54 protein-coding genes (2 of these 54 running past the window's edge) are annotated in these 56020 nt (G+C 66.4%); 20 read left to right on the top strand and 34 right to left on the bottom strand.

Features of this window, described 5'->3' with window-relative positions:
- A protein-coding gene (locus tag I5803_RS11135; RefSeq protein ID WP_196986428.1) for an L-glutamate gamma-semialdehyde dehydrogenase crosses the window boundary here: on the bottom strand, positions 1-784 show its beginning. It extends 2195 nt beyond the left edge of the window; only the first 784 of its 2979 coding nucleotides appear in the window; the start codon lies at positions 782-784; its stop codon lies beyond the left edge, outside the window.
- 73 nt (positions 785-857) lie between these two features.
- On the opposite strand from I5803_RS11135, the gene I5803_RS11130 reads away from it, so the two are divergent.
- From I5803_RS11130 to I5803_RS11120, 3 genes are read left to right on the top strand one after another with little or no spacing between them, the layout of a single operon-like run.
- Positions 858-1337, top strand: coding sequence for an Lrp/AsnC ligand binding domain-containing protein (locus I5803_RS11130; RefSeq protein ID WP_196986427.1), 480 nt, complete (start codon positions 858-860; stop codon positions 1335-1337).
- 20 nt (positions 1338-1357) lie between these two features.
- Positions 1358-2851: a glycerol kinase GlpK gene (glpK, locus tag I5803_RS11125; RefSeq protein ID WP_196986426.1), complete on the top strand. Its 1494-nt coding sequence runs from the start codon at positions 1358-1360 to the stop codon at positions 2849-2851.
- A 60-nt stretch (positions 2852-2911) separates the two neighbouring features.
- Positions 2912-3466: a DUF3617 domain-containing protein gene (locus I5803_RS11120; RefSeq protein ID WP_196986425.1), complete on the top strand. Its 555-nt coding sequence runs from the start codon at positions 2912-2914 to the stop codon at positions 3464-3466.
- On the opposite strand, the gene I5803_RS11115 is transcribed toward I5803_RS11120, so the two are convergent.
- Entirely contained in the window at positions 3438-4145 is a 708-nt protein-coding gene (locus I5803_RS11115) for a YggS family pyridoxal phosphate-dependent enzyme (RefSeq protein ID WP_196986424.1), read from the bottom strand. The genes I5803_RS11120 and I5803_RS11115 overlap by 29 nt on opposite strands.
- Positions 4146-4187: 42 nt before the next feature.
- Here I5803_RS11115 and I5803_RS11110 point away from each other — a divergent pair, with 42 nt between their 5' ends.
- From I5803_RS11110 to I5803_RS11100, 3 genes are read left to right on the top strand one after another with little or no spacing between them, the layout of a single operon-like run.
- Positions 4188-5231 (top strand): type IV pilus twitching motility protein PilT, encoded by a 1044-nt coding sequence (locus I5803_RS11110; protein WP_196986423.1) that lies wholly within the window; start codon positions 4188-4190, stop codon positions 5229-5231.
- 42 nt (positions 5232-5273) lie between these two features.
- A complete protein-coding gene (locus I5803_RS11105) occupies positions 5274-6410 on the top strand; it encodes a PilT/PilU family type 4a pilus ATPase (RefSeq protein WP_196986422.1) in 1137 nt (378 codons plus the stop codon).
- 5 nt (positions 6411-6415) lie between these two features.
- Positions 6416-7318 (top strand): NAD(P)-dependent oxidoreductase, encoded by a 903-nt coding sequence (locus I5803_RS11100; RefSeq protein WP_196986421.1) that lies wholly within the window; start codon positions 6416-6418, stop codon positions 7316-7318.
- A 15-nt stretch (positions 7319-7333) separates the two neighbouring features.
- Here the strand turns inward: I5803_RS11100 and I5803_RS11095 are convergent, their stop codons facing one another.
- Positions 7334-7966, bottom strand: a complete 633-nt coding sequence (locus tag I5803_RS11095; RefSeq protein ID WP_196986420.1) for a BON domain-containing protein — start codon at positions 7964-7966, stop codon at positions 7334-7336.
- Entirely contained in the window at positions 7963-8562 is a 600-nt protein-coding gene (locus I5803_RS11090) for a phosphoheptose isomerase (RefSeq protein WP_196986419.1), read from the bottom strand. The genes I5803_RS11095 and I5803_RS11090 overlap by 4 nt, the downstream gene beginning before the upstream one ends.
- Before the next feature lie 105 nt (positions 8563-8667).
- Between I5803_RS11090 and I5803_RS11085 the strand changes: the two genes are divergently transcribed.
- Positions 8668-9270 (top strand): RNA polymerase sigma factor, encoded by a 603-nt coding sequence (locus I5803_RS11085; protein ID WP_196986418.1) that lies wholly within the window; start codon positions 8668-8670, stop codon positions 9268-9270.
- A gap of 10 nt (positions 9271-9280) precedes the next feature.
- The gene (locus I5803_RS11080) at positions 9281-9985 is read left to right on the top strand and encodes an anti-sigma factor (RefSeq protein WP_196986417.1); all 705 of its coding nucleotides are present in this window, start codon (positions 9281-9283) and stop codon (positions 9983-9985) included.
- A 40-nt stretch (positions 9986-10025) separates the two neighbouring features.
- Here the strand turns inward: I5803_RS11080 and I5803_RS11075 are convergent, their stop codons facing one another.
- Complete coding sequence (locus I5803_RS11075; RefSeq protein WP_196986416.1) at positions 10026-10427, bottom strand: YraN family protein; 402 nt, start codon at positions 10425-10427, stop codon at positions 10026-10028.
- On the opposite strand from I5803_RS11075, the gene rsmI reads away from it, so the two are divergent.
- Positions 10428-11330 carry a 16S rRNA (cytidine(1402)-2'-O)-methyltransferase gene (gene rsmI / locus I5803_RS11070; RefSeq protein WP_231402389.1) on the top strand — a complete coding sequence of 301 codons (903 nt, stop codon included), beginning with the start codon at positions 10428-10430 and terminating at the stop codon, positions 11328-11330.
- A gap of 3 nt (positions 11331-11333) precedes the next feature.
- Here rsmI and priA read toward each other — a convergent pair whose 3' ends face one another.
- Positions 11334-13397 carry a replication restart helicase PriA gene (priA, locus tag I5803_RS11065; RefSeq protein ID WP_196986414.1) on the bottom strand — a complete coding sequence of 688 codons (2064 nt, stop codon included), beginning with the start codon at positions 13395-13397 and terminating at the stop codon, positions 11334-11336.
- A gap of 358 nt (positions 13398-13755) precedes the next feature.
- Entirely contained in the window at positions 13756-14847 is a 1092-nt protein-coding gene (hemE, locus tag I5803_RS11060) for a uroporphyrinogen decarboxylase (protein WP_196986413.1), read from the bottom strand.
- Between the two features lie 41 nt (positions 14848-14888).
- Here hemE and I5803_RS11055 point away from each other — a divergent pair, with 41 nt between their 5' ends.
- Positions 14889-15977, top strand: a complete 1089-nt coding sequence (locus I5803_RS11055; protein WP_196986412.1) for a tetratricopeptide repeat protein — start codon at positions 14889-14891, stop codon at positions 15975-15977.
- Positions 15978-15983: 6 nt separating this feature from the next.
- On the opposite strand, the gene I5803_RS11050 is transcribed toward I5803_RS11055, so the two are convergent.
- From I5803_RS11050 to I5803_RS11035, 4 genes are read right to left on the bottom strand one after another with little or no spacing between them, the layout of a single operon-like run.
- A complete protein-coding gene (locus tag I5803_RS11050) occupies positions 15984-17306 on the bottom strand; it encodes an O-acetylhomoserine aminocarboxypropyltransferase/cysteine synthase family protein (RefSeq protein ID WP_196986411.1) in 1323 nt (440 codons plus the stop codon).
- A 10-nt stretch (positions 17307-17316) separates the two neighbouring features.
- A complete protein-coding gene (locus tag I5803_RS11045) occupies positions 17317-17808 on the bottom strand; it encodes a CoA-binding protein (RefSeq protein WP_196986410.1) in 492 nt (163 codons plus the stop codon).
- Positions 17809-17829: 21 nt separating this feature from the next.
- On the bottom strand, positions 17830-19989 hold the full coding sequence (locus I5803_RS11040; protein WP_231402388.1) for a protein-disulfide reductase DsbD family protein: 2160 nt from the start codon (positions 19987-19989) through the stop codon (positions 17830-17832).
- Positions 19990-20028: 39 nt separating this feature from the next.
- Complete coding sequence (locus I5803_RS11035; RefSeq protein WP_196986408.1) at positions 20029-20766, bottom strand: alanyl-tRNA editing protein; 738 nt, start codon at positions 20764-20766, stop codon at positions 20029-20031.
- A 63-nt stretch (positions 20767-20829) separates the two neighbouring features.
- Here I5803_RS11035 and I5803_RS11030 point away from each other — a divergent pair, with 63 nt between their 5' ends.
- Entirely contained in the window at positions 20830-22152 is a 1323-nt protein-coding gene (locus I5803_RS11030) for a PQQ-dependent sugar dehydrogenase (RefSeq protein ID WP_231402387.1), read from the top strand.
- A 48-nt stretch (positions 22153-22200) separates the two neighbouring features.
- Positions 22201-23187 (top strand): SGNH/GDSL hydrolase family protein, encoded by a 987-nt coding sequence (locus I5803_RS11025; RefSeq protein WP_196986406.1) that lies wholly within the window; start codon positions 22201-22203, stop codon positions 23185-23187.
- A gap of 15 nt (positions 23188-23202) precedes the next feature.
- Here the strand turns inward: I5803_RS11025 and I5803_RS11020 are convergent, their stop codons facing one another.
- From I5803_RS11020 to I5803_RS10980, 9 genes are all read right to left on the bottom strand, one after another.
- Complete coding sequence (locus I5803_RS11020) at positions 23203-27390, bottom strand: SPM autocatalytic domain-containing protein (RefSeq protein WP_196986405.1); 4188 nt, start codon at positions 27388-27390, stop codon at positions 23203-23205.
- Positions 27391-27908: 518 nt separating this feature from the next.
- Positions 27909-28358, bottom strand: a complete 450-nt coding sequence (locus I5803_RS11015) for a hypothetical protein (protein WP_196986404.1) — start codon at positions 28356-28358, stop codon at positions 27909-27911.
- A 527-nt stretch (positions 28359-28885) separates the two neighbouring features.
- A complete protein-coding gene (locus I5803_RS11010) occupies positions 28886-29362 on the bottom strand; it encodes a hypothetical protein (RefSeq protein ID WP_196986403.1) in 477 nt (158 codons plus the stop codon).
- 20 nt (positions 29363-29382) lie between these two features.
- Positions 29383-29898 carry a hypothetical protein gene (locus tag I5803_RS11005; protein ID WP_196986402.1) on the bottom strand — a complete coding sequence of 172 codons (516 nt, stop codon included), beginning with the start codon at positions 29896-29898 and terminating at the stop codon, positions 29383-29385.
- Between the two features lie 131 nt (positions 29899-30029).
- Positions 30030-30503 carry a hypothetical protein gene (locus I5803_RS11000; protein WP_196986401.1) on the bottom strand — a complete coding sequence of 158 codons (474 nt, stop codon included), beginning with the start codon at positions 30501-30503 and terminating at the stop codon, positions 30030-30032.
- Positions 30503-31024, bottom strand: a complete 522-nt coding sequence (locus I5803_RS10995; RefSeq protein ID WP_196986400.1) for a hypothetical protein — start codon at positions 31022-31024, stop codon at positions 30503-30505. The genes I5803_RS11000 and I5803_RS10995 overlap by 1 nt, the downstream gene beginning before the upstream one ends.
- A gap of 138 nt (positions 31025-31162) precedes the next feature.
- Positions 31163-31558: a hypothetical protein gene (locus tag I5803_RS10990; RefSeq protein WP_196986399.1), complete on the bottom strand. Its 396-nt coding sequence runs from the start codon at positions 31556-31558 to the stop codon at positions 31163-31165.
- A gap of 58 nt (positions 31559-31616) precedes the next feature.
- Positions 31617-32327, bottom strand: a complete 711-nt coding sequence (locus tag I5803_RS10985) for a helix-turn-helix transcriptional regulator (RefSeq protein ID WP_196986398.1) — start codon at positions 32325-32327, stop codon at positions 31617-31619.
- Positions 32328-32620: 293 nt separating this feature from the next.
- Entirely contained in the window at positions 32621-33115 is a 495-nt protein-coding gene (locus I5803_RS10980) for an ATP-binding cassette domain-containing protein (protein ID WP_196986397.1), read from the bottom strand.
- Between the two features lie 139 nt (positions 33116-33254).
- Between I5803_RS10980 and I5803_RS10975 the strand changes: the two genes are divergently transcribed.
- Together I5803_RS10975 and I5803_RS10970 are read left to right on the top strand one after the other, a co-directional pair.
- A complete protein-coding gene (locus I5803_RS10975; protein WP_196986396.1) occupies positions 33255-33683 on the top strand; it encodes a gamma-glutamylcyclotransferase family protein in 429 nt (142 codons plus the stop codon).
- A complete protein-coding gene (locus I5803_RS10970; RefSeq protein ID WP_196986395.1) occupies positions 33680-34450 on the top strand; it encodes a glutathione S-transferase family protein in 771 nt (256 codons plus the stop codon). The genes I5803_RS10975 and I5803_RS10970 overlap by 4 nt, the downstream gene beginning before the upstream one ends.
- 117 nt (positions 34451-34567) lie before the next feature.
- Here I5803_RS10970 and I5803_RS10965 read toward each other — a convergent pair whose 3' ends face one another.
- From I5803_RS10965 to I5803_RS10955, 3 genes are all read right to left on the bottom strand, one after another.
- Positions 34568-35284 (bottom strand): hypothetical protein, encoded by a 717-nt coding sequence (locus tag I5803_RS10965; protein WP_196986394.1) that lies wholly within the window; start codon positions 35282-35284, stop codon positions 34568-34570.
- A 53-nt stretch (positions 35285-35337) separates the two neighbouring features.
- Positions 35338-36636 carry a hypothetical protein gene (locus I5803_RS10960; RefSeq protein ID WP_196986393.1) on the bottom strand — a complete coding sequence of 433 codons (1299 nt, stop codon included), beginning with the start codon at positions 36634-36636 and terminating at the stop codon, positions 35338-35340.
- 158 nt (positions 36637-36794) lie between these two features.
- Complete coding sequence (locus I5803_RS10955) at positions 36795-37259, bottom strand: Lrp/AsnC family transcriptional regulator (protein ID WP_196986392.1); 465 nt, start codon at positions 37257-37259, stop codon at positions 36795-36797.
- Positions 37260-37380: 121 nt separating this feature from the next.
- On the opposite strand from I5803_RS10955, the gene mdeB reads away from it, so the two are divergent.
- The 3 genes from mdeB (at position 37381) to I5803_RS10940 (ending at position 41143) form a co-directional block, all read left to right on the top strand.
- Positions 37381-39996 carry an alpha-ketoglutarate dehydrogenase gene (mdeB, locus tag I5803_RS10950; protein ID WP_196986391.1) on the top strand — a complete coding sequence of 872 codons (2616 nt, stop codon included), beginning with the start codon at positions 37381-37383 and terminating at the stop codon, positions 39994-39996.
- Positions 39997-40017: 21 nt separating this feature from the next.
- Positions 40018-40842: a creatininase family protein gene (locus tag I5803_RS10945; RefSeq protein ID WP_196986390.1), complete on the top strand. Its 825-nt coding sequence runs from the start codon at positions 40018-40020 to the stop codon at positions 40840-40842.
- 118 nt (positions 40843-40960) lie between these two features.
- Positions 40961-41143: a hypothetical protein gene (locus tag I5803_RS10940; protein WP_196986389.1), complete on the top strand. Its 183-nt coding sequence runs from the start codon at positions 40961-40963 to the stop codon at positions 41141-41143.
- 81 nt (positions 41144-41224) lie between these two features.
- Here I5803_RS10940 and I5803_RS10935 read toward each other — a convergent pair whose 3' ends face one another.
- The 9 genes from I5803_RS10935 to I5803_RS10895 all read right to left on the bottom strand — a co-directional run bounded on the left by I5803_RS10935 (position 41225) and on the right by I5803_RS10895 (position 48034).
- Complete coding sequence (locus I5803_RS10935; RefSeq protein WP_196986388.1) at positions 41225-41482, bottom strand: KGG domain-containing protein; 258 nt, start codon at positions 41480-41482, stop codon at positions 41225-41227.
- A gap of 145 nt (positions 41483-41627) precedes the next feature.
- Positions 41628-41993: a thioredoxin family protein gene (locus I5803_RS10930; protein WP_196986387.1), complete on the bottom strand. Its 366-nt coding sequence runs from the start codon at positions 41991-41993 to the stop codon at positions 41628-41630.
- 44 nt (positions 41994-42037) lie between these two features.
- Positions 42038-42709, bottom strand: coding sequence for a histidine phosphatase family protein (locus I5803_RS10925; protein WP_196986386.1), 672 nt, complete (start codon positions 42707-42709; stop codon positions 42038-42040).
- A 55-nt stretch (positions 42710-42764) separates the two neighbouring features.
- Entirely contained in the window at positions 42765-43733 is a 969-nt protein-coding gene (locus I5803_RS10920) for a threonine dehydratase (RefSeq protein WP_196986385.1), read from the bottom strand.
- Between the two features lie 27 nt (positions 43734-43760).
- On the bottom strand, positions 43761-44441 hold the full coding sequence (locus tag I5803_RS10915; RefSeq protein ID WP_196986384.1) for a VOC family protein: 681 nt from the start codon (positions 44439-44441) through the stop codon (positions 43761-43763).
- The gene (locus I5803_RS10910; RefSeq protein ID WP_196986383.1) at positions 44438-45286 is read right to left on the bottom strand and encodes a PhzF family phenazine biosynthesis protein; all 849 of its coding nucleotides are present in this window, start codon (positions 45284-45286) and stop codon (positions 44438-44440) included. The genes I5803_RS10915 and I5803_RS10910 overlap by 4 nt, the downstream gene beginning before the upstream one ends.
- A gap of 11 nt (positions 45287-45297) precedes the next feature.
- Positions 45298-45918 carry a glutathione S-transferase family protein gene (locus I5803_RS10905; protein WP_196986382.1) on the bottom strand — a complete coding sequence of 207 codons (621 nt, stop codon included), beginning with the start codon at positions 45916-45918 and terminating at the stop codon, positions 45298-45300.
- 4 nt (positions 45919-45922) lie between these two features.
- A complete protein-coding gene (locus tag I5803_RS10900) occupies positions 45923-47125 on the bottom strand; it encodes an aminotransferase-like domain-containing protein (RefSeq protein WP_196986381.1) in 1203 nt (400 codons plus the stop codon).
- A gap of 15 nt (positions 47126-47140) precedes the next feature.
- A complete protein-coding gene (locus I5803_RS10895; protein WP_196986380.1) occupies positions 47141-48034 on the bottom strand; it encodes a DMT family transporter in 894 nt (297 codons plus the stop codon).
- Positions 48035-48156: 122 nt separating this feature from the next.
- On the opposite strand from I5803_RS10895, the gene I5803_RS10890 reads away from it, so the two are divergent.
- Positions 48157-49605, top strand: a complete 1449-nt coding sequence (locus I5803_RS10890; protein WP_196986379.1) for an aminotransferase-like domain-containing protein — start codon at positions 48157-48159, stop codon at positions 49603-49605.
- Between the two features lie 3 nt (positions 49606-49608).
- Here I5803_RS10890 and I5803_RS10885 read toward each other — a convergent pair whose 3' ends face one another.
- Positions 49609-51369, bottom strand: coding sequence for a phospholipase D-like domain-containing protein (locus tag I5803_RS10885; RefSeq protein ID WP_196986378.1), 1761 nt, complete (start codon positions 51367-51369; stop codon positions 49609-49611).
- 75 nt (positions 51370-51444) lie between these two features.
- On the bottom strand, positions 51445-53322 hold the full coding sequence (locus I5803_RS10880) for an ATP-binding cassette domain-containing protein (RefSeq protein ID WP_196986377.1): 1878 nt from the start codon (positions 53320-53322) through the stop codon (positions 51445-51447).
- Positions 53323-53407: 85 nt separating this feature from the next.
- Between I5803_RS10880 and I5803_RS10875 the strand changes: the two genes are divergently transcribed.
- On the top strand, positions 53408-53860 hold the full coding sequence (locus I5803_RS10875; RefSeq protein ID WP_196988530.1) for a (2Fe-2S)-binding protein: 453 nt from the start codon (positions 53408-53410) through the stop codon (positions 53858-53860).
- A protein-coding gene (locus I5803_RS10870; protein ID WP_196986376.1) for a xanthine dehydrogenase family protein molybdopterin-binding subunit crosses the window boundary here: on the top strand, positions 53857-56020 show its 5' portion. 101 nt of this gene lie beyond the right edge of the window; only the first 2164 of its 2265 coding nucleotides appear in the window; its start codon is at positions 53857-53859; the stop codon falls past the right edge of the window. Before I5803_RS10875 ends, I5803_RS10870 begins: the two co-directional genes overlap by 4 nt.

The raw sequence follows: 56020 nt of genomic DNA, 5'->3' as shown, positions 1-56020 counted from the left end.
CGCGCGGCACCAGCTCGCGCAGCACGCGCTCGCGCTGCGCGTCCTCGTAGCGAGGATGCAGCGCGCTCAGCTTGATCGAAATGCCGTCGTTGCGCTCGACCGGGCCGTCGGCCTTCGCGCGTGTCGCGATCGATTCGATCGCGTGGCGGTAACTCTCGAGATAGCGCAGCGCATCGTCTCCGGTGCGCGCGCCTTCGCCGAGCATGTCGTAGGAGAAGCGCACGTTCTCCTGCTGGCGTCGCGCGGCATCCGCTTCCTTCATCGCCTCGCCGATGTCCTGGCCGAGCACGAACTGCCGGCCCAGCAGCTGCACCGCGCGAAGCGTCGCGGCGACGACGGTCTTCGCGCCGAGCTTTCCGAAGAGGCCTCGCTCGCGCTCCTCGCCCGGCAGGAATTTCTTGGACATCGCGATCGCCGTTTGCGACAACCGTGCGAGCGCGCCGTCGGTGGCGCCGTCGAAGTCCGCGCGGCCCAGCTGGTCGGCGGTGAGCGCGATGGCCGTCTCCGCATCGGGCACGCGCAGCAGCGCTTCCGCCAGGCGCATGAGGGCGAGGCCCTCCGCGCTGGAGATCGGGTATTCCTTCAGCAGGCTTTCCATCGCCCAGAACGGGGGCGGGTGCCGGCGCACGGCTTCCACCCAGGGACGGGCGACCTGCGCAGCGGCGGCCCAGTCGAGCGCGCCACCGAGGGAGCGCAGACGGTCGCCGACGACGCCGGCTTCGGGGCGGTAGGGGAAGGGCAGGCGCTGGGTGGGCGGCGGGAGCGGGTCGGGCGATGGGGTCATGCCCCCGATGGTGTCTGGCTTTGCAGTGAATTTCACGCTAAATTTCGGCGATTCGCCGAACCAATCACTAGCCATGCCGGAAGCAAGCTCCGAAATCGACAAGATCGACTTGAAAATCCTGAACGTCCTGCAGCAGGACGGGCGGGTGTCCAACCTCAAGCTGGCCGAGGCGGTGACGCTCTCGCCCACCGCCGTCCTGGCGCGCGTCCAGCGCCTCACCCGGGACGGCTACATCCTGGGTTACGAAGCGCGCCTCAACCCGCTGAAGCTGGGCGCGGGGATGATGGTCTTCGTCGAGGTGCTGCTGGACCGCACCACGCCCAATGTGTTCGAGGCGTTCAAGGCGGCAGTCCAGGTGCACGGCGAGATCATGGAATGCCATATGGTCGCGGGCGGCTTCGACTACCTGCTCAAGACGCGCATGGCGGACATGCGGGCCTACCGAGACTTCGCGGGCACGGTGCTGTGGCAGCTGCCCGGCGTGCGCGAGACGCGCACCTACGCGGTGATGGAAGAGGTGAAGAGCACGACGCGTCTGGCGTTGGGTTTCTGATTGCCCTACATTCGCACACGATGACGTATCTACTCGCACTCGACCAAGGCACTTCCAGTTCGCGCAGCATCGTTTTCGATGAGGGGGGACAGGTGGTCGCGCAGGCGCAGCAGGAGCTGCCGCAGATCTATCCGCAGCCCGGCTGGGTCGAGCATGACCCGATGGAGATCTGGCGCGGCCAGCTTGCCACCGCGCAGGAGGCGATCGCGAAGGCGGGCCTCGCGGTCGGCGACATCCAGGCGCTGGGCATCACGAACCAGCGCGAGACGACGGTGATCTGGAACCGCAAGACCGGCCGCCCGATCCATCACGCGATCGTGTGGCAGGACCGTCGCGGCGAACCCACCTGTGCGCGGCTGCGCGAGCAGGGGCATGCGCAGCTGATCCAGTCGCGCACCGGCCTTCTGATCGACTCCTACTTCTCGGCGACGAAAATCCAGTGGCTGCTGGAACACGTGCCCGGCGCGCGCGAGCAGGCGAAGCGGGGCGAGCTCGCCTTCGGCACCATCGACAGCTGGCTGCTCTGGCAGCTCACCGGCGGTGCGCTGCATGCGACCGACGTGACGAACGCCTCGCGCACGATGCTCTTCAACGTGCACCGCAACGAGTGGGATGCGGAGCTGCTCGCGCTGCTGGACGTGCCGGTGGAACTGATGCCCAAGGTGCTGCCGTCCAGCGCGGTGTATGGCGAGACGGTGCCCGCGCTGCTGGGCGGCTCGATCATGATCGGCGGCGTCGCGGGCGACCAGCAGAGCGCGCTCTTCGGGCAGGCCTGCTTCGACGCGGGCATGGCCAAGAACACCTACGGCACGGGCTGCTTCATGCTGATGCACACCGGCTCGAAGTTCCAGACCTCGTCGAACGGGCTGCTCACGACCAGCGCGGCGCAGACCGGGCCCCGCACGGAATTCGCGACCGAGGGCAGCGTGTTCGTCGGGGGTGCGGTGGTGCAGTGGCTGCGCGACGGGCTGCGCGCGATCAAGGGCAGCGGTGAGGTGCAGGGCCTCGCCGAGAGCGTGCCCGACTCGGGCGGCGTGATGGTCGTGCCGGCGTTCACGGGGCTGGGAGCTCCCTATTGGAAGCCGGACGCCCGCGGCACGATCACGGGCCTCACGCGCGGCACGACGCTCGCGCACATTGCGCGCGCATCGCTGGAAAGCATCGCCTACCAGAGCGCCGCATTGCTGCAGGCCATGAGCCGCGACGCCGTGGCCGCGGGCGCCGCGCCGGTGAGCGAATTGCGCGTCGACGGGGGCGCTTGCGTCAACGACCTGCTGATGCAATTCCAGGCGGACCTGCTGGGCATCCCGGTCGTGCGCCCGGCCGTCACGGAAACCACCGCGCTGGGCGCCGCCTACCTTGCGGGCCTCGCGCGCGGGGTCTACAAGGACACGGACGAACTGTCCAAGCTGTGGAAGTCCGAGCGCCGCTTCATCCCGACCCTGGACCGCGCCCGGGCGGGGGAACTCATGGCGGGCTGGGAGCACGCCGTGCGGCAGGCCACTGCGGCTTGAGACTTGCCACGGTCGGGACCTTTGGCAAGAATGCGCCATCCACCAGCCAGGGGAATCCAGATGAAGCGCTTCAGCCTCCTAGCGACCCTTCTTTTCGCTGCAGCGGCACTGCCGGCCGCGGCCCAGTCCCTCAAGCCCGGCCTCTGGGAAATCACGAGCAGGATGCAGAGCGGCAGCGGCGAGATGGAGCAGAAGATGGCTCAGATGCAGCAGCAGCTGGCCAGCATGCCGCCCGACCAGCGCAAGATGATGGAAGAGGCGATGGCGCAGCGCGGCATGAAGATGGGCGGTGGCGGCCCCGGCGGCATGACGCTGCAGATGTGCATGACCAGGGAGATGGTCGAGCGCAACGAGATTCCGTCGCAAAAAGGCGACTGCAAGACCACCCAGCAGTCGCGCAGCGGCAACACCATGAAGATGGCCTTCGCCTGCACCAACCCGCCTTCCAGCGGAGAGGGCACCATGACCTTCACCAGCCCCGAGGCCTATTCCACGAAGATGACGGTGAACACCACGGTCCAGGGCAAGCCCGAGAAGATGAACATGGAAAGCTCCGGCAAGTGGCTCGCGGCCGACTGCGGCTCGGTCAAGCCGCCGGCGATGCCGAAGAAGTAGCCCGCCCGCCGAAGATCGCGGTGCCCACGCGCACCAGGGTGCTGCCCGCGGCGATCGCGGCTTCCAGGTCGGCCGTCATGCCCATCGACAGGGTGTCGATCGCCAGGCCTGCCGCCTTCAGTTCGTCGAACAAGGCGCGTGCGCGCGCATGCACCGCCTTTTGCGCCGCGAAGTCCGCGGCGGGCTCGGGGAGGGTCATCAGGCCCCGAAGCGCGAGCCGGGGCAGCTGCGCGACCTCGCGGGCGAGCGCCAGGGCTTCCTTCGGATCGACCCCCGATTTGGTGCCGCCGCCGTCGATGTTCACCTGGATGCAGACCTGTAACGGGGGCAGCCCTTCCGGCCGCTGTTCGGAGAGCCGCTGCGCGATCTTCAGGCGATCCACCGTGTGCGCCCAGTCGAAGTGCGCGGCGACGAGGCGCGTCTTGTTGCTCTGGATGGGGCCGATGCAGTGCCACTGCAAGGGAAGGTCCCGCAGGAGGCCGATCTTCTCGACGCCTTCCTGGATGTAGTTCTCGCCGAAGGCCGTCTGCCCCGCCGCGAAGGCTTCCCGCACCGCGTCGGGGACGAACGTCTTGGAGACGGCCAGCAACGTGACTTCGTTCACGGGGCGGTTGGCCCCCGCGCAGGCCGCTTCGATCCGCTCGCGAACTCTCTGGAGGTTGTTGGAAATCGTGGTCATAATCAACCGGCAACCGTTCGGATTCGAGAAATAGAGGGACCCGTGGATATTACCCAGCTGCTGGCTTTCAGCGTGAAGAACAAGGCGTCCGACCTGCACCTGTCGGCCGGCTTGCCCCCCATGATCCGCGTCCATGGCGACGTGCGCCGCATCAACGTCGATGCCCTGGACCACAAGGCGGTCCATGCCATGGTGTACGACATCATGAACGACACCCAGCGCAAGAACTACGAAGAGTTCCTGGAGGTCGACTTCTCCTTCGAGATCGACGGGCTCGCGCGCTTCCGCGTCAACGCCTTCAACCAGAACCGCGGCGCCGGCGCCGTGTTCCGGACCATCCCCTCCAAGATCCTGACGCTCGAGCAGCTGAACGCGCCCAAGATCTTCGGCGACCTCGCGCTCAAGCCGCGCGGCATGGTGCTGGTGACGGGGCCCACCGGTTCGGGCAAGTCGACCACGCTCGCCGCGATGGTGAACTTCCTGAACGAAACCGAGTTCGGCCACATCCTCACCGTGGAAGACCCGATCGAGTTCGTGCACGAATCCAAGAAGTGCCTGATCAACCAGCGCGAGGTCGGGCCGATGACGCTCTCCTTCGCCGCGGCGCTGAAGTCCGCGCTGCGCGAAGACCCCGACGCGATCCTCGTGGGCGAAATGCGGGACCTGGAAACCATCCGCCTCGCGATGACCGCCGCGGAAACGGGCCACCTGGTGTTCGGCACGCTGCACACGTCCAGCGCCGCCAAGACCATCGACCGGATCATCGACGTGTTCCCGGCCGAGGAAAAGGAAATGATCCGCGCGATGCTGTCCGAGTCGCTGCAGGCCGTGATCTCGCAGACGCTGTGCAAGACCAAGGACGGCAACGGCCGCGTCGCCGCGCACGAGATCATGCTGGGCACCTCGGCGATCCGCAACCTGATCCGCGAGGCGAAGGTGGCGCAGATGTATTCGGCCATCCAGACCGGCAACAGCTTCGGCATGCAGACGCTGGACCAGAACCTCGCGGACCTGGTGAAGCGCAACATCATCAGCCCCGCCGAAGCGCGCGGCAAGGCCAAGATCCCGGAAAACTTCCCGGGCTGATCACGCGACCATCGCAGGCAATCGAATTAGGGGTTCATCACCATGGAACGCGACCAGGCAACAAAATTCATCAACGACCTGCTGAAGCTGATGGTCAGCCGCAACGGCAGCGACCTGTTCATCACGGGCGACTTCCCGCCGGCGATCAAGGTCGACGGCAAGGTGACCAAGGTGTCGCCGCAGCCGCTCAATTCCGGGCACACGCTGGCGCTGGCGCGCTCGATCATGAACGACAAGCAGGCCGCGGAATTCGAGCGCACCAAGGAGTGCAACTTCGCGATCTCGCCGCCGGGCATCGGGCGCTTCCGCGTGAACGCGTTCGTGCAACAGGGCAAGGTCGGCATGGTGCTGCGGGTGATCCCGCAGGTGCTGCCGACGATCGACGGGCTGGGCGTGCCGCAGGTGCTGAAGGACGTCGTGATGTCCAAGCGCGGGCTGTGCATCCTGGTCGGCTCCACGGGCTCGGGCAAGTCGACGACGCTCGCCGCGATGATCGACTGGCGCAACGAGAATTCGCAGGGCCACATCATCACGATCGAGGACCCGGTCGAATTCGTACATCCGCACAAGAACTGCGTGATCACCCAGCGGGAAGTGGGCCTGGACACCGACAACTGGGAAGCCGCGCTGAAGAACACGCTGCGCCAGGCGCCCGACGTGATCCTCATGGGCGAAATCCGCGACCGCGAGACCATGGAGCACGCCATCGCCTTCGCCGAAACCGGCCACCTGTGCATGGCGACCCTGCACGCCAACAGCGCCAACCAAGCGCTGGACCGCGTGATCAACTTTTTCCCCGAAGAGCGGCGTGCGCAGCTCCTGATGGACCTGTCGCTCAACCTCAAGGCCTTCATCTCGCAACGCCTGGTGCCCAAGCAGGACGGCAAGGGCCGGCAGGCCGCGGTGGAAATCATGCTGAACTCCCCGCTCGTGTCCGACCTGATCTTCAAGGGCGAAGTCTCCGAGATCAAGGAGATCATGAAAAAGAGCCGCCAGATGGGCATGCAGACCTTCGACCAGGCGTTGTTCGACCTCTTCGAGAACAACGTGGTCAGCTACGAAGACGCGCTGCGCAATGCGGACTCCGTGAACGACCTGCGCCTGCAGATCAAGCTCAACAGCCAGCGCGCCAAGACGCAGGACCTGTCCGCGGGCACCGAACACATGGCCATCGTCTGAGCGCCATGAGCAGTACCAACCCGAAGACTTACGAGCCCACGGCCCCGCGCAAAGTCGCCTTCCTCGGCCTGGGCGTCATGGGCTTTCCCATGGCGGGGCACCTGGCCCTGGCCGGCCACGACGTGGTGGTCTACAACCGCAGCGCCGCGAAAGCCAAGGCGTGGACGGATGAATTCAAGGGCAAGGCGGCAGCCACGCCGCGCGAAGCGGCGGCGGGGCGCGACATCGTGTTCTGTTGCGTCGGCAACGACGACGACCTGCGCGCGGTCGCGCTGGGCGACGACGGCGCCTTCGCCGGAATGTCCAGGGGCGCTGTCTTTGTCGACCACACGACGGCCTCGGCCAATGTCGCGCGCGAGTTGTATGCCGCCGCGACGGCCAAGGGTCTCGCCTTCGTCGACGCGCCCGTGTCGGGCGGCCAGGCCGGCGCCCAGAACGGCTTGCTCACGGTGATGTGCGGCGGCGACGCGGCGGCTTTCGAGACGGCCAGGCCCGTGGCGATGGCCTTCGCGCGCGCGTTCACGCTGCTGGGCGAGGCGGGCAGCGGCCAGCTCGCGAAGATGGTCAACCAGATCGCGATCGCGGGTCTCGTGCAGGGGCTGTCCGAGGCGATCGCCTTCGGGCAGCGGGCCGGCCTGGACATGAAGCAGGTGCTGGACGTGATCGGCAAGGGCGCCGCGCAAAGCTGGCAGATGGACAACCGCGGCAAGACGATGGTCGACGACAAGTTCGACTTCGGCTTCGCGGTGGACTGGATGCGCAAGGATCTCGGCCTCGTGCTCGACGAGGCCAAGCGCAACGGCGCGCGGCTGCCGGTGACGGCGCTGGTGGACCAGTTCTATGCGGACGTGCAGCAGCTCGGCGGCAAGCGCTGGGACACGTCCAGCCTGATCAAGCGCCTGAAATAGCGCCCGGCGCCGGCGTCAGAGCTTGACGCTGCCGCTTTGCTGCGGCGACAGGCGGCGCAGTTCCTCGTCGCTGATGATCTCGAAGATCCGCACGACACGCAGCACGCCGCCGATCGTGCGCGTGATCTGCGTCGCGCGCTCCGCCTCGCGCTGCGACACGCGGCCCATCAGGAACACCGTGCCCCGCTCGGTCACGACCTTGAACGCGCCCACGGAGAGATCCTTCGCGTCGACCAGGGACGCCTTGACCTTGCCGGTGACGAGCGTGTCGGACGAGCGCTGCGCCAGGGTGCTGTTGCCCATCACGGCGATCTCGTTGACGAGGCCCTTGACGTTCTCCACCCTGGAGACGGCCTGCTCCGCCGCCTGCTTGTCCTGCTCGCTCGGCACTTCGCCCGTGAGCAGCACCTGGCGGTTGTAGCTCGTGATGTTCACGTGCGCGCGGTCCGCGAGCACTTGCCGCAGCGCGCTGGCGCCGCGCAGTTCGATGCTTTCGTCCTCAATCTGGATGCCGGGGGTGCGGCGGTCGATGGTGACCATCGTGCCCAGCGCCGCGCCGCCGATGATGAGCGGCGCGCAGCCGGACAGGGCGGCTGCGAGCGTCGCGGCCGCGAGGAAGGTCAGCGCAGGTTGGCGAAGGGAGGTCATGTCGGGGGTTCCTGTTCTCCGAGGAGCTGGGCGTCCACGCCGTCGCAGATGCAGTGCAGGGCCAGGATGTGCACTTCCTGGATGCGCGCGGTGCGCTCGTGCGGGACGCAGATGTGGACGTCGGTCTCGCGCAGCGCGCCGGTCATCTTGCCGCCGCCGCGCCCGGTGAGGGCGACTACCGTCATCTCGCGCTCGTGCGCGGCTTCGATTGCAGCGAGCACGTTCGCGGAGTTGCCGCTCGTGGTGAGGGCGAGCAGCACGTCGCCGGCCTGGCCGAGCGCGCGCACCTGCTTGGAGAAGATGCGCTCGTAGTCGTAGTCGTTGGCGATCGCGGTGAGGATCGAGCTGTCGGTGGTCAGCGCGATCGCGCCGAGCTCGGGCCGTTCGCGCTCGAAGCGCCCGACGAACTCCGCCGAGAAGTGCTGCGCGTCGGCGGCCGAACCGCCGTTGCCGCAGGCGAGCACCTTGCCGCCGCTCGTGACACAGGCGAGGATCGCCTGCACCGCGGCCGCGATCGGCTTGCTGAGGACCTGCGCGGCCTGGTATTTGAGGTCGGCGCTGTCGATGAAGTGCTGTTGGATACGTTGCTCGAGCATGGCCGGGAATGATAACCGGGGCGATATGCACGTACAGGGGGGCGAGGAATCCATGAAACCAGCGCGGCCGTTCGCGCGTACAGTCAGCAAGACCGCAGTACCACCATGCCGACCACCGATTCCGACCTTCACCTCATCGCCCTGCTCGACAGGGTCGCGGCCCGCACCCTCACGCCCGGCCAGCAGGCGCCCGCGGAGGCCGCCCTGCGCGAGATCTACGACCTGACGTCGTCGCGCCTGTACGGGGTCGCCCTGCGCGTCGTGGGCAACCGCGAATGGGCCGAGGATGTGCTGCAGGAGGCCTACCTCAACATCTGGCGCATTGCCGGCGATTACCGCGCGTCCCTCAGCCCCCCGCTGGGCTGGATGGGCGTGATCGTGCGCAGCCGCGCGCTGGACTTCCTGCGGCGCCGCACCAGCGAGCGGGCCGACACCGCGCTGGAGTTCGACGAGGTCATGAACGACACGCTGGCGGGCGATGCGCAAGACCCGATGGATGCCAGCGACGCGAGCGAGCAGGCGCGGGCGCTGCACGACTGCCTGCGCCGGCTGGAAGCGCGCCAGCGCGAGGTGCTGAGCCTCGCCTACCTGCGCGACCTGAGCCACAGCGAACTCGCGGAGCAGTTGAAGGTGCCGCTGGGCACCGTGAAGACCTGGATTCGCCGGGGGATCGAACAGCTGCGCGGCTGCATGGCGCGGTTCGCATGAGGGAGCGCGCATGAACCTGAACCGACATCCCGAACTCGTCGACCGCCTCGCCGCTTCCTATGCGCTGGGCACGCTGCGCGGCGGCGCGCGCAGGCGCTTCGAGCAGCTCGCCCGGCAGGACGCGAGCATCCGCGCCCCGGCATTGCTGTGGCAGGAACGCTTCGCCGCGATGACGGAGCTGCAGCGCGCCGACATGCCTAGCGCCAACGTCTGGAAGCGCATCCAGAACGAGATCGAAGCCACGCGGCCCACGCGCGGCGTGGCGGCGAGCGAGCCCGCGCGCCAAGGCATCGCTTCGTGGTGGCGCGGCGCGGCGCTCGCGGGCGCCTTCGCGACGGTGGCCGCGGTGGGCGTCAGCGTGTCGGTGCTGCGCGCCCAGCCGGAAGTCAGTTACGTGGCCGTGCTCTCGGACGACAAGGCCACGGCGTCGCTGCTGGTCACGGTGGATCCGAAGCACAACACCATGACCATCAAGCGCGTCGGCGGCTACCAGGTAGCCGCGGACAAGTCGCTGCAGCTCTGGGCCCTGCCCGAAGCCGGCGGCCCGAGATCGCTCGCGGTGCTGGGCACCGATGGCGTCGCGCGCATCTCCACCGCACAGAGCTCCATCCGCCAGATGCCCGTTCTGGCGGTGAGCCTGGAGCCCAAGGGCGGCGTGCAGGGCGCGCCGACGGGGCCGGTGCTGTTCAAGGGGGCGTTGCTGCAGGCGCCTTAGGGTTCACAGCTGTCCTGGGAGGCGAGGGCAGTTCCGGCGATCAAGACGCGTCGAACGCCCCGCGCAGCCACTGGATCCCGCCCGGCTCCACGCTGACGACATCGAAGCGGCAGGGTGGCTGCTGGGGCAGGCGCATGAGGTAGTGGCGCGCGGCGAAGATGATGCGGCGCTGCTTGAAGTGGCTCACGCTCGCCGCCGCGCCGCCGAAGTCGCGGCTGGCGCGCTGGCGCACCTCGACGAAGACCAGCGTGCCGCCGGGCTCGCGCATCACGAGGTCGATTTCCCCGCCGCCGCGCCCCGGCGTTCGATAATTGCGCGTGAGCAGCCGCAGGCCCTGGCCCTGCAGATGGGCCAGCGCGGCGCCCTCGGCGGCGTCGCCGGCCTGCTTCGTGGTGGTGGTGCGGGTGGTACTGCCGTCTGCCTTCTTGCGTGGAGTTTCCATTTGAGCGCTTCTTTTTCTTCGGCCTTGACCGCGGCCCGCGAGGCGGCCGGGTCGCAGCATTATCCGCAAGGGGCGCTCTACATCGTCGCCACGCCCATCGGCAATCTCGCCGACGTGAGCCTGCGCGCGCTGCACGTGCTGGCGATCGCCGAGACGGTGGCGTGCGAGGACACGCGGCACACGCAGACGCTGCTGCGCGCCTACGGCATCGACAAGAGTCCGTCGCAGTGGCTGGCCGTGCACCAGCACAACGAAGCGGAGGCCGCCCAGAAGGTGGTCGAGCGCCTGGCCGCGGGGCAGCGCGTCGCGTACGCGAGCGATGCGGGCACGCCCGCCGTGAGCGACCCGGGCGCGCGCCTGGCCGCCGCGGTGCGCGATGCGGGTTTTCGCGTCGTGCCCCTGCCCGGCGCGAGCAGCGTGACGGCGGCGCTGAGCGTGGCCGGTGCGTCGGGCGACGATGGGGCTTTCGTGTTCGCGGGCTTCCTGCCCTCGAAGGCGACCGAGCGCGACCGCGCGGTGCAGGTGCTCGGCGCCGAGCCGCGCGCGCAGGTGCTGCTGGAAGCGCCGCATCGCATCGAAGCGCTCGCCGCCTCGCTCGCCGCGCTGGGCGAGCGGCGCATCACGGTCGGGCGCGAGCTCACCAAGCAGTTCGAGGAAGTCGCGACGCTGCCCTGCGCGCAGTTCGCCGCCTGGCTCGCGGCCGATGCGCAGCGCACACGCGGCGAATTCGCGCTCGTGCTGCACGCCGCGCCGCAAGCCGCGCAAGGCGATGGCGGGTTGCGTGTATTGACGCTGCTGCTGCAGGAGTTGCCCTTGAAGACCGCCGTGAAGCTCGCCGCGGAAATCACCGGCGAGCCGCGCAACGATCTCTACGACGCAGCCCTGCGCATCAAGCAGTCCTGAGCGTCAGATCACCAGCGGGTCGACGTCGACGGCCCAGCGGATGAGGCCCTTCTCGCGCAGCGAGTGCAGCACCGGCTGCCACGCCGCGAGGAAGCGCTGCAGCGGCGCGCGCGTCGCGCATTCCACGAGCATCTGGGCGCGCTCCACGTTCGCCACGCGCTGGACGCCCATCGGCACCGCCGAATAGATCGCGACGGCCGCGGCGTCGGGCAGGGTTTCGGCCTGCGCTTTCGCGGCGTGCAGGAACGCCTGCGCGATTTCCTGCGTGCGTGCCTCGGCGCGCAGCAGCGCCTGGAACGCGAAGGGCGGCATGCCCGCCTGCTCGCGCTCCTTCAACTGCTGCGCCGCGAAGCCCGGGTAGTCGTGGCGGCGCAGCGAGGTGAAGAGCGGATGCCCGGGGTGCCAGGTCTGCACCCACATCTCGCTGGCGGCCGCATGCACCGCATCGCGTCCTGCGCGCCCCGCAGCCTGCAGCAACAGCGCGAAGAGCCGCTCCGGCGCGCGGAAGTCGCTGGAGAAGAGCGCACTGTCCGGGTTGACTGCGGCCACCAGCGTGATGCGGCGGAAGTCGTGTCCCTTCGTCACCATCTGCGTGCCCACGAGCACGTCCACGTCGCCGGCGTGCACGCGCGCGAGCTGCTCTTCCAGCGCGCCCTTCAGCCGCGTCGTGTCCGCATCCATGCGCGCGATGCGCGCGGGCTCGCCGCCGGGCTGGCGCACGCCCCGCAACAGCTCGCCCAGGTGTTCCTCGATCTGCTCGGTGCCGCGGCCGATGGGCGCGATGTCCACGTTGCCGCACGACGGGCACGCGCGCGGCACGCGCTCGGCGAAGCCGCAGTGGTGGCAGCGCAGCGTGCGGTCGATCTTGTGGAAGACGCGGTAGGCGCTGCAGTTGGGGCAGTCGCTCTTCCAGTCGCAGGCGCTGCAGGCGAGCACGGGCGCATAGCCGCGGCGATTGAGGAAGACCAGCGACTGCTCGCCGCGCGACACGCGCTGCGCGATCGCGTCGAGCAATTGCGGCGAAAAGACGGTGCGCTTCGGCTGCAGGTTCATGTCGACCATGCGCACGGCGGGAAAGCCCGGCGGCGCGGCGTCCTGCGCATCGGAGGCGCGCGCGGCCATGGAAAGCCGCGTGTAGCGGCCCTTGTCGGCGGCGTGCCAGCTCTCCAGCGAAGGCGTGGCCGAGCCGAGTACCACGGCAGCGCCGTCGATCATGCCGCGGTACACGGCGAGGTCACGGGCCGAATAGCGCGCGCCTTCCTGCTGCTTGTAGCTCGGGTCGTGCTCCTCGTCGACGACGATCAGCCCGAGCCTGGGCATCGATGCGAACACCGCCATCCGGGTGCCGAGCACGATGCGCGCCTGGCCGCTGTGCGCGGCGAGCCAGCTCTTCAGGCGCTGCGCGGGCGTCATGCCGCTGTTCATCGCCACGACGGCGCCCGCGCCGAAGCGCGTGACGAATCGCTCCTGCAGCTGCGGCGTGAGGTTGATCTCGGGCACCATCACCAGCGCCTGCGCACGCGGGTCCTTCTGCAGCATCCGCTGCACGCCCTGCAGGTACACCTCGGTCTTGCCGCTGCCCGTCGCGCCGAACAGGAGGAAGGGCGCGGCCGAAGCGCTGATCGCATCGAGCGCCGCGGCTTGTTCGGCATTGGGAGGCAGCGGCGCGGACAGGGTGCCGGGCGAATCGGCCGCCGTGACGCGCTTCAGGCGCCTGGCCAGCTGCGTCCCGTCGAGGTCGCGCAGCTGCGGCGGCAGCGCCGCGAGCGCCACCTCGCCCAAGCCCCGCTGGTAGTAGCGCGCGGCGAACGTGACGAGCTGTCGCCATCCGGCAACGAGGGGCGCAATTCCGTCCAGCGCACCCGCGATCGGTTTCGTGACGACTTCCGGCCCGGTCTGGACGGCGCCCGCTTCCTCGTCCCAGACGATGCCCAGCACCTCGCGGCGGCCAAGGGGCACGCGCACGAGCGTTCCCGCAGCAAGTGGCAGCTCACTTTGGTAGCTCAGCGGTCCGCTGATATTGCTGTGTGCGGGCGTTGGGACGACGACGGCGAGCGTGTACGGCATGGAAGGGGAGCTTTACCGTCGAATCTTCAGGTCAACTTGCGAATACCGCGTTAAGTCTTTGATTTAGAAGCCATTTGCCACGCGGCATCCAAAGTTGTGGATAACTTTGTTGATAGCTGCCCGCCGCCGACCGCCGAAGCTTGAAAAATCAAGGGCTTGGCTGGGTTGCCCGTAAAAAGTGCGGGAAATTAAGTCGTTCAAAATCAAGCACTTACGTTCGCTATGGGTTTTGTAGCAAGCCGGCCGGCGCCGTAAGGGGTACCAAGCCGTTTTTGTGCATAAGTCAAGCATCTGGCAAAGAATTTGCTGCCGATGTCTGCTAGGGAACTCCCTGATGACGAAGCTGTTGTGGAGGCGCTTAGGCGCCCCGCATGCGTCTCGAATGCGTGTGGACGGCGCTCACCAGGGTCGTCACATGCTCAGGCGGTGTGTGCTGGCTGATGCCATGGCCGAGGTTGAAGATGTGCGTGGGGCCGGTGCCGGTGCCCGTGTGCGGCGCGCCGAATGCGTCGAGCACCTTGGCCACTTCGGACTCGATACGCGCAGGCGGCGCGAACAACACATTGGGGTCGAGGTTGCCCTGCAATGCCTTCCTGCCGCCGAGCAGCTCGCGCGCGCGCCGCAGGTTCACCGTCCAGTCGACGCCGAGCGCGTCGCAGTCGAGCTCGGCCATTTCCGCGAGCCATTGCCCGCCGCCCTTGGTGAAGACGATGCGTGGGATCGATTCGCCGTTGTGCTCACGCTTGAGCTGGGAAAGCACGCGGGCCGTGTACGCGAGGCTGAACTCCTGGAAGGCGCCGTCCGCCAGCACGCCGCCCCAGCTGTCGAAGATCATCACGGCCTGCGCGCCGGCGTCGATCTGCGCGTTGAGGTAAGCCGCCACCGAATCGGCGTTGACCTGCAGCATGCGGTGCATGAGGTCGGGCCTGCTGTAGAGCATGCTCTTGACCATGCGGTAGTCGTCCGAGCCCGCGCCTTCGACCATGTAGCAAGCGAGCGTCCACGGGCTGCCCGAAAAACCGATCAGCGGCACCCGGCCATCCAGCGCGCGGCGGATGGACGTGACGGCGTTGAAGACGTAGCGCAGCTTCTCCATGTCCGGCACCTCGAGCGCGCCGACGGCGGCTTCGTCGCGCACGGGTTTGGCGAAGCGCGGGCCTTCGCCCAGCGCGAAGCTCAGGCCGAGGCCCATCGCGTCGGGCACCGTGAGGATGTCCGAGAAGAGGATCGCCGCGTCGAGCGGGTAGCGCTCCAGCGGCTGCAGCGTCACTTCGGTCGCGTAGTCGGTGTTGGTGGCGAGGCCCATGAAGCTGCCCGCGCGAGCACGCGTCTCGCGGTACTCGGGCAGGTAGCGGCCGGCCTGGCGCATCAGCCAGACGGGGGTGTAGGGGGTGGACAGGCGCCGGCAGGCGCGCAGGAACGTGTCGTTCTGCAGGGGCGCGAAACTCATCCTCCGATTGTCGCAGGCGCGGGCGTCCTTATCATCGGTCCATGGACACCCTCGCGCAGGCAAAAGAGTTCTTTCTGGCGGGCGTCGCGCATTTCGAGGCGGGCCGCTTCGACGTGGCGGACCGCCAGTTCACCGCCGCGCTCGCGCTGGCGCCCGGCCGCGCGTCGATCCTGGTCAACCTGGGCGCGACGAGGCTGAAGCTGGGTCGCTTCGAAGAGGCCGCGGAACTGCTGGGCGATGCGCTGCGGCAGGAGCCCGGGGATGCGCAGGCCTGGGGACACCGCGCGACGGCGCTCGCGGAGCTCGGGCGGCACCAGCACGCCCTGGAGTCGATCGACCGCGCCATCGACATAAACCCCGCGCAAGGCGCCGCGTGGACGCTGCGCGGGACCTTGCTGCGCGAAATGGGGCGGCCCGCGCCGGCGGCGGCCGCCTACCGGCGCGCGCTGGAATGCGGCGCCGATCCGCAACTCACCGCCTACTACCTCGCCGCGCTGGACGGCAACGACACGCCCGAGGCGCCGCCGCCCGGCTATGTCGAAACGCTGTTCGACACCTACGCCGACGGCTTCGAGGAGCATCTGCTGCAGGTGCTGCACTACCGCGCGCCGGATGTCCTCGCCGCGCGCCTGCGCGGCATGGGACGCGTGTTCGCGCAGGCCGTGGACCTGGGTTGCGGCACCGGGCTGTGCGGCCCGCTGCTGCGGCCGATGGCCATCGCACTGCAAGGCGTCGACCTGTCCGCGAACATGGTGCGGCAGGCGCAGGCGCGCGGCGCATACGACAGCGTCGTGCAGGCCGATGCGCAGCAGTTCCTTCGTGACGCACGCCAGCGGTTCGACCTGGTCGTGGCTGCCGACGTCTTCATCTACGTGGGCGCCCTGGAAGGCGTGTTCGAAGCCGCGGCGGCGGCGCTGGTGCCGCAAGGCGTGTTCTGCTTTTCCGTGGAGAAGCACACGCCGGACGGTTTTGCGCTGCGAACCAGTCTGCGATACGCGCACTCGGCGAGCTACCTCGCGGAACTCGCGGCGCGAAACGGATTCGCCGTGACGGCGCGCGAGGAGCACCCGATCCGCGAAGACCAGGGCCGGCCCATCGCCGGCCTGTACTACTGGCTCACCCGTCGCTGAGGGGCGTCATCGCACGGCCTGGCGCAGCGCCTGGTCGATGTCCCAGACGATGTCGTCGGCTTCCTCGATGCCCACCGACAGGCGGATCATGTCCGGCCGCACACCGGCGCGCGCCAGTTCTTCTTCGTTCAACTGGCGATGCGTGGTGGAGGCGGGATGGATCACGAGCGTCTTCGCGTCGCCGATGTTCGCGAGGTGGCTGAGGAATTCGCAGGCGTCGATGAAGCGCTCGCCCGCCTTCGCTGCATCGGGAGACCGGATGCCGAAGGTGAGGATGCCGGACGAGCCGGGCAAGCCGTCGATGCTCCGGAACTGCTTCTGCGCGAGCGCGTGGTGCGGCGACTCCGGCAGGCCCGGGTAGTTCACCCAGCCCACGAGCGGATGCGACTGCAGGAAGCGCGCGACCTGCATCGCGTTGCGGCAGTGCGCCTGCATGCGCAGGTGCAACGTCTCGATGCCCTGCAGGATCAGCCATGCGTTCAGCGGCGAGAGCGAGCCGCCGAAGGTGCGGTTCACCTCCATGCGCGCCTTCATCGTGTAGCCGAAATCGCCGAAGGTCTCGTAGAACTTCACGCCGTGGTACGCGCGGCTCGGCTCGAGCATCTCGGGGAATTTGTCTTTGGACAGCGGCGAGCCCCAGTCGAACTTGCCGGACTCCACGACGACGCCCGCCATCGTGGTGCCGTGGCCGCCCAGGTACTTGGTGGCGCTGTGCACGACGATGTCCGCGCCGAAGGCGAAGGGGTTGCACAGGTAGGGGCTGGCGACCGTGTTGTCGATGATGAGCGGCAGGCCGTGGTCATGCGCGATGCGCGCGACCGCTTCGATGTCGAGCACGTTCACCAGCGGATTGCCCAGCGTCTCGCCGTACACCGCGCGCGTGTTCGGGCGGATGGCGCGGCGGAAGTTCTCCGGGTCTTCGGGGTCGACGAAGGACGTCTCGATGCCCAGGCGCGAGAAGCCGATGCCCAGTTGTCCGACGGTGCCGCCATACAGCGTGGACGCCGCGACGATGTGGTCGCCCGCCTTCAGGATCGCGAGCAGGGCCGTCATCTGCGCCGCCATGCCGGTGGCGCAGGCCAGTGCCGCGCGGCCGCCTTCGAGCGAGGCCACGCGCTCTTCCAGCACCGCGACGGTCGGGTTGCTGATGCGGCTATACACGTTGCCGAAGGTCTGCAGGTTGAACAGGCTTGCCGCATGCTCGGCCGAATCGAACACGAAGCTCGTGGTCTGGTGGATCGGCGTGGCGCGCGCGCCCGTCACCGGGTCGGGCACGGCGCCCGCGTGGATCGCGCGCGTGCCGAAGCCGTAATCGCGGTCTTTGCTCATGGCGGGCCTTTCAGTACGGCAGGTGTTGCTGGCGGCGCGAGGAGATCACGCGCGTGTTCACGCCGGCCCAGTTCAGGCCGCCGTACAGGCGCGCGTGCTCGATCTTCACGCAGCGGTCCATCACGACGTCCAGGCCCGCGGCGCGCGCCTTCGCGGCCGAGGCTTCGTCGATCACGCCGATCTGCATCCACAGGCACTTCGCGCCGATGGCGATCGCTTCGTCGGCGATGGGCGGGATGTCTTCGCTCCTGCGGAAGCAGTCGACCATGTCGATGGTCCGGCCTTCGAGTGCCAGTGCCTTCGCGGCTTCGGTGACGCTGGGGTAGCAGCGCTCGCCGAGGATTTCCGGCGCGGTGGGGTTCACGGGCACGATGCGGTAGCCGTGCGACTGCATGTACTTGGCCGCGAAGAAACTCGGTCGGTGCCACTGCGGCGACAGGCCGACCACGGCGAGGGTCTTGCAGGTCCCGAGGATGCGGCGCAGGGTGGCGATGTCGCTCATGCGCGCAGTGTACGCAGTCGCCTAGAGCCTGGCGATGGCGGCGCGCACTTCGTCGGCGCTCAGGATCTCGGACAGGATCACGGGCGCCTTGCCCGCGGCATAGAAGACGTAGACGGGCACGCCGTTGCGTCCCAGCTGGCCGAGCGCGGCGGTGATCGCCGGGTCCCGGCGCGTCCAGTCCGCGCGCAGCAGCGCGACGTTCTTCGCGGACAGGTCGCCCATCACGTCGTCGCGCGAGAGCGTGGTCTTCTTGTTGTACTGGCAGGTCACGCACCACGCCGCGGTGAAGTCCACGAACACCGGGCGGCCCGAGGCGAGCAGCTGGTCCACGCGGCCGGGCTCCCACGCCTGCCACGCACCACCCTCGGCCTGCGCGGTTTGCGCGGGAAGGGCCCTCGTGATGTTCGGCCCGGCCGCCCACGCGAGCAGGCCGAAAGCCGCGAGCGAGATGACGGCGATCACCGAGCGCGCGCGGCCGCGCAGCGTCAGCGCCCACACCACCATGCTCATCGCGACGAGCAGCACGAGCAGCGCGGCCGCGCCGTCGATGCCGCTTTGCTGCCCGAGCACCCACACGAGCCACGCGACGGTCGCGAACATCGGGAAGGCCATGAGCTTGCGGAAGGTGTCCATCCACGCGCCGGGCTTGGGCAGCAGGCGCGCGATCGCGGGCACCCAGCTGGCGGCGAGGTAAGGCAGCGCCATGCCCAGGCCAATCATGGCGAAGACGAGCAGTGCTTCGACTGCGGGCAGGCCGATGGCGAAGCCGAGCGATGCGCCCATGAAAGGCGCGGTGCAGGGCGATGCGATGGCGACGGCCAGCACGCCGGAGAGGAAGGCGTTGGCGGCGGGATGGCGCGCTTCCAGGGAGGCGACGCTCGACGGCACGAAGGAGCCGAATTCGAACAGGCCCGCGAGGTTCAGCGCGATGAGCGTGAAGAGCGCCGCCAGCGCGGCCACCACGGCCGGGGACTGCAGCTGGAAGCCCCATCCCAATTGCTCGCCCGCGGCGCGCAGCGCCAGCATCAGCGCACCCAGCGCGGCGAAAGACACGATCACGCCGGCGGTGTATGCAAGGCCCGCCGTGCGATGTGCGCGCCTGTCCTCCGCGTGCCGCGTGAAGCCCACGATCTTGATCGCGAGGATGGGGAACACGCAGGGCATGAGGTTGAGGATCAACCCGCCCAGCAAGGCGCCGACGAGCGCGGCGGCGAGCGTGAGCGAGGGTGTCGAGGGCGGGGCGCTGGAGGTGTTGGCGCGTAGCGCGACCTCGAGCGCGGGCGTCATGCCTGCTGCCGCCGCCACCTGCGGCCATTGGCCGACGACCTTCAATTCGGTGCGCCATCCTTCGGTGCCCGAAGCCAGCACCACCGGCAGCACGTTCGGGCTGGCGCTTCGCTGCGCGGACAGCGGGATGCTCGCCGTCCAGGTGGCACCGTTCCATGCCTGCGTCCACGGTGCCGCCGTCTCGATGACTTCCGGCGTCTCGGGGAAGAACTCCAGCGACTTGCCACGCAATTCGACCGGCAGCCCTTGCACGCTCAGCTTGATCGAATCCCCATCGACGCGCGCATTGCTCTCGGTGATCACCTGCGTGCCCGCCAGCACAGGCCTGGGCTGCGCCTCGAAGGCCGCCTGGAACGCCTTCGTGTTGATCGCCGTGCTGCTCTTCACCGGAATCTTCAGCGCGAATTCGCCTTCCTCCGGAATGCACTCCTTGCGGCAGACCAGCCACTGCGCCTTCAACTTCACGTCCAGGTCGGAGCCGAGCACCGAGGGCTTGAAGGCGGGCGTGATCGTGAGCGGCACGGGGAGCAGCACCGTGCCTTCGTAGCCGTAGTTGGCGAGGTTGCCGACCGGGATCTTCTTGGGCACGGGCCAGGCGATCTCACCGGCCGTCACGCCGGGCGGCAGCGTCCATTCGAGCTGCGTGGGCAGGCCGGAATCGCCGGAGTTGCGCCAGTAGGTGTGCCACTCGGGCTGGTGGGCGAGCTGCAGGCCGACCCAGACCTTCTTGCCGGGGTCCACGCCGTCGGGCGCATGGGCCATCAATTCGGCGCGCACGCGTTCCGTGCTGACGACGCTCTTTGCGCCCTGCGCGGCTGCGCCCAGGGGCAGCGCCAGGACGAGCGTTGCCAGCGCGGACGCAAACAGGCGGGAGAAAAAGCGATGAACCGTCATGTGTGTATCTCGGAGCTCTGCCATAAGCCGGAAGTTCCTTCAGGCAAAGCCGAGGACCACGCGCCGGGTGGTGGCGCTCTTCTTTTCGATCTTGGTGACGACGACGGCCCCGATCTCGCTCGTGTTGGCCACGTGCGTGCCGCCGCAGGGCTGGAAGTCCACCAACCCGTCCTGGCCGACGCGGATCGTGCGGATGCGGCCCGTGCCGCGCGGCGGTTGCACGGACATGCTCTTCACCAGCGCCGGGTTGGCGTCCAGCTCTTCATCGGTGATCGACCCGACGACCACTGGATGTGCGGCCGCGACCAGGCGGGCGATGCCTTCGGTCAACGCGTCCTTGTCCAGCGGGTCGGTCATGTTGAAGTCCAGGCGCGCGTAGTCGGGCGTGATGGAGCAGCCGTTCACGAGCTGCGGCACCAGGTGGCAGAGCAGGTGCGTCGTCGTGTGGAAGCGCATGAGGCGGTGGCGGCGGTCCCAATCCACTTTGGCCGTCACCGGGTCCCCGACCTTCAGCGTGGACAGCGCGGCCTCCTGGCCCGGCGCGGGAACGTGCGCGATGAAGGGCGCGAAGTTGCCGTCGGCGTCCTTGCCCTTGCGCGTGTCGGCAATCGCGAGCGAGATGCCGCCCGCCAGCAGAGCCCCGCTGTCCCCGGCCTGCCCGCCGCCGAGCGGATAGAACACGGTTCGGTCCAGCACGACCCCCTGGTCGCCGATGGCGACGACGGTGGCGGTGCATTCCTTCAGATACGCGTCGGCGCGGAACAGCTCGTCAGTCATGGGCGCTATTTTCGCGGTTTCCGCCTACAGGCGCCGCCGTGGGGCCGGATGAGACTTCGGTGCATGAAGAATGCCTCATCAGCTGCGCTCCCCGTGCTCGCCCTGCTGGCCGCGCTCGCGGGCTGCGGCGCGGTCGCGCAATCCGCGCCGAACATGGGCGTGGGACCGAATCCGCAGCTCCCTGCCGTCGAGAAAAGCCTCATCCCGACCGTGAACATCGCGCCGGCCATCGGCTGGCCCAAGGGCCTGGCCCCCAAGGCGCCGCAAGGTTTCCAGGTCACGGCGATGGCCCGCCTGATGGAGCATCCGCGCTGGATCTACGTGTTGCCCAACGGCGACGTGCTCGTGGCGGAAAGCAACGCCCCGCCCAAGCCCGAGGACGGCAAGGGCATCAAGGGCGCCGTGATGAAGCAGGTGATGAAGAAGGCAGGCGCGGGTGTGCCCAGCGCCAACCGCATCGTCCTGCTGCGCGACGCCGATGGGGACGGCGTCGCGGAAATGAAGAGCATCTTCATCAAGGGACTGAATTCACCCATCGGCATGGCGCTGGTGGGCAACGAGCTCTACATCGCCAACGCCGACGCCATCGTCAAGGTGCCGTACACGGCGGGGCAGACGCAGATCACGGCCGTGCCGGTGAAGGTGGCGGACCTGCCCGGCGGGCCGATCAACCACCACTGGACGAAGAACATCATCGCGAGCGCGGACGGCAGCAAGCTGTACGCGACCGTCGGCTCCAACAGCAACGTGGCGGAGAACGGCCTGCCCGCCGAGGAAGGCCGCGCCGCGATCTGGGAGATCGACCGCGCGACGGGCGCCAAGCGCATCTTCGCCTCCGGCCTGCGCAACCCCAACGGCATGGCGTGGGAGCCCGACACCAAGGCGCTGTGGACGGTGGTGAACGAACGCGACGAGCTCGGCAACGACCTCGTGCCCGACTACCTCACCTCGGTGAAGGACGGGGCCTTCTATGGCTGGCCGTGGAGCTACTGGGGCCAGTACGTGGACACGCGCGTCGAGCCTCAGCACCCCGAGATGGTGGCCAAGGCGATCGCGCCCGATTACGGACTCGGCTCGCACGTCGCGCCGCTGGGCCTGTGCTTCTCGGATGCGAAGACGATGCCGCAGAACTACGCGAGCGGCGCCTTCATCGGCGAACACGGCTCGTGGAACCGCAAGCCGCGCAGCGGCTACAAGGTCGTCTTCGTGCCCTTTGCCGGCGGCAAGCCGGTGAGCGAGCCGATCGATTTCCTCACCGGCTTCGTGAGCAACGAAGGCAAGGCCTACGGCCGCCCGGTGGGCGTGGCGATGGATGGCAAGGGCGGGCTGCTGGTGGCCGACGACGTAGGCAATGTCGTGTGGCGCGTGGCGCCGCCCAAGCGATGAAAAGTTTTTGTGCAAACGGATTCAGGGAGTGAAGCAATGAAGTCATGGATGAACGCGGCCCGTGTGTGGGCCGCGCGGGCGATGGTGTGCGGCGCGACGGCCTTGCTCGTCGCCTGCGGCGGTGGCGGCGCCGATGGGTCGTCCGCGAACATGGGCAACGTGCCGGCGCCGATGCGCGCGGGGCAGCAGCCGATGGCCGACCCCGCGCCGCTGACCGCCGACCAGGCGATGGACTGGGCGGAGACCAACTACCCGCAGTACTTCCCCACGGCGGGCAAGAGCGCGGGCAACCAGTCGCCCTATACCTACCGCTACTACCCGAACACGGGCAACTACCTCGGCGTGTCCGTCGGTGTCGCGGTACCGACGATCTATCTCTTCGGCCCCGTGTCCGGCAATGCGTCGTCGCCGGTGCCGCTCGCGCCGCTGGCCGACTACACCTGCACCATCCTCCCCGCGAACTGCGCATCGCTCTCGCGCAACATCGCGACCTGGGGCGACTCGCTCACGCCGCCGTTCTCGGCGAACCTGGGCCTGTTCTATCCGGACCGCACGGTGTTCAACGGCGGCGTCTCCAGCCAGAGCTCGTTCGACGTGCTGGCGCGCATCCAGGCCGACACCGCCAAGCACGGCTGGATCAGCGTGTTCTGGTTCGGGCACAACAACAACTTCGACCCGGAACAGGTGAAGCGCGACATGGCCGCGTCGGTCGCGGCATTGACGCCGGGCAACAACCGCTTCGTCGTGCTGGGGCTGATCCTGAAGGCCGAGCCGAAGGAAGCGAAGGGCACGCCGCTGTACTACACGACGCTGCAGCTGAACAAGGACCTGGAGGCGATGTACCCGAACAACTACATCGACATCCGCGCCTTCCTCATGGCCCACTACAATCCGAGCCTGCCGCAGGACGTGGCCGACTACAACAACGATGTGATCCCGACCTCGCTGCGGCACGACGAAGACCACCTGAACAACGATGGCTCCGTGCTGGTGGCGCAGCGGGTGCGGGATTTCATCAACGCGAAGGGCTGGTGAGCCCGGGCCCAGTGCCTAGTGCCAGTCCGCGTTGAACGCAGGCACCAGCGCGAGTTCCACGCTGGGCGACAGCGTCAGCTGTCCCAGGGGCGGCGGCGAATACGCCGCCATCGCCTGCACGAGGTGCTGCACCTGCCCGTCCAGCAGCACCTTGCCGTCGCCCGCGACGAACTGCTCCACGTGATACGCCGTCCCGGCGAACCAGTTCGGCACGGTGAGCTTGTCGTTCGTCCCGATGATGGAGACGATCAGGTCCTTGCGCGACTGCTGGAACCACAGCTGGTCGTACGCGATGTTCGAGCCGAAACGCGCGACGTCCTTGTTGCCTGCCGTCGCGTCGTTCTCCACGATGGTGTCGCTGGCCGATCCGCGTGACACCCAGTAGGTGTCGCTTCCCAGGCCGCCCTGCAGCGAATTCGCGGCGCTGTTGCCGGTGAGCGAGTTGTCCAGCGCATTGCCCACGCCGTTGACGGCACTCGTCCCCATGAGGACAAGACGCTCGACGTTGGCCGGCAAGGTGTAGCCCAGCGCGGTGATGACCGTGTCCATGCCCTGGCCCGCGAGCTCCGTCACGACGTCCTTCGCGTGATCGACGTAGTACGTGTCGTCACCCGCGGCGCCGCGCATCGTGTCTCCGCCCGCGAGGCCGTTGAGGGTGTCGTTGCCCGGCCCGCCGACCAGCGTGTCCGCCGCGCTGGTTCCGGTCAGGGTGAGGTCGGCGTTGAGGTGCAGCGCCAGGGTTTGCGATGCGGTGAGCCCACCGCTGTCCGTGAGCTTCACGGTCAGCAACAAGTCCCCACCGTCGTTGAGCGTGGGCGTGCCGCTGAAGGCATGCGTCACCGTGTCGAACTTCAGCCACGTGGGCAGGGCCGCGCCGGAAGATAGCGACGCGCTGTAGCTGCGCGTGTCGCCCGCATCGACGTCATTGAAGGCACCGGCGGGCACGGTGTAGCTGGCCGCTACATTCGCCACCGCCTGCCAACCGGCCAGCGTGCCGACCGCCGTGGGCGCGTGGTTCGTCACGATCTTCCCGCCGTTGGCCGCGGCGTCCAGCACGTCCGCCTGCGAGAGCACGACCGATGGCGCGTCGGTGAAGCGGATCTGCTCCACGCTCCAACCCGCCGCGAAGTGGTTGACGACCTGCATGCGATCCGGGGTGCCGGCGATCGAGACGAAGAGATCGTTGCTGGAGCGGGTGAACCGCACATCGGCGGGCAGGACGCCGCCGGCCAGCACGATGGTGTCCAGGTTGCCCGCCGTGGAGTCGACGTCGTAGACGATGTCCTGCCCGCTGCCGCGTCCGAGACGATAGGTGTCGTTGCCCGCGCCATCGAACCAGCCCTGGAAGGTGTTGGCCGAGGCGCCGGCCAGCACGTCGTTGCCGGCGCCGCCGTCCATGGTGTCGTTGCCCGGGCCGCCCTGCAGCGTGTCGTTGCCTGCGTCACCGAACAGCAAGTCGTCGTTCAGGCTCCCGTCGAGGTTGTCGCTGCCGTCCCCGCCATGCAATGTGTCGTTGCCCGCGCTGCCGCCGATCAGGTCGTTTCCGGACTCGCCCCACATCTCGTCGGCGCCGGCCGTGCCCTGGAGGTTGTCGTTGCCCGCGGTGCCGCTCATGCTTTTGGACTTGATGTCCGCGATGCTCCACACCGTGGCCGGTGCATCGGTGAATCGCACCTGCTCGACCGCCCAGCCCGCCGCGGCGTCGCCCGCGAAGAAGCTCATGACCTGCACCTGGTCGGACGTTCCATTGATCTTCAGCAGCAGGCTGTCGCCGGTGCGAAGCACCTGCACGTCGGCAGGCAGCACGCCGGCCTTGAAGACGATCGCGTCCGTGACGCCCGCCGTGGTGTCGAAGTCATAGACCGTGTCCTGCCCGTCGCCGCGGCCGAACAGGTACGTGTCGTTCCCGGCGCCGCGATACCAGCCGTTGACCGTGTTCACCAATTCACCGGCCAGCAAGTCGTTGCCCGGCGCGCCGTCCAGCGTGTCGTCGCCGGCCGCGCCGAAAAGCGTGTCCGCGCCGTTGCCGCCGACCAGCAGGTCGTTGCCGCCGCCGACCCACAGCGTGTCGCCCTCGATCACGTCCGCGCCGTTGCCACCCAGCAGCGTGTCGTTGCCGCCGAGTCCGTAGAGCGAATCGTTGCCCGCGTTGCCGGTGAGGATATCGTCGGTTCCGAAGCCGATGAGCGTGTCCGCCGCGTCGCCGCCCGTGAGGACGAGTGTCCTGACGTCTGCAACAGACCACGTCGTGCCGTCCGCGAATTGCACCTGCTCGATGGCCCAGCCCGCCGCGCCGTCGCCAGCGAAGAAGTTCTTCACGTCGATGCTGTCGGCGGTGCCGGTGACCTGAAGGTGGAGCGAGTCGCCCACACGCGTCGCCAGAACGTCGGCGGGTGCGATGCCGGGCTTGAAGACGATGCGATCGACGGCGTCGGGCGTCGTGTCGAAGTCATAGACCGTGTCCTGCCCGTCCCCGCGGCCGAACACATAACTGTCATTGCCCGCGCCGCCGAACCAGCCGTTGAAGACATTGGTGTATTCGCCCGACAAGATGTCGTTGCCCGTGCCGCCTGCGAGCACGTCATCGCCGGTGCCGCCCTGGATGGAGTCGTTGCCTGCACCGCCGTCGAGCACGTCGTCGCCCGCGCCGCCGGCGATGGCGTTGTTCGCGGCGTCGCCGAGCCACGCGTCGTTGGCGGGGGAGGTGGCGGTGTTCGCGCCGAGCAGCACGTGCGCAGCGGCCAGCTCGCTACGGATGCTGGAGTCGACGGGCAGTGCATCCGTCCACGAGCGCATGGTGCCCATGCCGTCGAAGTCGACTGCCAGCAAAGTGGGCTGCGCGTACTTGTTCAGGTCCGCGAGGTCGAACAATGCGTCGCGTGCGTTCGCCGTGTGGGCCGTGTCCAGCAGGGCCACCATCGTCGTCGTGTCGAAGCTGAGGCCCTGCTCGTCGATCACGAGCCCGACGCTGTCGAGGTAAGGCGTGAGGCGGGTCTGCAGCGCGAGCGAGGCGTACACCGATTCGCGCAGCGCGTCGTAGCTTTCGTTGAGCAGGTTGACTTGTGCGGGGCTGATCGTGACCAGGTAGGTGGGCGGCCCGGCGGTGCCGCTGCCGCCACCGCTGCCGCCGGTGGACTGACCGCCGCTCCCGTCGCCGGTGGGGATCGGAATGCGGATGAACTTGTCGCCGTTGAAGGCTTCCAGTGCGTTCAGCTTGTGCAGGAAGGCCACGCCCTCGGCAGTGAACCGCGTCACCATCGCGCCGCCGATGGGATCGAAGACCGTCTCGCGCATCCCGGGGAGATCGATGTCGACAATCGAACCGAAAGCGTTCTCCGGGCTGTTGTCGAAGTCACGGGTGACCCACATGCCGTCCTGCTCGGAGACGGAATAGGTGCCCACGGAATGCACCATCTTCCCCGTGGAATCTCCCCAGGCGGAGATGAGATCGTCGACCAGCGCCATCTGCGCAGCGCGTGTGGTGGCGGTCGCGAACCGGGAGGTGATGTCCTGCAGCGCCTGCGCCTTGTCCGTGCCGAGGCTCATCGCCTCGCGCAGGTCGCGCACCCAGCCGCTGCCGCCCATCTGCGGGACCGCCATCGCGGCGCCGGTCGGCACCGGGTCGTCGGTGAATTCGCGATAGAAGTTGTTCGAGGCGAGCAGCAGGCTGCCCGAGAGCTTGGGCGTGCCGCTCGCGCCCGTGCTGCCGTTGATGCGCGTGAAGCTGCCGCTCCAGGGCTGCGAATTGCCGTTGCCCAGCTGGATCGTGCTGGCGACGCCCGCGACGTTGATGGAGGCGATGCCGAGTTGCGCGAGGGACTTGAGCTCGGCCGCTTGCGAGACGCCGTCCTGGTTGGCGTCCTGCCAGATGCGCAGCTGGGTGAAGGCGGCGTCCGCCGCGTCGATCTTGCCGTCGGCGTTGGCGTCGTATTGGGCGATGGCCTGGAAGCCGTTGGATGCGGCGTGCCCGTTGGGTAGGAGCGTGTTGTCCCCGAAAAGCTCGCGGCCGGAGTCGATGAGGCCGTTGCCGTTCAGGTCCACGACGACCAGGCCGTCGTCAGCGCTGATCCACCCCGTGGCCGTCTTGACGCCGTCGGCGTTGTGGTCGAAGAGGACGGGGTGGGTGGGAGAGATGGCGGTGGCTTCGATGCCGTCGTTGTCGAGGTCGAGGGTTAGGGGGTCTTTGGGGCGGACCCAATCCATGGCCCGTTGAAACAGATCGTGGATTCGATCATCCAGAGTCAGTGTCCTGTCTCGGAATTCCTTGTTGAATTCGGGCCGACGAAGATAGGAGTAGTACAGAGAGCTCAGCTCTAGACCGTTCCACATCGGAAAATTCAACTTGTGCCCTTCGGACGCATGAAACCCAGCTTGCTCCATCGCTGCGTAGGTATAGGTTACGCAGTTATTGGTAGCGGCGGAATAGCGGCCATATGAGCCTGTTGTTCGGGTCGTTTCTGCCCACTTCGACATCTGGTCAAACTGCGATTGAGACAAGGGAAAGTCCCACCGGCGGTCATAGGTTGTGTAGTTTTGCCTGTCGTTGGTTACGACCATTCCTTCACCGGAAAATTTGCCGTGTTCCAACGGCGCAAAACCGTAACGCGTAGCAGAGCCGTCGTCTCCGGTCAAGGTGAAGTACATGTGACCTGCTGTAGAAGTCCCGCCTTGGGCCAAGAGCGTTCCTGCTTGGGAAATGAACACGTTCAATGAAGGCATCTTTATTTTTGCTTTGTTATGGAGTGAATGGTCAAATTAGGGAATACGCATAAGAACAACATGAGAAGAAAAGAAACAAACAAGTTTGTTGCGGAATGCTCCAGGAGGGTGTTGAGGGGTGACGTGTCGGGCGCCTGTGATCTGAGCAGCGCGGTAATTGGTGGGAGGATCGACGAGGCGATCGCTACGGATCCACCAAAGAGCAGAGTTTTTTGTAGTCTCTCGCTCACAACCGCGATGGGAAGATAGGCGAGCGCGGCGGGAAGAACGCCGAGCACGAAGAGCCCGCCGACTGGATCAGCCAACGGTCCCGGAAGGGCGCGTAGCCATGCGCCCGCGTAGGAGTTAGAAGGAATCCAGTAGTCGGAGACTAGTATTGCTATGGCGACGAGGCAGCTTCCGAAGGAAATTGCATTGCGTCGGAATGTGGATGTGTGGACGGGGTCTGGCAAGTGGGTACTCCTGAGTGCTATTTCTTTGGATCAATGATCAGCTTGGTTGTGGGATGGCGCGGGCGAAGTAAGCCCGAATAGCCGTAGGAACCACACCAAGCAACAGCAGCAGTACGAATGAGACAACGAATACCGCAAGCGCATGCTGAGCGACGGTTGGCACTGGACTTGGATAGGGTCCTACTACTCTTAAATACGCCGTCAGCGGGCACATGACCGTCGACAGGATGACTAAAACTAAACCCCACTGGAATGCTTCGCGCGCGCTGCGGCAAAGCGCGGGAAGGAGAAGGTACCCCAGGCCAACGGGCAAGACCCCACTTGCAACGAAGCTGCCAAGAACGTCAGATAGCTCTGGCGGCATCATCCCTAACCACGAGCCGCTGTAGATCTGAGTTGAATAATTAAACCCAAGCGCTAGGGTCGCATATGCCGCGGCCACTAGGGCGACCCGGCCAACCAAATGCCTGTTCATAAGATCTCTACGAAGGAACATTCGGAAGGAGCCGTGTTTTGATGCGCAGAACTCATCTTGGCTCCCAAGTGTTGGATATGAAAAACGCGAATGCGATACCAGAGTTTCCGGGGACCACTGCGACTGTCGTCGCTTCTGCGCATTGCGCCGACTTCGTGTTTGTGCCTTTCGTTGTCTCGATCAATCTGCGTTCCGTTTGCAGAACGGGGATCACCTGCAATCTCCCATTGTTCCCAAGCTGCAGTACCGCCCAATGACCCTCGTCCGCTCTGTACCCGGAAACAGCAAGCTGGTCATTGATCTCTCGTGACCTAGGTTCGGTCTGGTCGACCCTGGACCTGTAGGGCTCCAGGATGCAGACAAGCGCCGAACTATCCGCACCGTTCAGCGTCGAGAACGGGTGCAGTGGCGGGCTTGCAGTAACCAGCGATTGGCTCAGCTGATCATTGGAGAATGAGGAGTTGACGATGTCGGTGCACCCTGAGAGAAACATGGAGAAAACGATCCAGCCGATCTGGTTCTTGCTCATAGCTGAAAAGCGATTCCCGCTCATTCGGAACCGGCATGATCGAGACTAACGGCTGAGCGTGTTCCGGAACATAGGACAGATGTCCCGTGACCGTTGTTCTGACACATGACCAGTTGGTTGACCCTTTCCCTTCTTATGAGAGTGAGGATCGATCGGGGAATGAAGGTCATGGGAACCGCCAGGACCGCCGCGGATACCAAAATTCCTATCCCATTGAATAGCGCCGTCTGGAACTCGAGACCATCTCCGCCATTGGCTATGCTGAAGAAGTGATTGGACATCGGCTCCGCGATCAGTGCGAACAAGGTCAGTAGAGCCAACGAAGCGCGGATAACTCGAAGTGATCGCATCATCGACAAGAAAAGAAATGAGATGCCCAAGGGTGCCGCTCCGAGCCACACGGCCATCGAAACTGTCCCGCCCCATAGTTCTGGCGCTGTACGGCTCATCCACTCAAGGATTGCCGGAACGGGATGAAACAGCACTTGGCCCACTTCCATTGCGGCGAACGAGCCGAATGCGAAGATCAGCGGCATAGGGTGCTCCCCCTTTACCAGTTGGTAGAAATCTCGAATGCGCACGGATCTGTCCTCCATTTCTTCGTCGTCGTGTTTGAAGTAGCACGGTCATTTGAGAATGGTCGTGCGTGTACGCCCGGTCGGAGAACCTAGGGATTGGTTTGCAAGTTGCAAGCTCGCGAGAAGTGCGGCCCTCCAACGGAGATGACTTGCGCACAGAAATTCGCGATGGCCCAGAGGACCAAGGCACCCACTACTAAATTAGCGGCACCCGCATTCGCGGTGCCAATCATCTTTTGCTCGGGTAGTCGCTTTAGAAGAATGGCCAGCGCCGCAGCCAATATCAGCAGATTGGCGGCGATGGACTTGCCACTGAAGCTAGCCACCAGCAGATATTCCCTGATCAACAACGCATTGCGGATCAAGGCTGAAATGAAAAAGGCGCCGACGAGGGCCCCGTAAGTCCAGTATGGGCTTCGCAGTCCCAACGACTGCAACGCCAAGTCGATGATTTGCGGCCACCACACCAAAGTTGCAACGATCAGGAAGTCCAGCCCGAAGAAGCGTGCAATCGCGGCCAGCAGATTTGTCAGCTTCGACGATCTTTCAGCGCGTAGTGGCATTAGTGACTCCCCTTCAAGAGTTCGGAGCGGCCCAGAAGAGAAGAGGCAAAAAGGAAAATTCCGCAGTTGAAGATGTAGAGGCCGGCACAGAAGACTGAAAGTGCAATTGGCTCCGTGGCGACGAGGCGGAAGAACCATGACGATCCCATATGGTTACGCTGGATAGTGACCACGAAGATCGGCGCAATTGCCACCAAGAGTCCAATGAGCGCGTAGAGCAGCCGCTGAGTTGAAGTCAGGTGGTCCAGGCGGCGCAGGAAAGTCGTGGTCACCTCCTTGCAACTGCGTGCCGCAAAGGCGAAGCCAACGGCCGCGCACAGGGCGAGTAAGACTCCCGTCACCGCCGCAAGTGGGAAACTGCAGCCGGTTGCGAGTTCATACAGACCGGGCGTCATGTGAACGAAGTCAGGTAGGTGAGCGGGTTGCAGTGATTCTTGGGTCATCAACAACGAGGCCGATATGACCATGGCAAGTCCTCCCATGAAGACAGCACGCGCAGTGGCTTGTTGAGTGGATTTCAATCTGCGACTCAGTTTTTTGCGATGATCGAGAAAAGCGCCGTCACAGGCCTCTTGCAGAGATGGCTTCTGGGCTGGGTGAGAGTAACTCTTAGCTCGGTTGTGGCAAATGGGACAAATGTCCCATGCTTCATATCTGATTCAACCTATTGCGTGGAGGAGCCGGAGACCTCTGGCCACAAAAACGATGGTGGTCAGTGGAAGAAGAGCTCCAAATGCCGCCACGAAAGCCGCGCCGATGACGTTTATGAGGAGCAATATCGAGCGGTCGGCGGTACTCAGTTCTTCCCAAACGGCTTCTTCTGACAGGATGCGACCTCTGTCCCGAATTAGGTGAGGTCTTTTTCTTTTGAGCCACACAACGCATGGCCAAGTGACGGCTACTGCGACAGGCAGGGTGTACGCGACGTAAATATAAGGGGTCAGACGACTGAACTTCGGACCGGTCACCTCGATACCGGCGATCACGAGTGCTGATGCCCAAAAGAGTTTATTCACGTGGCGGTCGAGTACTCGGACGATGTTAAAGAGCTTCAACGTTTGCACCTGTAGCAGTTAGATAACGGGCGAATTCGACAGCGAACCAGGCGCGACATCACCGCAACCGGGCGATCAACTGCGTTCGATTTTGAACGTCCAGTCGGAAGAAGACTTCGGTCAGTTGGTTGCGCACGGTCTTTTCCGATATGCCCAACTCACGCGCCACTGTCTTGTTGCACATTCCTCGGAGAACGCACCTCACAATTTCAGCCTGTCTTGGCGTCAAGTCATTGGTCGGTACCCGATTCGATTCCGTCGTCTCAGCCAAATAGTTCAGGAATCGCTCGTTGAGCACCGGCGCCAGCAGCTTCAGGGCATCCATATGCCACTGCGACAAAGCCTCCGGCACGCCGCAAAAGCTGAAATACGTCCCCGTCTTCGAGTCCAGCGACAGCACACCATGCGCCGCTACGCGGCCCAGCCTGAACTGCTTGATCTCCTGCAGCTCATGCACCGACGCGAAGGCGGGCGGCTCCGCCGGTTCGATCGCGATGGGCTCGCGGTGCGCTAGCCAGTGCGCGAGCGCGCCGCGCTCGTTCAGGTCGAACTTCACCGCCAGCTGCCGCAGGAACGCCTCGTCATGCCCATGCGCCAGCGTGTGGGTGATGTGGATCTCCCCGGCGATCAGCTTGCCGTGAATGAGCAGCACCCGTTCGAATGGGAAGAAGGATCGAATGGGGCCCGTCAACCACCCTACGAGGTCGCTCGCAGGGCCGGGCCAGGACTTCAGCACGTCCAGCCACACATCAAAGTCGTTACTCGTCAAGAGCATTGCCGTCTCTTCCCGGAATGACGACGCGTCTGTCGCGTCGCGCGCAGCTACAGGCAGGCGCGTACGGCAACGCCTGCGATCAATGTTTGGGCGTTGAAGCCCGATGGGATGGAACTGGCGGGCGACTGCTGCCCGCGTTGACACGATGGCGGGCCGGCTGCTTGAACCGACCGCGCTTCTACTTCCGCGACTTGAACCCCTCCCGAGGTAATGCGGTGGGGATTGTAGTAAGAAAGTGGCGAACTAACGCCCAATTCCCTGTGATGAATTTCCCGGCGGCTGCGCCGCTACAGCGCAGTCGTCCGCGCCCAGGGCAAGCGCGCATCCGCCACATAGTCCGCCACCACCCAGGTGCGCGTGGGATGTTCCGCCGCGTCCTCGAGAAACTCCCGCACCACCCGCGCCGACGCCGCATCCAGCGCCGCGAACGGCTGGTCCAGGCAGGTGACGGTGGCGCCACTCGCGAGCAAAGCCACCAGCGCCACCTTGCGGCGGCTGCCCGTCGAATGCATGAAGAGCCGCTTGCCCAGGTGCGGCTCCAGCGCCAGTGCGGCGATGAGATCGCGCTGCAGCTGCTCGTCCCATTGCGGGCAACGCGCGCGCAATGCGTCCCACACTTGCTGCGGCGTATCGTCGTCGTGGCCGGGCAGCGCGATGTCCAGCCACAGCGCGGACGGCTGCTCGCCGAGCAGGCGCAGCAAGCGCGTCTTGCCCGCGCCTTCGTCGCCTGTGACGGCGACGAGGCCCGGAGGAAGTGGAAGGAGGCCGGCAGGCAAGGTCATGTGAGGGATGCGCATCGGCGTGATGCCGAAAGGGCGAATGTAGCCGCACCGGCGCGGGTGGATGCAGGGCGCGGACTTGGGCAGAATCGCGGGCAACCGCGCAAGGACGGCGAGAGGCTGTTGTCGAATGAGCCATCTGGTGTTTGTCTTCGGAACCCTCAAGGAGGGCTTCCCCAATTTCCACATCAATCGCGGCCGGCGCGTGGCGGGCGAATTCCAGACCACGACGGCGTATCCGCTCTACCTGGTGGGCGAACGGCGCTCACCCTGGATGCTCGATGATCCGAACGCCGGGCATTGCGTGCGCGGCCAGGTCTTCGAAGTAGATGCGCAGGCGCTGCAGGCGCTCGATGCGCTGGAGCGCGTGCACGAGCCCGATGGCTACAAGCGCTGCAGCATCCGGGTGCGGCCGGTGCAAGGCGGCCCGACGCTCGAAGCGCAGGCGTACCTGAAAGACCCCGCGCAATTCGAGCCGGAGCGCGAGACATCGACCGGCCCCATCCCCGAGTACACGCTGGGCCACGCGGCCACCTACCAACCCCGCCCCACACGGAAGGAAGTTCCATGACATTCGAATATGCAAGCGTCGAAGACGCGATCGCGCGGCGCGGCTTGCGCATGGTGGTTGTGGGCGGCGTGCCCAGCCCGTGGGGCGAGTCGGCCAAGGGCATCCTGCACATGAAGGGCATCGACTGGACGGCGGTGAAGCTGGCTTATGACAGCGACGCGATGAAGGCGTGGACAGGCCGGCAGGACGGCCCCGTGGCGATGTACGACGACGAGAGGCCGCGCGCCGGCTGGGCCGAGATCCTGCTGCTGGCCGAGCGGCTCGCGCCGAACCCGCCGCTGCTGCCGAAGGATGCCGCGCAGCGCGCGCTGGCCTTCGGCCTGGCGCACGAGATCGTCGGCGAAGAGGGCCTGGGCTGGACGCGCCGCGTGCAGCTGGTGCATGCGGGGCTGACGGGCAAGGGCGGCTTCCCGGAGCGGGCGGCGAAATACCTGGCGAAGAAGTACGGCTACACCCCCGAGGCCGGCGCCGCGAGCACGGCGCGCGTGGTGGCGCTGCTGCGCATGCTGGCCGCGCGGCTGGAGGCGCAGCGTGCGGCGGGGAGTGACTATTACGTGGGGGACACGGTGACCGCGGTGGATGTGTATGGAGCCGCGGTGTGCGCGTTGTTTGCGCCGTTGCCGGAGGAGCACTGTGCGATGAGGGCGGAGACGCGGGGGGCGTTCACAACGTTGGATGATGAGACGCGTGAGGCGCTGGCGCCGGTTTTGTTGGCGCATCGGGAGATGATGTATGCGCGGTGGTTGGAGTTGCCGTTGCGGCTTTGATATTACTTTGATCTTCGCAGCGCCGCTTGCCTAGGCGAGGCTGCTTGATGAGGCCGAAGAGGCCGTTCTAATCGTAGAGGTAACAGCAACGGGCGCGTCCGCACGGCGCATTTGCAACTATTCAAACAATTGCTTCAATCTGTCGTAGATAAAACTTGCGACCAAATTTAAAGTGATTGCGGAGACTGCTGTTATGCAGATTGCAGTAATTGGGTGGAACTGCACCCACTCGGTCATGCGCGCATAAGTGGGTTTTCGAATCCGCCGAAGCTCTCTATCCAGCAGAGGCAAAAATTGTGCGGGAAGCTGTCGCGCATTCGCTCGAACCCTGCACGCTGGACAAAGAATTGGTTGGTCGAGAGAAAACACGATGTCGGACTTGACGGCATTCATGTCAAAGATGCACCCTCGAATCTCGTCGTGTGCCCACGAAGCATAGTCGGTGGTGATGAGTCCACCGTTCGACTTGGCTAGAACTGCGAGTTCATAAAGATTTCGCAATATGTATTGTTCAATCGAGAAGTTTGAATAACGAACAATGTCTGCCATTTCATGGAGCGACAACACTCCGACATTATTGGAAAGTCGCCGCATGTAGAAGTTGTCTTCAAGCGGAGCATCAATGATACCCACGGTCATATCGGCACTGGGATCGGCCTTTAAGACTTCCAAAAGCTGGTCGTCTGTGCGTTCCCAGTTGGGCCCGTCTGTATTGGGCAAAAAACCCACAGAGGCGCCGTGCCGGATTTCGAATATCTTGCTGCGCCACTTCTCCAACACCTCGGTATTCACTGGATACTTCATATTCCCAAGTACCACTACAGAAATCTTCATTTTTTCCTCATTCCAACTCAAAGACTATTGTGTAAAGAGCCAGTATTCGTTCATCAATCGGGCTTCGGAATTGGAGTAGGAGTCGTAGCGCTCCTTGCTGTTGGAGCGGCTGCGTCTACCGCTTTCGCGGCAAGCTGCTTAACTTGATCCGCGAATCCGGGAATTGCGCGGAAAGCCTCCTTGATCAAATCTGATGAGGCAAGCTCATGCCATGGACTACCATGCGTCTCATTTTCCACTAGCCTCAATGGCAATTCATCGAAACGCGATAGTGCTGAGGCCAGCAGCCTGGCTTCCATATCCTTATCAATCCGCGCTGCTTCCCTCCGAAAACCCTCGTATGCGCGAGAGACGGAGGCTTTAAACGCGTAGTCTTCCGCCAATCGAAATCGTTGCCCAACCTGCTTTGTGGCGAGCCACCCAAACCACACCGGCGCGCCAACTGATAGCAGGGAGAGCATCAGATTAAGAATAACAACTGAGGTGGTTACGTCTGGCTCGCTAAATAGGTCAGACAATCCGTGAAGCTGCGCCGACCCGAAATAGCTTCCAGCAACCAGAGCAGCGACAAGACCTACCACCCATATCCACATTGACTGCGCCAGTTCAGATGATCGCTCGCTGAAAGCGGCAGCAAGGCCCACACTGGTGGCTGCGGAGTAAGCAGTCTCGCACCTCTCAAGTACCACCCTTGCCTCAGAGGAGCTGGCTCGGAGTGCCTTGTCATATTCGTCAGCCCGTGCCTTGATCTGTGACAGGGCATCTTTCTCTTTGGTGGATTCGCGAAGCAAATCCTCAATTTTCTTCTGCGCTTCAGCAAGCGACTCAAGATCTGTAGGTAGCTGATCGGCGGAGGTATAAGCTTGCTCAATGCGCTCCACCATGGAAGTGAGTGACGCCGTGCGTGGTTCCAAGCTGTTGAATTTTGACTCCAGTCCGCGCAGTTTTGTAGTGAGGTTTCGCAAAGTGGTAACGGCATCCGCGTGCCCATCACGCGAGAGCGCGGGCTCAAGCGCTTTTCGCAGGCCTTCCAAAGTGAGCATGTAAGCGGCCGCGGCTTGTCCTCCGTTTCCACCCCAAAACTGGGGTATGGTGTGTACGCGCAAAAATTCGATACGCCTGCCATAGTCTGTCAAGCGAGTATTAGCCTCAGCCGGAATGTCGTCTGCTCCTTTGGATTCGATGAGATCGATCAAAGTTTGAGCTTCTTCGGCAAACTCGGTCTTTGTGAGACTTGGGAGACTCCAGTTGCCGTGCACGACTCCGAGTGGCTCATCGCTCGGGATACTGCTTTGGAGCTGTGCTATTAAACTTTTTAGATGTCCCTGAATCGCAGTGAGCGTTGTGTGCATGTTGCCTCCTGCTCGGAGGTTACAAGATCTTAGCGTGTAGGACATCCTCCACTTGTAGTAGAAATCGAAAGAGAAGTCTGTAGTAGTTCTGGAGATGAGGCGCGTGCCACCGTGTACTTGGAGAGGCGAACAAAACAGAACATGTCTTTTAGGACACATTACTCAGGCAACGGCAACGCCGTCTTGTACCTCACCTGCTTCAACGCAAACGAAGACCGAATCTTCTCAATCCCCGGAATCGGTGTCAGCTGATTCAAAATGAATTTCTCCAGCGCCCCGATATCCGCCACCGCCACGCGGATCAAGTAATCGCTGTCGCCCGTCATCAAGTAGCACTCCATCACCTCGTCGTGTTCCGCGATGCGGCGCTCGAATTCGGCCAGTGAATCCCTCGCCTGTTCTTTCAGGCTGATGTTGATGAACACGTTCAGCCCCAGGCCCAGCGCCTTCGGGTTGGCCAGCGCCACATAACGATCGATCACGCCGCCGGCCTCCAGCGCCTTCACGCGCGTGAGGCACGGCGAGGGCGAGAGGTGCACGCGCCGCGCGAGTTCGACATTGGTGAGCGAGCCATCGCGCTGCAGCTCCGCGAGTATTCTCAGATCGACCGTGTCCAGTTGCATGAAATGCCTCCGCTTCTGCTATTGACGGCATTTTATGCTTCGCAGCTCGGCCGCAGCGTCATATCCAAAACCCCGTGGCGCGCTGTTTTCCGTACAGTGTGGCCATGGAGTTCTCCCGCCAATGACAGACCACAGCCTCACCCGCTTCCTCACCGCCCCCAACGGCGACATCGACCCGGTCGAGACCGCCGAATGGCGCGACGCCTTCCTCGCCCTCGTCGCCACGCACGGCCCCGAGCGCGCGCGCTTCATCCTCGACCAGCTCGCCGCCGTGGGCAGCGGGCCGCTCGTGGGCTGGTCGCCGGAATTGGTCAGCCCCTACGTCAACACCATCCCCGTCGACAGGCAGCCCGCGTTCCCGGGGGACCTGGCCGTGGAGGAGCGGCTCGCGTCCCTGATGCGGTGGAACGCGCTGGCGATGGTGGCGCGCGCCAATGGCGCCTATGGGGAGCTGGGTGGGCACATCGCGAGCTACGCGAGCGCGGCGGATCTGTTCGAGGTGGGGTTCAACCACTTCTTCCAGGCGCGTGACGCCGTGGACCGGGGGGACCTCGTCTTCTTCCAGCCGCACAGCGCGCCGGGCGTTTATGCACGCGCATTTCTCGAGGGCCGTTTGTCGGAATCCGACCTGTCGCACTATCGGCAGGAGATTACGGCGCCCGCCGCGGGTGCGCGCGGGCTTTCGAGTTATCCGCACCCTTATTTGATGCCGGATTTCTGGCAGTTCCCGACCGGATCGATGGGCATCGGCCCCATCAGCTCGATCTACCACGCGCGCTTCATGCGCTACCTCACGCACCGCAAGCTGCTCGCGTGCGACCAGCGCAAGGTGTGGGGCGTGTTCGGCGACGGGGAGATGGACGAGCCCGAGAGCATGAGCGCCCTCACGCTCGCCTCGCGCGAGCGCCTGGACAACCTCGTGTGGGTGGTCAACTGCAACCTGCAGCGGCTCGATGGCCCGGTGCGCGGCAACGGCCGCATCATCGACGAGCTCGAGCAGCTGTTCCGCGGCGCGGGCTGGAACGTGATCAAGCTGGTGTGGGGCAGCGACTGGGACGGACTCTTCGCCCGCGACACCACGGGCGCCCTGATGCGCGCCTTCGCCAACACGGTGGACGGGCAGATGCAGACCTTCGCGGCCAAGGACGGCCGCTTCAACCGCGACAACTTCTTCGGTCAGAACGAGGAGCTCGCGCGGCTGGCGCAAGGCATGACGGACGAGCAGATCGACCGCCTGAAGCGCGGGGGCCACGACCTGGTGAAGATCTACGCGGCCTATGCCGCTGCCGCCGCCGCGACGGGCGGGCCCACGGTGATCCTCGCGCACACCAAGAAGGGCTACGGCATGGGCTCGGCCGGCCAGGGGAAGATGACGACGCACAGCCAGAAGAAGCTGGACGAGGCGGCGCTCATCGAATTCCGCAACCGGTTCAACCTGCCGATTTCGGATGAGCAGGCGCGGGACCTCGCCTTCTTCAAGCCGGCAGAAGACAGCGCCGAGATGCGCTACCTGCGCGCGCGCCGCGAGGCGCTCGGCGGCTACATGCCGTCCCGCCAGACCACGGCCCCGGCCCTCAATGTTCCCGCGCTGGCGTCCTACGCGGCATTTGCGACCGGGGCGGCTGGCAAGGAGATGTCGACCACCATGGCCTTCGTGCGCATGCTGGGCAACCTGCTGAAGGACCCGGAGCTGGGCCCGCGCATCGTGCCCATCGTCGCCGACGAGGCCCGCACCTTCGGCATGGCCAACCTGTTCAAGCAGGTGGGCATCTATTCCAGCGTGGGGCAGCGCTACGAGCCGGAAGACATCGGCTCGGTGCTCTCCTACCGCGAAGCCATGGACGGGCAGATCCTGGAGGAGGGCATCAGCGAGGCCGGCGCCATCGCAAGCTGGACGGCCGCGGCCACCAGCTACAGCGTGCACGGCTTCACGATGCTGCCCTTCTATATCTACTACTCGATGTTCGGCTTCCAGCGCGTGGGCGACGCGATCTGGGCGGCGGCGGACCAGCGGGCGCGCGGCTTCCTGCTCGGGGCGACCTCCGGCCGCACGACGCTGGGCGGCGAAGGGCTGCAGCACCAGGACGGCACCAGCCACCTGGTCGCCGCGACGATCCCGAACTGCAAGGCCTACGACCCGGCTTTCGCGGGAGAGATGGCGGTGATCGTCGATCGCGGCATGCGCGAGATGGTGGTGGAGCAGCAGGACTGCTTCTATTACGTGACCCTCATGAACGAGAACTACGCCCAGCCGGACCTGCCCGCGGGCGTGGAAGAGGACGTGGTGCGCGGGTGCTACCGCTTCGCCTCGTACGGCGACGGGGCGGCCCAGGTGTCCTTGATGGGCTCCGGCGCGATCCTGACCGAGGTGATCCGCGCCGCGGAGCAGCTGGCGGCCGAGGGCGTGGCTTGCGAGGTGTTCAGCGTGACGAGCTGGAGCGAGCTGGCCCGCGACGGCGTCGCGCGCGACCGGGAGGCTGCGGACGGCGGGGCTGTCGTGGCGCCTTTCGTCGCGAGCCAGCTGGGTGCGAAGGGCGGGCCGATCGTCGCAGCGACCGACTACGTGCGGGCGGTGCCGGAGTCCGTGCGGGCCTTCCTCCCGACGGGGCGCCGCTTCGTGACGCTGGGCACCGACGGCTTCGGCCGCAGCGACACCCGGGCCGCCCTGCGGGCGTTCTTCCGCGTGGACGCCGCGAGCATCGTGGCGGCCGCGCGGCGTGCGCTGGCAGCGGGCTGAGCGCGGCCTTAACATCCGCGGATGACCACTTCGCCTCCTTCGCGCTTTTGGGCTGACCTCACGACCCGGGATTTCGCGGGGCTGGACCCGGCGGCGACCGTGGCGGTGCTGCCGGTCGCGGCCACGGAGCAGCATGGGCCGCACCTGCCCCTGTCGGTGGACCAGACGATCGCGGACGCAGTGGTGGCTGCGGCGCTGCCTTCGCTGCCGGCGGGTTTGCCGGCGCTGTTCCTCCCCACGCAGGCGATCGGCTACAGCCCGGAGCATTCGAAGTTCGCCGGCACCTTGACGCTGTCCTTCGACACGGTGCTTTCCACCTGGATCGACATCGGCGCCTGCGTGGCGGCATCGGGCGTGAAGAAGCTCCTGCTCTTCAACACGCACGGCGGCCAGGTGAGCCTGATGGACATCGCCGCGCGGGAGCTGCGCACGCGGCACGGCCTGATCGTCTACAGCGCCAACTGGTGGAACCTTCCCCTGGGCGACGCGGTGAACGGCCTTTTCAGCGCGCAGGAGCATCGCTTCGGCGTGCACGCCGGGGAGATCGAGACCTCCCTCATGCTGGCGGCCCGGCCGCAGTTCGTCCGCATGGCACAGGCCAAGGATTTCAAGTCGGCGTCGCCGGCGCGGGCGGCCGCCAACCCGATCCTGGGCAACGGCGTGAGCGCCAAACTCGGTTGGCACATGCAGGACTACAACGCCGAGGGCGCCGCGGGCAATGCGGCCGCTGCGACGGCGGAGAAGGGGCGCGCGGTGCTGGATGCCGCGGGCAAGCAGCTTGCGTTGCTGCTGCAGGAGATCTCCGCTTTGCCTCTGTCGACCGTGGTCGAACACCCCGCGCGCTGACGCTGCGCGCGCGTGTTGCTAAAACGCCGACACTCGCTTCGAAATGCCTTGCTTTGTGCGTAGCGTCACATTGCGTTCACACGCGGCTTCCTACACTAGGGGCAAGAAAGGAGCCGCCATGCGTTTTTCAGCTGCCATCCAACCCCACCCGCTGCTGTTGCGTACTCCAGCGGCTGCCGATTTCCTGCGCCGCCTGCTGGCGAGCGAGCCCGCGGCCAAGCCCGAAGCGGCTCCGCAGCCGCGCCAGGATGAGTTGCCAGCCGACCTCGACCAGCGCGTTCGCCTCCTCGGTGAGTGGTGACGTAAAAAAGGGCGCAAGCGCGCCCTTTTGCCTCAGCCATTGCAGACCGGCTTCACCCCAGCGTCGAACGCTGGACTTTCCTTATTTCTCGCTGCTGCCGCTGTTGCTGCGGTTCTGGTTGCGCATGCGGTTGGCTTCGCTGCGCGCCTGGCCACCCTTGCGGCCGGCAGCACGTGCCTCTTCCGACGTGAACTCGTGCGCGGTGCCCTTTTCGTGGGCCGCACGGCCGCCTTCGCTCGCGATCTCACGCTGGCGCTGCGGATCCATCGACGCGAAGCCGCGGTTGGATTTGCCTTGACGGGGGCTGGCGCTCTGGTTGCCTTGATCGTTCGATTCCATGTGGTTCTCCTTGAATGTCGGTGGGTATTTCATGGACAGCAATTCGCTACCCATGCATTCATTGGGCTTGCTCTGCGCTGGGCGCGTCGTCAGGCATCAATGCAGGGCTATGTAGGACGAGGCCTTGCCCAGTTACGCTTTGAAGCTATGGTTTCGATAGCGTCAGCGGCGCCAGACGAGCCAGCAGCGAGGCCGTCTCCGGCTTCACCGCCGTGCCGGAACCTGCCTTCAGGCTTTCGATGAGGCGCGTGAGTTGCGCGCCGGAGGGCTGCACGGGGCCGAAGAAGAGCGGCGTGGCGCCGCGCGCGACCAACACCGTGGGAAAGGTCTCGACATCGACGTCGCCCATCGCATCGGCTTCGTCTTCGACGTCGATCCACGAGAAGTGGATCGCGGGATGCGTGCGAGCGGCTTCATCGAAGATCGTGCGCCACTGGCGGCACACGCCGCACCATTCCGCGCACAGGCAGATCACCTGCCAGGCGTCGCCGGATTCGTCGTGTGCAGCCATCGCGCCAGTCTAGCGCGAGCCCAATGTCCCTGCAGGCGCGGGCTTCAGGAGTAGGTGACCCAGCTCGCGTATTGCGGGTCTTCGAGGTGCGGGATCGCGTTGTACGACACGAGCATGTGCCGCTTGGGCGTGAAGGCGAATTCGGTGATCGAGCTGTTGCGGATGCGCAGGTTCAATTCGATCGTCGTTTCGGGGCTCGTGCCGAGCACATGGCCCACGGCGGTGGAGATCGGCCCGCCGCTCGTGACGATGAGGACGTTCTTGCCGTAGTGGTTCGCGCGCACGTGGTCGAGCGCGCCCGCGACGCCCGCGACGAAGTCCGAATAACTCGGCATGCCCTTCGGGCTCACGACGCCTGCCATCCACTGTGCGAGTCCGTCACGCAGCAGGCGGAAGTGGTGGCGGTACATCTCGGGCGACGTGGGCTTTTCCAGCTTTTGCGGATGCACGGTGGCGATCACGGCTTCGCTGTCGTATTCGTTGAGGCCCTCCCACGACAGGTGCTCGCCCTCGTGCTGCATGCCTTGGAGGATGCCGGCGAGCGTCTGCTTGTGCCGGCGCAGCGTGCCGGCGATCAGGCCGTCGAAGCGGATGCCCTTGTGCGCGAAGTATTCGCCCAGGCGCACGCTCTGCTGGTGGCCGAGGTCGCTGAGCTGGTCATAGTCGGCGGCCCCGAAGGACGCCTGGCCATGGCGGACCAGAAAGAGTGTTCCCATGGATGCAATTCTGGACTCGCGCGCGCGGCCGTGAAGTCGCGACCGCGACGGCGGGTTACGCGGGCGACAGGATGCGTGCGAAGACGTCGCTGTCGACGTTGCCACCGGTGAGGGCGAATCCCACGGCGCCACCTGGATGGCGAGCCTTCCGCTGGATCGCCGCGGCCAGGCCCGCGGCGCCCGCGCCTTCGGCCACGTTGTGCGTGTCGGCGAAGAGGATGCGCATCGCTTGCGCGATTTCGTCGTCCGTCACCGAGACGACGTCCTCCGCCTCGCGCAGCACGATCTCCAGCGCCTCGGCGTCGGCGATGCGGCAGGCCATGCCGTCGGCGAGCTGCGTGGTGACGGGCGCTTCGACGACGCGGCGCGCGCGGAAGGAATCGAGGTAGGTCGTCGCATGCGCGGACACGACACCGACGAGCGCCGACTTCGCGCCCGTGTATGCGCGTGCAGCGGACGCGGCGCAGAAGCCCGAGCCTTGCCCGATGGGGACGTAGACGACTTCAGGCGCTTCGCCGCGCGGGAAGCTCTCGAAGAACTCCAGCCAGTAGGTCATGACGCCGCGGATCAGGCCCCGGTCGAAGGACGGCACCATGTGCAGGCCCGACTCCGCCGCGAGTGCGATCGCATGTTCGCGGGCGGCCTGGAAGTCGTCGCCGTGTTCGATGAGGCGCACGCCGAGCGCGCGCATCGCGGCGTTCTTCTCCTGCGAGTTGCCTCGCGGCACGACGATGGTGGCGGCGATGCCGTACTTGCGCGCGGCGAGGCCGACGGATTGGCCGTGGTTGCCGCGCGTCGCCGTGATGACGCCGGGCACGCGCGGCGTGCGCTGCGCGAGCTGCTCGAAGTAGGTGAGGCCGCCGCGCACCTTGAACGCGCCGGCGGGCGTGTGGTTCTCGTGCTTCACCCACACCTGCATGCCCAGGCGCTCACGCAGCAAGGGCCAGGCGAATTGGGGCGTGGGCGGCATCACCGCGTAGACGGCTTCGCGCGCGCGATCGACTTCTTCTTGGCTGAATTGCATGGCGGCTTTCGGGATCGGGCTGGGATGTCAGGCGGCGGCTGATTCGATCGTGACCGTGCCCTTGGGCGTCGTGAAGGTGGCGATGAGGTCGGGCGGGCCTTCCGTCACTTTCACGCCTTTCAGTCCGATCGCTTCATGCGCGGCGCGAAGGCCCTCCGCACGCGGATGGCTCACCTGAAGGGATTGCAGCGCCAGGCCCGAAGGCGGCATGTTCGACGTGGGATGCGTGCTGCCCCATTCGATCAAGGTCGGCAGCGCGCCGTAGAAGAGGCGCTGCCCGTCGTCGCGCACGCTGATCTGCCAGCGCAGCAAGCCGGCGGGCGTCGGACGCTCCGCCGCCACCAGTGGGCCGCGGTCGATGCCCAGGCGCTCCAGCGACTTGACCGCGCTGGCCGCATCGTCCGTGGCGGCGACGAAGTGCACCAGCCGCGGCTTCGTGCGGATCGCGGCGCGCAAGGCGGGGTCGTCCAGGTCGAACCAGCGCGTGCGCCCGGGCGCGGCCGCTGCCGGGTCGATGGCGATGATCTCGAGATACGCCGTCGGGTACGCCTCGCAGGCCAGCGACAGCAGCCGGTTGTGCGTGCCCATGAGCGGATGCACGCCGCCGGGGCCGGGCGTGACGCCCAGCGTTTCCTCGCACCATGCCACGCCCTGCTCCAGCGAATCCGCGGCGATCACGAGGTGGTCGACCCAGGAGGCGGGCGTCAAAGCGCGACGCTCCCGGCGATGCAGGTGACGGAGTCGCCGCCGACCCACACCTGTCCTTGCGCGTCGCGCTCGACGTGCACGCGCCCCGCGCGGTCCAGGCAGGCGCCTTGCGCGGCGAGGTAGCGCTCGGGCATGTGCTTGTCGGCGATCAGCCATTCGGCGAGGCCGGCATTCAGGCTGCCGGTGACCGGGTCCTCGTTGATGCCGATGGCGGCGGCAAACGCACGGACTTCGAGTTGCGGTGCGCCCGGCGCGGGCTTCTCGTAGGCCGCGGCGACGCCGACCTTCACGCCGAGGTTCTTCAATTCGAGGTGATGGGGCGAGAGACCGAGCACCGTCTGCGGCGAATCGAGCAGCAGGCTGAACCACGCGGGACCGTTGTCCAGGATCTGCGCGGCGATGACCTGCTGCGACTTCAGTCCGAGCGCACCCGCCACTTGCGCGAGCACGGCGGGGCTTGGGGCTGTGCGCTTGAGCGGCGGCGCGGCGAAGGCAAGGCGCGTGCCGTCACGCCGCAGGTGCACCAGGCCGACCTTGCATTGCTGCACGATCACGTCCTTGCGGCGCGGCTTGCCGCCGGCTTCCATCCAGGCGTGGCAGCTGCCCAGGGTCGGGTGGCCCGCGAAGGGCAGCTCACCGCCGGGCGTGAAAATGCGCACGCGGTAGTCGGCGGCGTCGTCCTCCGGCGGCAGCAGGAAGGTCGTTTCTGACAGGTTCGTCCAGCGCGCGAAGTGCTTCATCTCCTCGTCGCCCAAGCCGTTGCCGTCCAGGACGACCGCCAGCGGATTGCCGCGGTAGGGCGTCGCGGTGAAGACGTCGACCTGCTTGAAATTTCTCTGCGCCATGGGCAATGCTCCTAGGACAGGGGAAGGTCGAGCACGCCGCGTGCGGCGGGATTCGACAGGATGCCGGCGTACCAGCGTTGGAGGTGCGGCAGGGCCGGGTGCTCGAGCGGCAGGCCTTGCCAGCGATGCACGTCGCACGCGATGGGGATGTCGGCCATGGTGAATGTGTTGCCGGCCATGAAGGACTGCTTCGCGAGATGCGCATCGATGCGGGCCATCAAGGGCTGCATCGCGGCGACCGATTCGGCGATCACCGCGGGGCTGCGCTGGTCCGCGGGTGTACGAAAGAGCTGGATGAAGGCGTTGCGCCCGGCGGGGTTGAGCGTGGTCTGCTGCCAGTCCATCCACCGCTCCGCGTCGAAGCGCGCCTTGAGGGCTTCGGGATAAAGAGTCCCGCTGGCATGTTTCGCGCACAGGTAGCGCACGATCACGTTCGACTCCCACAGCACGAATCCGTCGTCTTCCATCAGCGGCACGAGGCTGTTGGGATTTTTCTCGCGGTATTCGGCGGTGGTGACGACGCCGTATTGCGCGCCGGCGTCCGTGCGCTCGAAGGGTATGCCCATCCACTGCGCCGCCAGCACGACCTTGCGCACGTTGATGGACGTGATGCGGCCCCAGATTTTCAGCATGGCGTCATCCCTTGTTGGCGGTGAGTTGCTCGCGGATCGCCGCCGCCAGTGCGGCGATGCCGGTGTCGATCTGGTCCACGCTGGCGGTGACGAAGGACAGGCGCAGGCAGCGCGGATCGGGCTGGGCGGCATAGAACGCGGCGCCCGGCACGAAGGCCACCCCCTTGTCGACCGCATGCGGCAGCAGGTCGATCGCGTGCAGGCCCTGCGGCAGGCGTGCCCACAGGAACATGCCGCCGTCGGGCGTGTTCCATTGCACGTCGAGGCCCTGCATCTCGCGTTGCAGCGCGCGCAGCATCGCGTCGCGCTGCGACTTGTACAGCGCGCGGATCGTCGGCACGTGGCGGTCGAGGAAGCCGTCGCGCATCACTTCGGACACCATGCGCTGGTTGAAGCCGGGGCTGTGCAGGTCGGCGGCCTGCTTGGCTTGCAGCAGCTTGGGATACAGGTCGCGCGGCGCGACCATGAAGCCCAGGCGCAGGCCCGGCGCGAGGACCTTGGAGAAGGAGCCGAGGTAGACGCAGCCTTCCGGGTTGCGCGCGGTGAGCGGCAGCGGCGGCGGCTCGTCGAACCACAGGTCGCCGTAGGGGTTGTCTTCCGCGATCGGAACGCCGAGCTCGGCGGCGCGGCGGGACAGCTGTGCGCGGCGCGGCTCCGTCATCGTGCGGCCCGTGGGGTTCTGGAAATTCGGCAGCACGTAAAGGAAGCGCGCACCCGGCGCCTTGCGTGCGAGGTCATCGACGTCGATGCCTTCCGCATCGCTGTCGACCGCGACGACATCCGGCTCCATCGGCGTGAAGGCCTGCAGCGCGCCGAGGTACGTGGGCGTCTCCACGAGCACGCGCGAGCCTTTGTCGATGAGGATCTTCGCGAGGAGGTCCAGGCCCTGCTGCGAGCCGGTGGTGATGAGCACTTGCGCCGGGTCGACCGACCAGGGCAGCATCGCGGCGACCTGTTCGCGCAGCGGCGCATAGCCTTCGCTGGCGGCGTATTGCAGCGCGCCGGGTCCGTCTTCACGCAACACCTTCTCGCAGGCCGTCTTGAATTCTTCGACCGGGAAGGTCTTCGACGACGGCAGGCCGCCGGCGAAGCTGATGATGCCCGGGCGCTCGGTGACTTTCAGGATTTCGCGGATCACCGAGGGGTTCATCTTCTCGGCACGTTCGGCGAGAACCCATTTGGCGTGCGGCAGGTCGTTCAGTTTCATGGAGGCTCCAGTGATTCAGGGGGCGGCGCGAACCGGCATTTTCCTGCCGATGAAGACGGTGGCGATCACGGCCACCGCAAAACAAAGTGTGACGGCATCCAGCGTCTCGCCCAGCAGGGGCACGGCGAACAGCATGCCGAGGAAGGGCTGGATGAGTTGGACCTGGCTCACGCGCACCGTGCCGCCGAGCGCGAGCCCGCGGTACCAGGCGAAGAAGCCGAGCCACATCGAGAAGACCGCCACATAGGCGAACGCGCCCCAGACGGCGGGTGCAAGGGCGGCTTGCGGCCGGCTGAGGAGCGCGGCAGGCAGCGTGAGCGGGAGGGAAATGACGAGCGCCCAGCAGATGACATGTTCGGCGCGCATGCGCTGCGACAGGCGGCCGCCCCAGCCGTAGCCGACCGCCCCGCAGGCGATGGCGGCGACGAGCAGTCCGTCGGCGGGCTGGATGGCGATGCCCGAGGCGCTCGACCCGCGCAGGGCGAACGCGGCCACGAGCAGGCTGCCGGCCAGCGCGGAGAGCCAGAACCCGGTGGACGGCCGTTGCCGGTGCAGCCATGCGCCGACGGCGGCGGTCGCGAGCGGCAACAGGCCGACGATGACGCTGGCGTGGATCGCTTCGACATGGCGCATCGCAATGGACGTAAGCAGCGGAAAGCCGAACACGACGCCGCCGGACGTGATGGCCAGGGCCCGCCATTCGTCCCGGCGGGGCCACGGGGCGCGTGTCGCGAGCAGGAAGGCCGCGGACAGCAACCCCGCGACGGCGGCGCGGCCCAGCGCGATGAACACCGCGGACATCTGCGGCGCCTCGGCCGTGCCGGACGCCAGGCGCGTCATGGGGAGCGTGAGTGCGAAGATCATCACGCCCAGCGCGCCCAGCCACAGGCCCTTGGCTTCGGGCTTCATGGGAATGCTTGCTTCGTCATGCGCTTCACTGTAGTCTTGCGATCAGTACACGAGCAGTACAGTTGCCCAGCTCAGTTGGCCATCTGTATTGCTTCGATCGGCAATACACGAGGAATGTCCGCATGCTGATGAAGGCTTCGTCCCAGTCGCTCACCGAGCAGCTTTCGGCGCGTTTCGCGCAGCGCATCCGCGACCGGCTGCTCGCGCCGGGGGCGCGCCTGCCGTCGGTGCGCCAGTGCGCGCAGCAGCAGTCGGTGAGCCCGTCCACCGTGGTGGCGGCATACGACCAGCTGCTCGCGCAGGGCCTGGTGGAAGCGCGCAAGAACCGGGGCTTCTTCGTGCGGGAGAGCCGGGCGGAGATGCCTGCCGGCGCGCCTGCCGCGGCGCCGGAACATCGCGGGACGGCGGCCTGGGCGACCGCCACGGGGCTCGCCGGGAGCTCGAGGCACGCACCCGTCGATGCGACCGCGCTCATTCGCGGCATGTTCCACAAGGTGAGCAACAAGCCGCAGCCTGGCATGGGTGTACTGCCGCCCGAGTGGATGGAGTCCACCTTCATGCCCGCGGCCGTGCGCAAGGTGACGAGCACGCGGGCGCTGCAGGAGTTTTCCCTGCAGTACGGTGAGCCGAAGGGCGACCTGGGGCTGCGCCGCGCCTTGTCGAAGAAGCTCGCGACGCTTTCCGTGCACGCCGCGCCCGAGAACATCATCACGACGGTGGGCGCGACGCATGCGCTCGACATCGTGAGCCGCACGCTGCTGCGCCACGGCGATCACGTGATGGTCGAAGAGCCGGGGTGGGCCGTGGAATTCGCGCGCCTCAACGCGCTGGGCATGCGTCTGCTGCCCGTGCCGCGGCGCGCCGACGGGCCGGACCTGGAGGTGATGGCGAAGTACTGCGAGGTGCACCAGCCCAAGCTGTACGTGAGCGTGAGCGTGTTCCACAACCCCACGGGCTATTGCCTGTCGCCCGGCAGCGCGCACCGCGTGCTTCAGCTGGCCAATCGCCACGATTTCCACATCGTCGAGGACGACACCTACAGCCATATCGCGCCCGAACATGCGACGCGCCTGTGCGCGCTGGACGGCCTGCAGCGCACCATCCACGTGAGCGGCTTCGCGAAGATCCTCGCGCCCAACTGGCGCGTGGGCTTCCTCGCGGCGAACCCGGCGCTGGTCGAGCGGCTGCTCGACACCAAGCTCTTGGGCACCCTCACGACGCCGGCCCTGCTGGAGAAGGCGCTGGCGCTGTGCATGGAGCAGGGGCAGCTGCGGCGGCATGCGGAGCGCATCCGCACGCGCCTGGACGCCGCGCGCAGCCGCAGCGTCAAGCTCGCGCTGGCCGCGGGATGCACCTTCGCCGCCGAACCGGTGGGCCTCTTCGGATGGGTGGATACGGGGGTGGATACCGATGCCCTCGCGCAGCGCATGCTGGACCAGGGCTACCTGCTTGCGCCGGGGGCGCTGTTCCATGCGCAGCGCAAGCCCAGCACGCTCATGCGCATCAATTTCGCTACGACGCAGGACGCGTCGTTCTGGAAGAAGTACTCGGAGACGGTGCGGTCGATGTGACCGCTACAGCATCTCGTCGGGCGCGAAGGGCGCGATCAGCCGCGCGAGCAGGCGCAGCTTGGCGTCCGCCTCCGGCTCCTGGTGCGCGTCCTTGAACGAAGCGCCCGGCGGCGCGCGCCACACCAAGGCGCCCTGGTCCATCTGCACGCGATAGGCATCGGCGAAGGTGGCGGTGATCTGCTTGGCCGCGAACTGCGCGAAAGGCGCGCTGCGGATGAGCACCGCGACTTCGCTGTTCTTGCGCTGCGAGCGCAGGTCGAGGTTCATCGAGCCGATCACGGCCAGGCGGCCGTCGATGACGACGGCTTTGGAGTGCAGGCTTGCGCGCGAGGCGCCGCTCTTGGACCCGCCGCCCCCACCCGCCCCGGAGCCGATACCCGCGGCGGAGCCCGCACCGGCTTTCGCGCCCGAGCCCATGCCGCCGCTGGAGTCGCCCTGGTCCGCGCGCATTTCATAGAGCTCGATGCCGAGCGCGATCAGGCGCTCCCGATAGCGCGCGTAGCCTGCGTGGGCCGCGAGCGCGTCGTTGGACGCGAGGGAATTGGTCAACACCCGGATGCGCACACCCTTGCCACGCATGTCGGCGAAGAGCTTCATCATCTGCGCGCCGGGAACGAAGTACGGCGACACGATCAGCACGTCTTGCCTGGCCTGCTGCATGACGGTGAGCAGGCCGTCGACCACGGTTTCGCCGGCATCGGCTTCATCGTCGCCGGGGCCGATCTTGCCGGGCTGGTCGACCAGCACCGCCGAAGGCGCCCAGGTGAGGGGCAGGCGCTGCAGGTCGAAGCGGGCAGGGGCATTCGCGGCGACGACGAGCGTTTGCGTGGCGGCAGGCAGCACGGTGGGGGAGGCGCTGGCGGCGACGGAACCGGCGGGCGCCGTGGCACTCGCCGGCGCGGAGGCCGGCGCCGCGGATGCCGTGGCCCGGGAGGCGTCGGCGGCGGTGCCGGCCGCAGGGGCGCGCAGGGCATCGAGATCCTGCGGGGTCATCAAGGTCTGCACGGGGTAGGCGAGTTCGTCGTTCCAGTAGCGGTCGAAGCTCGCGGCCATGTCGCGCACCGAGCGGCCCACGGCGAGCACTTCGAGGTCGATGAACTTGCTGTTGCCGTCGCCGCCGAAATAGGCGTCCCCGAGGTTGCGTCCGCCCGTGATGCCGACGGCGCTGTCGGCGAGGAACAGCTTGTTGTGCATGCGCTTTTGCAGCCGCTCCATGTCGTGCAGCGAGGTGGCGATGCGTCCGAGCAGGGAGCCGCGGGTTCCGGGCACTGGGTTGAACAGCCGGATCTCCACGTTGGGCTCGAAGGCGAGCCGCAACACCTGCGCATCCTTGCCCACGGTGTTGAAGTCGTCGAGCAGGATACGGACGCGCACGCCGCGCCGCGCGGCGTCGCGAAGCTTTTCGAGCAGGATCTCCGTGCTGTTGTCGGCGTGGATCGCGTAGTACTGGAGGTCGAGGCTGCGCTGGGCGCCATCGATGAGTGCGAGCCGGCTGCCGTACGCGGAATCCACGCTGTCCAGCAGGCTGAAGCCCGAATCGGCGCGCGCGCCGTCCTGCGCGCGTCGCTGGTTCACCCAGCGGCCGAGGGAGGTGGAGCCCGGGTCGGTGAATGACTGCGATGCGGTGCGGCCGGTGTTGGCCGGAAGGCTGGCGCAGCCTGCGGCGACGCCCAGCAGCACCAGCGCAAGCAGCGCGCGAAACAAGGCGGACCAGCGGACGGGTCGGGGCGAGGGCTGGAACGTGAGGACGGCGGAGTGCTGCATGGTGGTGCAGTCACTCTACAGTAGGCCTTGCGCGGCTAGGTCAGCCATAACCGCCAAAGGCTGACGGGCACCGGCCTACACGCCGCCCAGAAGCTCCAGGCGCTCCATCGCCGCCAGCATTTCCTCGTCGATGCGTGCGTGGCGCTCCGACAGCTGGGCCGCGCGCGCCGGGTCGTTGGCGTAGAGGCTGCCGTCCGCGAGTTCTTCCTGGATCGACTTCTGCTCCTGCTCCAGCGACGTGATCAGCGCGGGAAGCGTGTCGCGCTCGCGCTGCTCCTTGTAGCTCAGCTTCTTGCGCGAGGCCCTCGGGGCCGCGGCGACCGGTGCCTTCGTCGCGCTGTCCGTCGCGGCCGGTTTGCCCGCTGGCTGGCTCGCCTGCGCCAGCGCCTGCGCGCGGCGGGACTGCGTGAGCCAATCCTGCACGCCGCCTTCGTATTCGCGCCACTTGCCCTCGCCTTCGAACACGATCGTGCTGGTGACGACGTTGTCCAGGAAGGACCGGTCGTGGCTCACGAGGAAGACGGTGCCCGGGTAGTTCTGCAACAGGTCTTCGAGGAGTTCGAGGGTGTCGATGTCCAGGTCGTTCGTCGGCTCGTCGAGCACCAGCACGTTGGCCGGCCGCGCGAACAGTCGTGCGAGCAGCAGCCGGTTGCGCTCGCCGCCGGAGAGCGACCGTACGGGCGACTGCGATCGCGCAGGCGAAAACAGGAAGTCGCCGAGATAGCTCTTGACATGCTTGCGCTGGTTGCCGATCTCGATCCATTCGCTGCCCGGGCTGATGAAGTCCTCCAGCGTGGCGTCGAGGTCCAGCGCGTCGCGCATCTGGTCGAAGTAGGCGACCTGCAGGTTCGCGCCCTGGCGGATCTTTCCGCTGTCCGGCGCGAGCTCGCCGAGGATCAGCTTGAGCAGGGTCGTCTTGCCCGCGCCGTTGGGGCCGAGCAGGCCGACCTTGTCGCCGCGCAGGATGGTGCCGGTGAAATTGCGCACGATCGCCTTGTCGCCGAACGACTTGGAGACTTCCGTGAGCTCCGCGACGATCTTGCCGCTCGGCAGGCCGGACGACACGTCGAGCCGGACGCTGCCGAGTGCTTCTCGGCGCTTCGCGCGCGTGTCGCGCAGCTTGTCCAGGCGGCTGATGCGGCCCTGGGCGCGCGTGCGCCGTGCTTCCACGCCCTTGCGAATCCAGATTTCTTCCTGCGCAAGCAGCTTGTCGGCCTTGGCGTTGATCACCGCTTCCTGCGCGAGCTGTTCTTCCTTCTGCAGCTGGTATTGCGTGAAGTTGCCCGGATAGGCGCGCAACTTGCCGCGATCGAGTTCGACGATGCGCGTCGCGACGCGGTCGAGGAAGGTGCGGTCATGGGTGATGACGATGACGCTGCCCTTGAAATCGATCAGCAGGTTCTCGAGCCACTCGATCGAATCGAGGTCCAGGTGGTTGGTGGGTTCGTCCAGGAGCAAAACGTCGGGCCGCCTCACGAGGGCTTGCGCCAGCGCGACACGCTTGCGCGTTCCGCCGGACAGCGTGCTGACGACGGCTGAGGGGTCCAGGTGCAGGCGCTGCAGGGTTTCGTTCACGCGCTGCTCCCAGTTCCAGCCGTCACGCGCTTCGATCTCGCCCTGCAGCTTGTCGAGATTGCCGTGGCCGTGGGAGTACTCGTCGATGAAGGCGATGACATCGGCAACACCTTCGCGCACGGCCTCGAACACCGTGAACGCCTGGTCCAGCTGCGGCTCCTGCGCCACATAGGCAATGCGCAATCCTTGTTGCAGTTGTAACGTCGCGTCGTCCGCTTTCTCCATGCCGGCGAGGATTTTCAGCAGGGAGGATTTGCCGGCGCCGTTGCGCCCGATGAGCCCGATCCGTTCGGCCGACTCGAGAGCGAAGTCGGCGTGGTCGAGAAGTGGCACGTGGCCGAAGGCCAGTTGTGCGTCGAGGAGGGTGATGAGTGCCATGGAGGCCGCGATTATCCGGCTTGGGACCGGCTATCGCGCCGTGAAGCTCGTCGATATAGTCCGCGCAAGAGCCAAAGGAGCCGGAGTGGAACTGCAAATCAATGGCAAGACCTTGCAAGCGGATGCCGAGCCCGACATGCCGCTTCTGTGGGTGTTGCGCGACTCGCTGGGCATGACGGGGACCAAGTATGGGTGCGGCGTGGCCGCGTGCGGAGCCTGTACGGTGCGCGTGGATGGCGCGGCGGTTCGCTCCTGCGTCACCCCCGTGGGCAGCGTCGCCGGGAGGCGGATCCAGACGATCGAAGCGCTCGGTGCGCCGGGAAAACCGCATCCGCTCCAGGTGGCATGGATCGCGGAGCAGGTGCCGCAGTGCGGCTATTGCCAGAGCGGCATGTTGATGGCCGCCGCCGCATTGCTCGAGAAGAAGCCGAAGCCGACCGACGCCGACATCGATGCGGCGATGACCAACATCTGCCGCTGCGGCACCTACCAGCGGGTGCGCGCGGCCATCAAGCGCGCCGCGGGAGTCAAGGCTTGAAACGGCGCACCTGGCTGCTCACCGCCGCAGGTGGGGCGGGGGCGCTGATCGTGGGGTGGAGTGTGTTGCCTCAGCGCTCCCGCGTGGGCGCCGCCAGCCTCATGCTGCCGCAGCAGGGTGAATTCGCGCTGAACGGATGGATCAAGGTGGCGGCCGATGGCGCGATCGTCATGGCGATGCCCCGAAGCGAGATGGGCCAGGGCGTGCACACCGCGCTGCCGATGCTGGCCGCCGAAGAACTGGACGTTCCCTTGTCTTCGATGCGAATCGAGCAGGCGGGCTCGGACAGCATCTACGGAAACATCGCCAACCTGGTGGCAAACCTGCCGTTTCATCCGTCGGAGGACAACGAAGACGGATTCGGGCGCGTGAAGGCCAGCCGGTGGGTGGTGGGAAAGCTCGCGCGCGAGCTGGGCATCAACGCGACGGGCGGCTCGTCCAGCGTGTCGGACGCGTGGGATGTCGTCCGGCTCGCGGCCGCGACGGCGCGAGCGTCCCTGGTGGGTGCGGCATCGCTGCAATGGAAGTTGCCGGCCGAAGATCTTTCCGTGCGGGACGGCGTGATCTCGCATGCGTCCGGCCGGTCGGCCTCGTATGGCGAGATGGCCAGGTTCGCGGCGGCAACGCCTCCGGGTGAGGTGAAGCTGAAGGAACGCCGGGCCTGGAAGCTCATCGGGCAGCCGGCGCAACGCCTTGACCTGGCCGGCAAGGTCGATGGATCGGCGGTGTACGGCGTCGATGTACGCCTGCCCGGGATGAAGTACGCCGCGATCCGCCAGTGCCCCATGCTGGGCGGCTCGCCCGGTGCGGTGCGCGCGGACAAGGCGTTGGCGATGCCGGGCGCGGAGCGGCTCGTGATGCTGCCTCCTTATGCCGGCGCCACGGCAGGCTTTGCTGTCGTGGGCAGGAGCAGCTGGCACGCCCAACGGGCGGTGCAAGCGGTCGAGGTGGAATGGCGTCAGCGCCCGCTCGGCGCTCTGGACTCGAAGAGGATCGAAGCCGAACTGGAGGCGGCTGTCCGGAACACGGAGGGCCACGTCTTTCACGCGCGGGGCAACGCGAGCCACGCCGAAAACAACGCCTCGAAGCGGATCGAGTCATGGTACCGGGCGCCCTACCTCGCGCACGCGACCCTGGAGCCGATGAACTGCACCGCGCGGGTGGCGAACGGGCAAGTGGAGATCTGGATCCCCACCCAGGTGCCACAGATGGCGCGGGCGATCGCCGCACGCGTGGCGGGGGTGGCCGTGGAGGCCGTCTCCGTGCATGTGACCCTGCTGGGCGGAGGCTTCGGCCGCAGGCTGGAGGTCGATCATGTGGCGCAGGCGGTTCGCGTCGCGATGGATTGCGGCGGGGCGCCCGTGCAACTGCTCTGGTCGCGAGAGGAAGATACGACGCACGACTTCTACAGGCCGATGCATGTGGCGCGGCTCGTCGCAGGGCTCACCGCGAAGGGCGAGGTTGCCAGCGTGACCATCAAATCCGCGGGGGATGCCATCACGCCGCGCTGGATCGAAAGAAGCATGCCGGCCCTTGCCGGCCCGGTGGACACTCCCGACAAGACGACGTCGGAGGGGCTCTTCGACCTTCCCTACGGTTTCGAACACCAGCGCATGGAGCATGTGGCCACGCGCGTGGGGGTGCCCGTGGGCTATTGGCGATCGGTGGGGCATTCGCACAACGCGTTCTTTTCCGAGAGCTTCGTCGATGAACTGGCGGTGCAGTCGGGCGTGGACTCCGTCGAGTTTCGGCGCAGGTTGCTGGCCGGCTCGCCCCGGCATCTCGCGGTGTTGAACCTCGTGGCCGAGAAGTCGCGTTGGGGGCGGCCACCAGCTGCAGGACGCGCGCGCGGCGTGGCCCTGCACGAGTCCTTCGGCAGCGTCGTCGCCCAGGTGGTGGAGGTTTCACTGGAAGCGGGCAGGCCGCGCTGTCATGAAGTCGTCTGCGCGATCGACTGCGGAACGGTGGTCAATCCCGGCATCGTGGCGCAGCAGATGGAGAGCGCGGTGGTGTTTGCGCTCAGTGCGGCGTTGTACGGGTCCGTCGACATCGTTCAAGGGGTTGTGCAACAGAAGAACTTTCCTTCGTACCCGATGCTGAGGCTGAGAGAAGCGCCGAGGGTTCAAACCTGGATCGTTGCGAGCGAGAACCTACCCGCAG

It is taken from the genome of Caenimonas aquaedulcis (genome assembly GCF_015831345.1).
Taxonomy (GTDB): domain Bacteria; phylum Pseudomonadota; class Gammaproteobacteria; order Burkholderiales; family Burkholderiaceae_C; genus Ramlibacter; species Ramlibacter aquaedulcis.
The sequence above is the reverse complement of the archived record's forward strand: the minus strand, read 5'-3'. Positions and strand labels throughout refer to the sequence as shown.

What these genes read in the sequence shown, in the direction of transcription:
- I5803_RS10945 (WP_196986390.1), top strand. Translation starts at nt 40,018, where the DNA reads ATGACCACTTCGCCTCCTTCGCGCTTTTGGGCTGACCTCACGACCCGG.
- I5803_RS10905 (WP_196986382.1), bottom strand. Translation starts at nt 45,918, where the DNA reads ATGCTGAAAATCTGGGGCCGCATCACGTCCATCAACGTGCGCAAGGTC.
- I5803_RS11100 (WP_196986421.1), top strand. Translation starts at nt 6,416, where the DNA reads ATGAGCAGTACCAACCCGAAGACTTACGAGCCCACGGCCCCGCGCAAA.
- I5803_RS11105 (WP_196986422.1), top strand. Translation starts at nt 5,274, where the DNA reads ATGGAACGCGACCAGGCAACAAAATTCATCAACGACCTGCTGAAGCTG.
- I5803_RS10935 (WP_196986388.1), bottom strand. Translation starts at nt 41,482, where the DNA reads ATGGAATCGAACGATCAAGGCAACCAGAGCGCCAGCCCCCGTCAAGGC.
- I5803_RS11005 (WP_196986402.1), bottom strand. Translation starts at nt 29,898, where the DNA reads ATGCCGCTGATCTTCGCATTCGGCTCGTTCGCCGCAATGGAAGTGGGC.
- I5803_RS10880 (WP_196986377.1), bottom strand. Translation starts at nt 53,322, where the DNA reads ATGGCACTCATCACCCTCCTCGACGCACAACTGGCCTTCGGCCACGTG.
- mdeB (WP_196986391.1), top strand. Translation starts at nt 37,381, where the DNA reads ATGACAGACCACAGCCTCACCCGCTTCCTCACCGCCCCCAACGGCGAC.
- I5803_RS11115 (WP_196986424.1), bottom strand. Translation starts at nt 4,145, where the DNA reads ATGACCACGATTTCCAACAACCTCCAGAGAGTTCGCGAGCGGATCGAA.
- I5803_RS10955 (WP_196986392.1), bottom strand. Translation starts at nt 37,259, where the DNA reads ATGCAACTGGACACGGTCGATCTGAGAATACTCGCGGAGCTGCAGCGC.
- I5803_RS11095 (WP_196986420.1), bottom strand. Translation starts at nt 7,966, where the DNA reads ATGACCTCCCTTCGCCAACCTGCGCTGACCTTCCTCGCGGCCGCGACG.
- I5803_RS10900 (WP_196986381.1), bottom strand. Translation starts at nt 47,125, where the DNA reads ATGAAACTGAACGACCTGCCGCACGCCAAATGGGTTCTCGCCGAACGT.
- priA (WP_196986414.1), bottom strand. Translation starts at nt 13,397, where the DNA reads ATGCCGTACACGCTCGCCGTCGTCGTCCCAACGCCCGCACACAGCAAT.
- glpK (WP_196986426.1), top strand. Translation starts at nt 1,358, where the DNA reads ATGACGTATCTACTCGCACTCGACCAAGGCACTTCCAGTTCGCGCAGC.
- I5803_RS11055 (WP_196986412.1), top strand. Translation starts at nt 14,889, where the DNA reads ATGGACACCCTCGCGCAGGCAAAAGAGTTCTTTCTGGCGGGCGTCGCG.
- I5803_RS11080 (WP_196986417.1), top strand. Translation starts at nt 9,281, where the DNA reads ATGAACCTGAACCGACATCCCGAACTCGTCGACCGCCTCGCCGCTTCC.
- I5803_RS11075 (WP_196986416.1), bottom strand. Translation starts at nt 10,427, where the DNA reads ATGGAAACTCCACGCAAGAAGGCAGACGGCAGTACCACCCGCACCACC.
- I5803_RS10965 (WP_196986394.1), bottom strand. Translation starts at nt 35,284, where the DNA reads ATGAAGATTTCTGTAGTGGTACTTGGGAATATGAAGTATCCAGTGAAT.
- I5803_RS11090 (WP_196986419.1), bottom strand. Translation starts at nt 8,562, where the DNA reads ATGCTCGAGCAACGTATCCAACAGCACTTCATCGACAGCGCCGACCTC.
- I5803_RS10925 (WP_196986386.1), bottom strand. Translation starts at nt 42,709, where the DNA reads ATGGGAACACTCTTTCTGGTCCGCCATGGCCAGGCGTCCTTCGGGGCC.
- I5803_RS10885 (WP_196986378.1), bottom strand. Translation starts at nt 51,369, where the DNA reads ATGCAGCACTCCGCCGTCCTCACGTTCCAGCCCTCGCCCCGACCCGTC.
- I5803_RS10960 (WP_196986393.1), bottom strand. Translation starts at nt 36,636, where the DNA reads ATGCACACAACGCTCACTGCGATTCAGGGACATCTAAAAAGTTTAATA.
- hemE (WP_196986413.1), bottom strand. Translation starts at nt 14,847, where the DNA reads ATGAGTTTCGCGCCCCTGCAGAACGACACGTTCCTGCGCGCCTGCCGG.
- I5803_RS10920 (WP_196986385.1), bottom strand. Translation starts at nt 43,733, where the DNA reads ATGCAATTCAGCCAAGAAGAAGTCGATCGCGCGCGCGAAGCCGTCTAC.
- I5803_RS11050 (WP_196986411.1), bottom strand. Translation starts at nt 17,306, where the DNA reads ATGAGCAAAGACCGCGATTACGGCTTCGGCACGCGCGCGATCCACGCG.
- I5803_RS11030 (WP_231402387.1), top strand. Translation starts at nt 20,830, where the DNA reads ATGAAGAATGCCTCATCAGCTGCGCTCCCCGTGCTCGCCCTGCTGGCC.
- I5803_RS11010 (WP_196986403.1), bottom strand. Translation starts at nt 29,362, where the DNA reads ATGAGCAAGAACCAGATCGGCTGGATCGTTTTCTCCATGTTTCTCTCA.
- I5803_RS11000 (WP_196986401.1), bottom strand. Translation starts at nt 30,503, where the DNA reads ATGCCACTACGCGCTGAAAGATCGTCGAAGCTGACAAATCTGCTGGCC.
- I5803_RS10910 (WP_196986383.1), bottom strand. Translation starts at nt 45,286, where the DNA reads ATGGCGCAGAGAAATTTCAAGCAGGTCGACGTCTTCACCGCGACGCCC.
- I5803_RS11130 (WP_196986427.1), top strand. Translation starts at nt 858, where the DNA reads ATGCCGGAAGCAAGCTCCGAAATCGACAAGATCGACTTGAAAATCCTG.
- I5803_RS10895 (WP_196986380.1), bottom strand. Translation starts at nt 48,034, where the DNA reads ATGAAGCCCGAAGCCAAGGGCCTGTGGCTGGGCGCGCTGGGCGTGATG.
- I5803_RS11045 (WP_196986410.1), bottom strand. Translation starts at nt 17,808, where the DNA reads ATGAGCGACATCGCCACCCTGCGCCGCATCCTCGGGACCTGCAAGACC.
- I5803_RS10890 (WP_196986379.1), top strand. Translation starts at nt 48,157, where the DNA reads ATGCTGATGAAGGCTTCGTCCCAGTCGCTCACCGAGCAGCTTTCGGCG.
- I5803_RS11035 (WP_196986408.1), bottom strand. Translation starts at nt 20,766, where the DNA reads ATGACTGACGAGCTGTTCCGCGCCGACGCGTATCTGAAGGAATGCACC.
- I5803_RS10930 (WP_196986387.1), bottom strand. Translation starts at nt 41,993, where the DNA reads ATGGCTGCACACGACGAATCCGGCGACGCCTGGCAGGTGATCTGCCTG.
- I5803_RS10970 (WP_196986395.1), top strand. Translation starts at nt 33,680, where the DNA reads ATGACATTCGAATATGCAAGCGTCGAAGACGCGATCGCGCGGCGCGGC.
- I5803_RS11025 (WP_196986406.1), top strand. Translation starts at nt 22,201, where the DNA reads ATGAACGCGGCCCGTGTGTGGGCCGCGCGGGCGATGGTGTGCGGCGCG.
- I5803_RS10980 (WP_196986397.1), bottom strand. Translation starts at nt 33,115, where the DNA reads ATGACCTTGCCTGCCGGCCTCCTTCCACTTCCTCCGGGCCTCGTCGCC.
- I5803_RS11020 (WP_196986405.1), bottom strand. Translation starts at nt 27,390, where the DNA reads ATGGATTGGGTCCGCCCCAAAGACCCCCTAACCCTCGACCTCGACAAC.
- I5803_RS10940 (WP_196986389.1), top strand. Translation starts at nt 40,961, where the DNA reads ATGCGTTTTTCAGCTGCCATCCAACCCCACCCGCTGCTGTTGCGTACT.
- I5803_RS11040 (WP_231402388.1), bottom strand. Translation starts at nt 19,989, where the DNA reads ATGACGGTTCATCGCTTTTTCTCCCGCCTGTTTGCGTCCGCGCTGGCA.
- I5803_RS11120 (WP_196986425.1), top strand. Translation starts at nt 2,912, where the DNA reads ATGAAGCGCTTCAGCCTCCTAGCGACCCTTCTTTTCGCTGCAGCGGCA.
- I5803_RS11085 (WP_196986418.1), top strand. Translation starts at nt 8,668, where the DNA reads ATGCCGACCACCGATTCCGACCTTCACCTCATCGCCCTGCTCGACAGG.